This is a genomic window from Nonomuraea sp. SBT364 (assembly GCF_001083785.1).
Classification (GTDB): Bacteria; Actinomycetota; Actinomycetes; order Streptosporangiales; family Streptosporangiaceae; genus Nonomuraea.
The window spans coordinates 1-56,251 of record NZ_LAVL01000032.1 but is presented as its reverse complement, the minus strand read 5'-3'; the positions used below and the strand labels follow the sequence as shown (position 1 = coordinate 56,251).

Below are 56,251 nucleotides of genomic sequence, written 5' to 3'. Positions count from 1 at the left end.
TTCCTGGTCGGCCACCTCACCTCGCTCGGCGCCACCCAGGCGCCCCTGGTCGTGCTCGGCGAGCCGGGCGCGGGCAAGACCAAGCTGGCCGAGGTGCTCGCCGCCCGGCTGGCCGGGTCGGAGTTCCTGCCGATCAGGGTCGAGCTGCGCCACGTCGTCGCCGAGTCCACCGTCATCTCCCAGATCGACCAGGGCCTGCGCAACGTGCTCGGCGAGGAGGTGCGCTTCGAGGAACTGGTCGACGCGGCCGGCGGGGCGCTGCCGGTCGTCATGCTCGACGGGTTCGACGAGCTGATCTCCAGCCGCCACGACTACCTGGAGCAGATCCAGGAGTTCCAGGCCGGGCAGTACCGGGTGGGCCGGCCCGTCGCGGTGATCGTGACCGGCCGCACCGTGCTCGCCGGCCAGGTCAGGTTCCCCGAGGGCGTGCTGGCGCTGCAGCTCCAGCCGTTCGAGGAGGACCAGGTGCGGCGCTGGCTGGACATCTGGGACCAGACCAACCGGGCGCTGCTGGCCCGGCACGACCGGGTGCCGCTGGCCGCCGACGCGGCGCTCGCCCACGGCGAGCTCGCCACCCAGCCGCTGCTCCTGCTGCTGCTCGCGATGCACGACGCCACCGGCGACCCGGTGCGGCCGGACGGCACCGGCATCGGCCGCGCCCAGCTGTACGAGTCGCTCATCCGCGACTTCGCCCAGCGCGAGGTGGCCAAGGACGCGGCGGCCGGCGGGCTGCCCCCGGCCCGCCAGCGCGCCCTGGTCGACCGGGAGCTGGTGCAGCTCGGCGTGGTGGCGCTGTCGATGTTCGCGCGCGGGCGGCCGGTGGCGGCGGAGGCGGCGCTGGACGCCGACCTGGCGGCGGTGTGCGGGCAGGCGCGCCGCGACGCCGGAGGCACCGTCAACTGGGCCCGCCGGGCCACGCGGCGCTTCTTCTTCGTGCACCGCACCGAGCCCGGCGACCGGGTGCCGCGCTACGAGTTCCTGCACGCCACGTTCGGCGAGTTCCTCGTCGGCTGGCTGGCCGTGTACGCGGTGCGCGAGCTGGTGCGGCGGCACGACCTGATGGAGAGCGAGCTGGCCGCCGCCCCCGCCCAGGACATCGACGACGACCTGCTCTACGCCGTCGCCTCGTTCTCCTGCCTGGCCGAGCGCGGGCCGGCGATCGGCTTCGCGGTCGAGCTGATGACCGCGCTGCCCGCCGACGTCCGCGCCCGCGCGGCCGGCCTGCTCGCCGCGCTGCTGCGCGAGTCGCTGCACGATCGGCGCCGGCGCTCCTTCACCGCCTTCGAGCCCGTGCGCCATCCCGTCACGCGGCGGCTGGCCGCCTACTCGGCCAACCTCACGCTGTTGCACACGGCCGCCGCGGGGGAGCCGGTCCGCGTGTCGGACCTGCTGGGCGACGGCGACCACCTGGCCCGGTGGACGTCGTACGCGCATCTGTGGCGCAGCCAGCTCGGCGAGGACGGCTGGAGCGGCCTGCTGGCCGCGCTGCCCGCGCAGCGGGTGTCGGCGGGCGGCGAGCGCGACGTGCTGCTGGCCGCCCTGGCCGAGCCGCCCGCGGCTGAGGGACTGAGCTGGTGGTTCGACCACCGGATGCGGCAGCGGGCCGCCGTGCTGCGGCACCGCACCCGGGCCTTCGCCGAGCGCCCCTACCTGCTCAGCCTCGACACCGACCTGCTGGCCGACCTGCTGGCCGACGACGCCGACCTGCCGCTCGTGCTGCGGCCGTCGGGTCAGGTGGTCAGCGCCACCCACCTGGTGCAGGAGCTGCTGACCGGCGGCCCGGCGGACCCGGGGGAGCGCGTCGCCCTCTACCTGGACGCGATCGGCGCCGTCACCGCCGCGAACATCTCCGGCGGCGGCCGGTTACTCGGCCTGATCGCGCACGCGGTCACGCTGGACGGCGGCACGCTGCCGTTCGCCGAGCGCGGCCGCATCCTCAGCGAGCTGCTGCACGGCGGCGCCGAGCACGCCCTGCTCCGCCCGCTCGTCGAGTCGATGATCGCCGAGCGGTTCGAGAGCTGGGAGAGTCTCGTCCAGGCGGGCATCCCGGAGGACGTGCTCCGCAAGATCCACAGCCCCTAGGCGACCGGCAGCTCGACCGTGATGGTCAGCCCGCCCTCCTCGCGGGGCCGGGCGACGACCGTGCCGCCGTGCGCCTCGGCGATCACCCGGACGATCGACAGGCCCAGCCCGCTGCCCCGCTCGGAGCGCAGCCGGTCGCCGTGCAGCCGCCGGAACGGCTCGAAGATCGTCTCGATCTCGTACGGCGGCACCTGCAGCCCGGTGTTGGCCACGACCAGCTCCACCCGCTCGGCCCGCTGCCGTGTCGTCACCCACACCTCGCCCTTGGGGTGGTTGTGCCGGATCGCGTTCTCCACCAGGTTCTGCACCAGCCGCTCCACCAGCACCGCCTCGCCCGCGGTCGGCGCCGCGTCGAGCAGCCGGTGGATCGTCACCTCCCGCTCCAGCGCCTCGGCGGCCGCCTGGTCGAGCACGTGCTCGGCCACGTCCGTCAGGTCGAACGGCCGCCGGTCCAGCACCGCCTGCTCGCCCTCGGTCAGCGCCAGCAGGCCGTCGATGAGCCGCTCGTGCCGGGTGTTGACCAGCAGCAGCGACTCGCCGAGCCGTTTGACGTCGTCGGTCGCGTCCGGCCGACGCACCGCCACGTCCACCAGCGTCCGGTTGATCGTCAGCGGCGTGCGCAGCTCGTGCGAGGCGTTGGCGACGAAGCGGCGCTGCCCGTCGAAGGAGCGGGCCAGGCGGCCGAGCATGGTGTCGAAGATGTCGGTCAGCTCCCCGACCTCGTCGCGCGGCCCCTGCCAGCCGATGCGCTCGGTCAGGTCGTGGCTCTGCGCGACCCGCCGGGCGGTCTCGGTGGCGTGCCTGACCGGGCGCAGCGCCCAGCCGGCGGCCCGCCAGCCGAGCGCGGCCGCCACGCCCGTGCCGGCCAGCAGGACGAGCGCGCCGACGGTGCGCACGTTGGCCAGCGTGTCGCGCTCGTAGACGGCGCGGACGTGCATGACCCGGTCCCGGGTGAACTCGTAGACGGGGGTGTAGCGGCCGGCCGCCCCGGCGTCGGTCTCGACGTAGGCCGGGGTGATGAGGCCGGACCGGTAGCCGAGGCTCCGCTGCACCACGACGTACACGCCCGCCAGCACGAGCCCGCCCGCCACGAGGAACACCCCGGCGCAGGCCAGGGCGAAACGGATGCGGACGCTCATGGGATGCGATACCCCGCTCCCGGCACGGTCTCGATGACCTGCGGCTGGCCGAGCTTCTTGCGCAGCTTCATCATCGTGGTCCGCACGGTGTTGGTGAACGGGTCGATGTGCTCGTCCCACACCTTCTCCAGCAGCTCCTCCGCCGACACCACGGCCCCCCGCGCGCGCAGCAGCTCGGCCAGCACGCCGAACTCCTTGCGCGCCAGCGGCACGTACCGGCCCTCGCGGAACACCTGCCGGTGCGCCCAGTCCAGCCGCACCCCGGCCCGCTCCAGCATCGGCGGATCGGCCCGCCTGGCCCGGCGCCCCAGCGCGTGCACCCGCGCCAGCAGTTCCTCGAACGCGAACGGCTTCGGCAGGTAGTCGTCGGCCCCCAGCGACAGCCCCGCAACCCTGGAGCGCACGTCGGAGGCGGCCGTCAGCATGAGCACCCGGACCAGCCAGCCGCGCTCCACCACGGCCGAGCACACCTCGTCGCCGTGCCTGCCCGGCAGGTCCCGGTCCAGGATCAGCACGTCGTAGTCGTGGACGCCCAGGCGCTCCAGCGCCGCCTCCCCGTCGTAGGCGACGTCCACGGCGAGCGCCTCGTCCCGCAGGCCCTCCGCGATCGAGTCGGCGAGCATCCGCTCGTCCTCGGCGATCAAGACACGCACCATGCCCCCATAGATCCTTAAGTGACGAACAGTGTGACTTTAGGGGCATAACGCGGGCGTAACCATTCGAGGTGACGCCCGGGTTATGGGCCGGGCGCTGGACTGCGTCCCCTCCGGCCGGGATCCGCCCCGGCCCGTCCGGGGGAGCCGTCCATGGCCGCGCACCGCCTGTTCGCCGTCGTCCTCGTGCTCGCCGCGGCGCTGCGCGTGCTGGTCATGCTGGGGTACGACACCGCGATGGTGTACTGGTACGACTCCTTCACGTACCTGGACACGGCCGTGCACATGCGGCCCGGGGCCGCCTTCCACCCCGCCGGCTACTCCTGGTTCCTGTGGCTGATGCGGCCCTTCGGCAGCGTGCGGCTGATCGCCGGGGCGCAGCACGCGATCGGGCTCGGCGTCGCCGTCATGATCTACGCCCTGCTGCGCCGGCGCGGGCTGCCCGGCTGGGGGGCGACGCTCGCCGCGCTGCCCGTGCTGTTCGACCCGTCGTTCGTCAGGCTGGAGCACGCCATCCTGTCCGACCTGCAGGTCATCGCCCTCGTCGTGGCCGCGCTCTGCGTGCTCCTGTGGCGCGAGGAGGTCACCTGGTGGGCCGCCGCGGCCGCCGGGCTGCTGCTCGCGCTGGCCGGGCTGACCCGCACCGCCGCCGCGCCGCTGATCGGCCTGGCCGTCCTGTGGCTGCTGCTGCGGCGCGTCCCGTGGCGGGGCGTCGTCGCGCTCGCCCTGGCGGGCGCGCTGCCGCTGCTCGGCTACGCCGGCTGGTACGCCCAGCACCACGGGCGCCTCGCGCTCAGCGTGTCCGACGGCGTCGCGCTCTGGGCGCGGACCATGACGTTCGCCGACTGCTCCGTCATCGAGCCGCCGCCCGAACAGGCCCGGCTCTGCCCCAACGGCACCGTCCTGGACGCCGCCTCCGAGTACGTGTGGGCGCCCCAGGCCTCGCTCAACCGGCTGCCCGGCGGCAGGTTCGCGCACAACGACCTGGCCCGGTCCTTCGCGCTGCGCGCCATCGCCGACCAGCCGCTCGACTACCTGGCCGAGGTCGCCGCGGACACCGCCCTCGCCTTCACCTGGGAGCCCGTGCCGCACCCCGACCGCATGACGCCCACCTCACGCTTCCCGTACGGCACCTGGACCCTGCCCGCCGGCCCGCTGGTGGACAAGGTGCGCGCGGAGTACGACCGCGACATCCGCGGCATGCGCTCGGTGGAGCCGTTCGCGTCGATCCTGGCCGCCTACCCGTACCCGTGGTTCCTGCACGGCACCCTCTTCGGCGTGATGCTGCTGGCCGGGGCGGCGGGGTCGGCAGGCCGCCGGCGGGCGGCAGAGTCGGCAGGCCGCCGGCCGGCGGCGCTGCTGCCGCTGGCGTTCGCCGTGTTCCTGCTCGTCGCGCCGGTCGCCGCGCTGGACTTCGACCACCGGTACGTGCTGCCCGCCATCCCCCTGGCCGCCGTGGCTGCCGCGCTCGCCGTACACGGGATACCGCGCCGGGAGCATCGCCCCGCCGATCGGGAACGCGTTACCGTGCCCGTATGAAGACGGTCGCCCTGATCTGCGGCATGGCGGTGGTGGTGTTCTACTCGACCGTCCTGGCCGCGGGCAACCAGCCGGACGCCCGGCCGCTCGACCTGGCCGGCTGGGTGCTGCTGGCCGTCGCCACGCTCGGGCTGGCCTGGCTGCCGCGCGCCCCCGTGGCGGCGCTCGTCGCCTGCGCCGGGGCGGCGGCGCTCTGCTTCGTGCAGGGATACGCCTACGCGTTCTGGTGCGCGCCCGCGCTGATCGCCGTGTTCGCCGCGATCTGCGCCGGTCACCGCGTCGCCGGCTGGGCCGGGGCCGCGTTCCTGGCCGCGCTGCCGGCGGCGGGCGTGGCCGTCCATCCCTCACTCGACCGGGCCGTCGGGGCCGTCATCTGGGCGCTGCTCGTCCTCGTCGTCGCCCAGCCCGCCGAGGTGTCGCGGGCCCGGCGCGACCACACCGCCGAGGTGGAGCGGCGCGCCGCCGACGCCGAGCGCACCCGCGAGGAGGAGGCGCTGCGGCGCGCCCAGGAGGAGCGGCTGCGGGTGGCCAGGGAGCTGCACGACGTCACCTCGCACACGGTGTCGGTGATCGCGTTGCACGCCGCCGTCGCCGCCGAGGCGGTCGCGCGGACCGGCGGCCCGCCGGAGGCCGCGGCCGCCCTGCGGGTCATCCGCGCCTCCAGCCGCCAGGCCCTGACCGAGATGAAGACCGTCCTCGGCGTCCTGCGCCCCGCCGCCGCGGAACCCGGGCCGCCCGCCTCCGGGGGAGAACGGCAGCCGCTGCCCGGGACGGCGCAGCTCGCGGCGCTCACCGGGAGCGCCGGGCTGCCCGTCACCCTGGAGGTCGCCGGGGAGCGCCGGGACCTGCCGCCCGTCGTCGACCTGGCCGTCTACCGGATCGTCCAGGAGGCGCTGACCAACACGCTGCGGCACGCCGCCGCCACCTCCGCCGCCGTGACGCTCACCTACGGCCCGGACGCGGTCACCGTCCGGGTGGACGACGACGGCACCGGCAGCCGTGCCCCCCACGGGCGCGCACAGGGTCAGGCACAGGGTCAGGCACAGGGTCAGGCACGGGGGCAGGCACAGGGCCACACACCGGGGCGCGCGCCGGGGCACGGGCTCGTCGGCATGGCCGAGCGGGGGGGGGCGGCCGGGGGGCGGCTGAGCGCCGGTGATCGCCCGGCCGGCGGGTTCCGGGTCGACGCCTGGCTGCCCGCGTGATCACCGTACTGCTCGCCGACGACCAGCCGCTCGTCCGCGCCGGCCTGCGCGCGCTGATCGACCCCGAGGACGACCTGTCCGTAGTCGGCGAGGCCGCCGACGGACGCGACGCGGTGCGGCAGGCCGCCCGCCTGGACCCCGACGTGGTGCTCATGGACATCCGCATGCCGGGCCTCGACGGCCTGGCGGCCACCCGCGAGATCGTCGCCACCCGCACCCGCGTCGTCGTGGTCACCACCTTCGACCTCGACGAGTACGTCTACGAGGCGCTCCGCTCCGGGGCGAGCGGCTTCCTCGTCAAGGACGCCGAGCCCGCCGAGATCCGGCACGCCGTGCGCGTGGCCGCGCGCGGCGACGCGCTGCTGTCGCCGGGCGTCACGCGGCGGCTCATCGAGGAGTTCACCGCCCGCCCGCCGGACCTCAGCCCCGCCAGGCTCGCCCCGCTCACCTCCCGCGAGCGCGAGGTCCTGACGGGTGTGGCCCGGGGCCTGACGAACGCGCAGCTCGCCGGGGAGCTGTTCATGAGCCCGGCCACGGTCAAGACGCACGTGAACCGGATGATGGCCAAGCTCGGCGTGCACGACAGGGCGCAACTCGTCGTGCTCGGCTACGAGACGGGACTGGTCCGCCCCGGCCGTCAGTGAGCCCGCGCCAACCCGAGGCTGCGTTTCGGCGGAATGTTACGTAAAATTCGGGCATTGCGAGTGTTGGAGGCGCCAGGGTGCCGAGACAGGGCGTGGGTGTGGTGGTCGATCCCACCGTGCCACCGGAAGTCGCCGGGATGCTGCGGGCCAGCAGCGCGCTCCTGTCCAGGATCAGGTCGGGCTGGGTGCCGCCGCCCGCCGTGCCGCCGGAGCGGCGGCGCGGGCCGTCGAGCGTCGTGCTGCTGGCCGCCACCCCGCTGGTCGTCGCCGTCATGGCCGTGCTGCTGGACACCTCGCTGGCGGCACTGGGGTTCGTGGTGCTGGCGATGTTCGTGGTGATCGTCCTTGTCAAGATCGCCGGCATCAGCGAGGTGCCCGAGGACGACCGGCCGCACGAGCGAGCCGTGTACGAGCAGGCGCGCTGGTACGCGGGCCGCTACCTGCTGCCCGGCGACTTCGACGAGGACGCGGCGCGGGTGCTGGCCCGGGCGCAGCGGGCCATCGGCACCGTGCTGCGCTCCCACGTCAACGCCGAGGGGCTGCTCGACGACGCGCGCAACGCGGTGATCCTGCCCGAGCAGGAGTGGGAGCTGGCCCGCCTGCTGGCCAAGCTGTCGGCGCTGCGCGCCGAGCACCGCGCGTTACTGGAACGGGGTGTCGCCCCGGAGGTCGCCGCCGTGGTGCGCCCCCTGGAGAACGCCCTGGCCGGCAGCGAGGCGGCCATGCTGGCCCGCGTCGAGGCGCTGGAACGTTACGCCGGTTACGTCGCCGACGCCGAGCGCGCCTATCACGCCCGGGGGCAGATCGAGGAGCTGCGCGCCCGGCTGCCGCGCTACGAGGAGCTGCTGGCCGAGTCCGGCGCCGACGCGCTGGCCGTGCCCGAGATCGAGCGGCTGGCCGAGGACGCCGAGGACGTGGAGCGGGCGCTGCGGCGCAGCGTCACCTCCGCGCACGAGGCGTTCCGCTACCTGGAGAGCTGACGCCGGGACAGAGCGCCACATAGGATCCATAATGTGCCCGGTCGTCCTGCGAAGGTGATAGTCGAGCCCACTGTTCCGGCCGAGACCGCCGACCTGTTCCGCGACAACCGCAAGCTGCTCCTGCGTGTCCGCGCCGGCTGGGCCCCCGCGCACCGCCGCCGCCCGCCCGCGCTCGGCCTGGCGGCCAGGGTGATGGCGACCGTCTCGGCGCTGCTGGCCGTCGCCGCCGGGCTGTGGTTCTTCCACGCCGGCCGCTACACCCCGTTCGTGGCGGTCATGACGCTGGCCGCGCTGCTGGTCGTCGGCGTGCTGGCCAAGCCCCGCCCGGACGCCGAGGTGGAGCGGCGGCACGAGGTCGAGCGGCAGGTGTACGACAGCGCCCGCCGCTACGCCGGCCGGTACGTGCTGCGCGAGGACCTCGACGAGGCCGCCCGCGCCCTGATGACCCGCGCCCAGGCGGCCGTCGACGCCGTCATGGACTCGCGCGTCAACGCCGGAGGGCTGCTCGACGACGTGCGCAACGCGGTGATGCTGCCGGCCCAGGAGTGGGGGATCGCCCGCCTGCTGGCCAAGCTGTCGGAGCTGCGCTCGGAGCACCGGGAGGTGGTGGCCGAGGGGATCACCCCCGAGGTGGCCGCCGTCGCCGAGCCGCTCGGCCACGCCCTCGACAGCAGCGAGGCCGCCGTGCTCGCCCGCGTCGAGGCGCTGGAACGTTACGCCGGCCATGTCGCCGAGGCCGAGCGCGCCTTCCGCGCCCGCGACCAGATCGAACGGCTCGGCGCCCGGCTGTCCAGCTACGAGGAACTGCTGGCCGAGTCGGGGGCGGACGACTCGGCCGTGCCCGAGCTGAGCCGCCTCACCGAGGACGCCGGCCGCCTGGAACAGGCCCTGCGGGACAGCGTCACATCCGCGTATGAGGCATTCCGGCATTTACGCGAGTGAAATGCGTAATTACCGATAACGATCGCGAGAATGAAGCCGTCATTGAGGAATTCCCCTAGGATCCCGATTTGTGGAAGTGGTGGTGGATCCGGGGGTACCGCCGGAAGACGCGCAACTGATCAGAGACAGCGGGAAGGTTCTGATCAAGATGCGGCGTGGCTGGGTCCCACCGCCGCCGCCCACCGCCAAGCGCCCCGCCGTGGGCATGATCATCGCCGTGGTCGCCGCCGGGGCCGTCCTCATGGGCCTGGGCGTGATGCGCGGGGGCATCGGGCTGCTGCTCATCTTCATCGGCATCCCCGTCCTGGTGGCCGCCTTCATCCGCACCGACCTCGCCGACGAGGACGACGAGACGGTCGTCGACCGTGAGATCTACGAGCAACTGCGCTGGTACGAAGGCCGCTACGTGCTGGCCGACGACCTCGACGAGGCCTCACGCCGGCTGCTGGTCCGCGCCCAGAAGGCGATCAAGGCGGTGACCGGGTCGGCCGTCAACATGGAGGGCCTGCTCGACGACGTGCGCAACTCGGTGATGCTGCCCGCCCAGGAATGGGAGATCGCCCGGCTGCTGGCCAAGCTGTCGGCGCTGCGCACCAAGCACCGCAGGACCGTGACCGGCGCCGTCACCCCCGAGGTCGCAGCCGTGGCCGAGCCGCTGGCCCGGGCGCTCGACAGCAGCGAGGACGCCGTCGTGGCCCGGGTCGAGGCGCTGGAACGTTACGCCGCCAACGTCGCCGAGGCCGAGCGCGCCTTCCGCGCCCACCACCAGATCGAGGAACTGCGCGGGCGGCTGCACCAGTATGAGGAACTGGTGGCCGAGTCCGGCGCCGACGGTTTCGCCGTGCCGGAGATCGAGCGGCTGAGCCGCGACGCCGACCAGCTCGAACAGGCGCTGCGGCGCAGCCTCAGCTCCGCCCACGAAGCCTTCCGCCATCTGGAGCCCTGACCGGCGCGGGCGACCTAGCCGACGCCCTGGGCCGTGCGCAGCAGCAGGTCGGCCAGGACGTCGGCGGCGTCGACGCGGCCCAGCTTGCGGGCCGCCCCGGCCATCGCCGCCCGCAGCTCCGGGTCGGTCAGCAGCGGCATCAGCTCGCCGAACAGGTCGTCGGCCGTCGGCCTCGGCTCCAGCAGCGCCCGCCCGGCCCCCGAGGAGACCAGGTAGGCGGCGTTCTTGCGCTGCTCGTCGCCGCCGGTCGGGATGAGCGGGATCAGCAGCGACGGCTTGCCGATCGCGGTCAGCTCCGACACCGTGCCGGCGCCGCTGCGCGCGATCACCACGTCGGCCGCCGCGTACAGGTCGGGCAGCTCGGCGCCCACGTACGGGACCGGATGGTAACGGTCGGCCAGCCCCGGCGGCAGCTCCACCGCCCGCATCTGCTCGATCCAGGCCGGCCCGCACTGATGCACCACCTGGGCGTGCGGCAGCAGCCGGGGCAGCAGCTCGGCGATCAGCGTGTTGATCTGCTTGCTGCCCTGCGCCCCGCCCGTCACGTAGATCAGCGGGACCTCGAACGTCAGCCCGAACAGGTCGTAGGCCGCCGCCCGGTTGCCCTGCAGCAGCTCCGGCCGGACCGGGTTGCCCGTCACGACCGCCTTGGCCCGCGCCGAGGCCGGCAGGTGCTCCAGCGACGACTCGTGCGACAGCGCGATCCGGGTCGCCAGCCTGGACAGGATGCGGTTGGCCAGCCCCACCACCGTGGTCTGCTCGTGCATGACCAGCGGCCGGCGGATCAGCTTGGCCGCCACCCCGATCGGCACCGCCACGTAGCCCCCGGTCGACAGCACCACGTCGGGCAGGTAGCGGGCGGCGTGCCCGATCGCCTGGAACACGCCCACCGGGATGCGGAACACGTCGGCGATGTTGGTGCCGAGCTCACGCAGATTGGGCCTGCGGCGCAGCTTGCCCGTGGTGATCGCCTTGAACGGGATGCCGTGCTCGGTCGTGATGCGGGCCTCCAGCCCGCCGGCGGTGCCCACCCAGAGCACGTCGTGCGGGACCTGATGACGCCGCAACGCCGTCAGGGTCGTCAGAGCGGGATAGGTGTGACCGCCGGTGCCGCCGCCGGTGATCAGCAGTCGCAGGGTTCGGGACATGCGATCAGACTATGGCCGCACAGCGGAAACCCGTGTGCCCGGTGGCGGAGTCAGGGGTGTTGGCGGTGCGCGCCGCCACCCGGTAACGGTTGCAGTAGGAGTCGTGGCACATGTACGAGCCGCCCCTGATCACCTTCGACCCGCCTTCCGCCGGCCCCGTGGGGTTGTCGGCGTACGGCTCCCACTCCACGCCCCACCAGTCGGCGGTCCACTCCCACACGTTGCCCGACACGTTGTAGAGGCCGTAGCCGTTCGGCTGGAACGACTTGACCGGCATCGTGCCCTTGCTCGGCGCCGACGGGAAGGCGCCCTGCCAGATGTTGCACCGCTGCCGCCCCTTCGGCGCCAGCTCGTCGCCCCACGGGTAGCGAGCCCGCTCCAGGCCGCCGCGCGCGGCCCGCTCCCACTCGGCCTCGGTCGGCAGCCGCTTGCCCGCCCAGGCCGCGTACGCGCTCGCGTCGTGCCACGACACGTGCACGACCGGGTGGTTCTGCCGGTGGCCCACCGAGGAGCCCGGCCCCTCGGGCGAGCGCCAGCTCGCGCCCTCCACGCCGGCCCACCACGGCGCCCCCGGCACGCTCGCGTCCAGGACACCCCGGCCGGCGAACTGACGGAACACGAACGACCAGCCGATCCGCTCGGCCTCGGTCACGTAGCCGGTCTCCTTGACGAACGTGGCGAACTGCGCGTTCGTCACGCACGCCGGGTCGATGAGGAACGGCTCCACCCGCACCCGGCGCACCGGGCCCTCGCCGTCCTCGGGGCGGCCGTCGGCGTCGTCGCCGCCCATCCAGAACTCGCCGCCGGGGATCCGCACCATCCCGCGCGGCGGCTCCCGCCGCACCGGCACGGTCAGCACCTCGTGCGGCGCCACCGGCATCACCGGCATCACAGTTTCCCCGGCCCCTTCACGGCTCGGACCGCAGCACGCGCTCATCACGGCCCCCCTTCACGTGTGTCGTGGCCTCTTGGAAGGGTAGTCGCCCCACCATGCACACGATCACGCGGCTGCCCCGCGCGAGCGCCGCCGAGACCCTGCGGCTGGGCCTGACGCTCGCGGCGCCGACGGTCGCGCAGGGCGTCATCGTGCGCCGCCCGCTCATGGTGCGGCTCGCCGCGCTCACCGGCGCCGACGACCGCGCCGTCCGGCTGCTCGCGCGGCTGCGCGCCCGGCACGGCGACGGCCCGCTGCTCGTACGGGTGCCGCTGCGGGGCTGGGTGGTGCTGGTGCTGTCCGCCGCCGACGTCCGCCGGGTGCTCCACGACCGCTCGCTCACCCCGGCCAGCCGGGAGAAACGCGGCGCGCTCGGCCACTTCCAGCCGGACGGCGTGCTCATCACGCCCGAACCGGAGCTGCGCGAGCGGCGCCACGACTTCAACGAGCGCGTGCTCCGCTCCGACCCGCGCCCCTTCACCCGGGCCGCCGAGGAGGAGGCGGCCACGCTGCCGTACGACGGCGTGCTCACCTGGAAGGCGTTCCACGCCGCGTTCTGGCGGCTGGCCCGGCGGGTCGTGCTCGGCGACGGCGCCCGCGACGACGTGACCCTCACCCGGATGCTCGACCGGCTGCGCGGCGACGCCAACTGGTCCTCCCTGCGCGGCCGCCGCACCGACGTGTACGCCGCCTTCCGGCGCAGGCTGGCACGGCACCTGGCGCGGGCCGAGCCCGGCAGCCTCGCCGCCGCCCTGGCCGCCACCCCGGCCGGTGCCGACGTGTGCCCCGAAGGGCAGGTCCCGCACTGGCTGTTCGCCTTCGACGCCGCCGCCATCGCCGCCTACCGGGCCCTCGCGCTGCTCGCCACCCACCCCGCCCCGCCGAGGCCGGGCCCGCCGGACGCCGGGCGGCTGCGGGCGGCGGTCCTGGAGTCGGTGCGGCTCTGGCCCACCACCCTCGCCATCCTGCGCGACACCACCGGCCCCACCGGCTGGGGCGTCCCCGGGGGCAGCGCCGTGGTGATCTACAGCCCGTACGTGAACCGCGCCGAGGCCGGCGACCACTACCGGCCCGAACTGTGGACCGGCGACGACGCCTGGGCCGACGGCGAGCCCCTGGACGGCGCGGGCGCCTGGGCGGGCGGCGACGCGCGCACCGGGGTGCCGTTCAGCGCCGGGTTCGCCCGGTGCCCCGGCCGGGACCTGGTGCTGTTCACCGCCGCGGGCCTGCTGGGAGCGTTCCTGCGGGAGCGGGAGGTGGCCGCCTCGGTGCGGCTGGAAGGCCCGCTGCCGGCCTCGCTCGACCACGTCGGGCTCCGCTTCGCCGTGCGCCGGGCGGACCTGTAGCGTCCGTGCAGCGTTCCCGTAGCGTTCCTGTAGCGTTCCTGCCATGCGACTCGGCGTGCTGGACATCGGCTCGAACACCGTCCACCTTCTCGTCGTCGACGCCCACCGCGGCGCCCGGCCGATCCCCGCCTTCTCCCACAAGGAGGAGCTGCGCCTGACCGAGCACCTCGACGAGCGCAACCACCTGTCCCAAGAGGGTGTCGAGCGGCTCGGCGCGTTCGTCGGGGAGGCCGTCCGCCTGGCCGAGGACAAGGGCGTCGAGGACCTGGTCGCCTTCGCCACCTCCGCCGTGCGCGAGGCGGCCAACGGCGAGCAGGTGCTGGCCGCGATCGACGAGCGCTGCGGGGTGCACATCGAGGTGCTGTCCGGCAGCGACGAGGCCAGGCTGACGTTCCTGGCCGTGCGGCGCTGGTTCGGCTGGTCGTCGGGGAGGCTGCTGGCCTTCGACATCGGCGGCGGCTCGCTGGAGATCGCCTGCGGCGTCGACGAGGAGCCCGACGTCGCGGTGTCGCTGCCGCTCGGCGCCGGGCGGCTGACCCGCGACCGGCTGCGCGCCGACCCGCCGGACGCCGAGGAGCTGCGGGGCCTGCGCCGGCACGTGCGCGCCGAGGTGGCCCGCACCGTCGGCGACGTCGTCCGCTTCGGCGAGCCCAACCGCGCGGTCGCCACCTCCAAGACGTTCAAGCAGCTCGCCAGGATCGCGGGCGCCGCCCCCAGCAGCGATGGCGTGTACGTGCCGCGCTCGCTGACGCGCCAGGACATGGCCGACTGGGCGGTCAAGCTGACCACGATGGGCTCGGCCGAGCGGGCGGCGCTGTCCGGGGTGTCGGAAGGGCGGGCCGAGCAGCTCGCGGCCGGTGCGGTCGTGGCCGACGCGGTCATGGACCTGTTCGAGGTGAAGCGGCTGGAGGTGTGCCCGTGGGCGCTGCGCGAGGGCGTCATACTGCGCCGGCTCGACCTGCTGCCCGGCCGTCTCGACGCCACCAGGTAAGGGCGAAATATCGTCCTATAACGCCCAACTGACCGGGCTGAAACTGCATCAAAGGATGTTATTCGGGCAATTGTTTCCAGATGTGGGCACTGCTCAGCGCGATCGCCTCGCTGGTGATCGCCTTCTCCCTGTCGTTCCTGGCCGTGGTCCTCATCTCGGTGGTCGTGCTCATCTGGCTCGCGCTGCTGGCGAGCCTGACGGCCAGGGAGTCATGACGCCATGAAGTGCGGCCCCGCGGCACCCGGGCTGTAGCGCAGCCTCTTCTCCAGGCACACCACGGCGCCTTCCTCCGGCTTGTTGATGAAGCGCACGTCGTCGGCCAGCGCCCGCATGATCTGCAGGCCGCGCCCGTGCTCCGCGCCCGGCGATGAGGGCTTGACGGCCTCCGGGTCGAAGCCGTCACCGGTGTCGACCACCCGGATCACGCACAGGTCGTCGTGGACGCCCGCGCTGACCATGTACTCGTCGCTGGGCTCGGCGTGCCTGATCACGTTGGAGCACGCCTCGGAGAGCATGAGCTCGATGTCGTCGCGAATCTGCGGTTCGACGCCCAGAGACCGTAGCGTGCCGTCGAACAACCGCCTGATCAGTGGGACACTCGCCGCGTCCCTCGGCAGCCGGAGCGCTATCGTCGCCTCCACGGCGTCTCCTCCCGTCTCGACCCTGCAAGCCCCCTGCCCAAGATCCGGCGGCCAAATCCGGGACGGGCCGGGCACAGCCGGTCCCGCCCTGCTCGGGCGGCGGAAAACCGGCTCTCAGTCGGCCGGCTCCAGGAGCCGGAGGGCCACCTCCAGCGAGGCCGCGGCCGCCTCCTCCTCGGTGATGGTCTCGTCGTGCCGGATCCACTTCGGCGCGTGCAGCGTGAACAGCGCCATCGAACGGCTGACCCGGGTGACCGCCGGGGTGCCCGGCTCGCTCATCGCCGAGACCATCTCCAGCAGCACCTCGCGCAGCCGCAGGATCTTCGGGTGGTCGCGCAGCGCGGTCTGGTTGCGCTCCAGGAAGCGGGCCACCTCCAGGTAGCGCGGGTGCCGCAGCCGCTCGGCGTAACGCAGCACCAGCTCGCGCCGCATCCCGGGAGTCTTCGGCTGCGCCCTGGCCCACTCCAGCAGCTCTTCCAGCTCGGCCACCCGCAGGCCGGCCAGGCTGGCGACGATGTCGTCCTTGGTCTTGAAGTGGTAGTAGAGCGCGGCCTTGGTGACGCCGAGCCGCTCGGCGATCTCCCGCAGCGAGGTCGCCTCGTAGCCCTGCTCGATGAAGAGGCCGAGCGCGATCTCCTGGATCCGGGACCGGGTGTCTTCCCGCAAAACGCACCTGTCTTGACTGTCCGGGGGTGTTGGAGTCCCAGTCTACGAGTGCTACTAGCCGGTCGGCAAGTAAGGAAGATCCGCTCAGCCGGGCGGCAGCCCGAACAGCCGGTCGAGCGCCGTCATCCGGAGCAGCCCGCGCAGATAAGGCGTCACCGCGACCAGACGCAGCTCGGCCCCGGCGTCGCCGGCCCGCTGCCAGAGGCGCACCAGCGCGGCCAGCCCCGACGAGTCGACGAACGTCACCCCCGACAGGTCCAGGTCGAGCCGCCGCCAGTCGCCGTCCGACAGCTCGGCCAGCTCCGGGGCGCTGTCGTAGTCGAGGTCGCCGCTGAGCGCGACTCGGGTCGTCGTCGCGTCACGCGAGACGACGTCCACGGTCAGAGGTGTCTTACCGGGCACGCTCTCAGAGTAGCCCCGGCCGGAAAATGAGAGGCGGGCGGCAGGCTACTTGTGAAGAATCGCGGCATGCACACCCTCAGCCGGCCGCGTCGCGAGGACGCCGCCGCGATCCACGAGCTCATCGTCGCGCGCGACGTCGCGGTGCTCGGCGTGCCCGACGTGACGCTCGACGACGTCCTGGGCGAGCTGGCCGAGCCTGCCTTCGACCTCGGCGCGGACGGCTGGCTGGCGCGCGGCGCCGACGGCCGGCCGGACGGCTGGGCGTGGGCGTGCGCCTCCGGCGACGGCGACGTGGTCGACGTCGAGGTGATCGTCCGCCCCGGCGTGACGGGGCTGGCGGAGCGGCTGTGGCCGCTGGTGCTCGGCCGCGCCGCGGAGCTGGGCCGCGCGCGCGGCCACGCCTCGGCCTCCGCCGACGTCGGCGTCTACCGCACCGACGAGGCCCAGCGGGCACTCGTCCGGAGCTACGGCTTCGAGCCCGGCACCAGCTTCTACCGGATGCGCGCCGACTTCGACGGCCCCGTCGAGCCGCCGCCCGTGCCGGCCGGCCTCACGCTGGAGACGGGGGAGAGCGACGACGTCCGCCGCCGGGCGCACCGCGTCCACCAGGAGGGCTTCGCCGACCACTTCGGCTTCACCCCCTCCGGCTACGACCACTGGTACGAGCGCCGCCAGGCGCACAACGCCACCGACTGGAGCCAGCTCACGCTCGTCAGCGTCGACGGCGAGCCGGCCGCGGTGTGCATCGGCAACGACCAGTTCGCCGCCGACGAGGGCTGCGGCTACGTCGCCACGCTCGCGGTGCTGCCCGCCTTCCGGGGACGCGGCCTGGGCAGGTTCCTGCTGCGCCACGCCTTCGCCGCCGACGCCGCCCGAGGCCGCAAGGGCACGATCCTGCACGTCGACTCCAACAACACCACGCCCGCCCTGGGCCTGTACGAGTCGGCCGGCATGCGCCCCGTCATGGTCATCGACGTGTGGCGGCGCCAAGTCTGAGCAGGTCAGGCAGGTCAGGCAGGTCAGGCAGGTCAGGATCCGGTCTGGACCCGGTGCCCGGCCAGGTGGTCGAGCACCGCCTGGTTGGCCTCCCAGCCGTCGGGGAACTTCACCGGCGCGCCCAGCCGCACCGGCTCGGCCGACGGATGGGCGTCGAGCAGCTCGGCGATGCCCGCCCTGGCCACGACCACGCAGGCGTGCCGGTGCCGTGACGCCAGCACGCACAGCCGCCCCGACTCCAGATGGAACGCGGTGGCGTCGCGCCGCCCCGACAGCGGGTGCAGCACGATCGTCACGTCGTACTCGCGGCCCTGCAGCCGGTTGGCGGTGTCGACGGTGATCTCCGGCGGCAGCCCGGCCGCGCGGATCGCCGCCACCTGGTCGCGGTGCGCCGCGCCGACGGCGATCCGGTCCGCCGTCACCGGCCGCTCGCCCTGCTCCGAGCCCGCGACCGCGCCGCGCTGCAGCAGCCGCGCGGCCAGCAGCGCCACCGCCTCGACAGCCTCGCCGTCGGTGCGCACGGTGTGCCGGTTCGGCAGCTCCAGCAGCGCCCACCCGGAGTGGGCGGCCTCCTCCAGCGCCCGGTCGTGCACGGTGCCCATGCCGCCGGTGGCCAGCTCCAGCCGCCGCTCGCCCGGCCCGGTGCCCGAGCGGAACCCGGTGAACGGGTAGAACGCCCGCGACACCACCGGCGCCGCCGACGCGGGCAGCCGCCACGACACCGGCAGCCGGTGCACCGGCAGGTCCGGGTTGTGCCGCAGCAGCACCGACACCGCGCTCTGCAGCGGGTCCCACGACAGCCCGGACCACCGGTCGCCGTCGACGATCGAGAACGGGTCGAGCTGCCCCGGATCGCCCACGAACAGCGCCCGCTCGAACAGCCCGGCGATGCGCAGCAGCTTGTCCGAGCGCATCTGGTAGGCCTCGTCGACGATCGCCCACGGCCACGTCCGGCCCGCGATCCACGCCCACTTGTCGGCGGTCGCGATGACGATGTCCGGGTCGCCGAGGTCCTGGACGCGGGTGCCGACGGTGACGCCGGGCAGGTCCAGCAGCCGCGCCGGGGCCACGTAGCCGCCGGCCGACAGCCTGCCGACGGTCAGGTCCGGATGCTTGTCGCACAGGCGCGTCACCAGGTCGTCGACCTGCTCGTTGGTCTGCGCGACGATCATCAGCGGCTCGCCGGTCGCGGCGAGGTGCGCGGCGGCCCGGACGACCAGCGTGGACTTGCCCGCGCCCGGCGGCGAGTCGACCACCACGCCCCGGTGGCGCGGCAGGTCGTCGAGCACGGCCCTGATGACCTGCTCGGGCGTGGGTTCGGTCACGACCATTCCTCCCGGGCGTCCTCGTCGGCGGGCACGTAGGCCGGCGGCGGCCCGCCGTGCGTCCACGGCGTGGCCTCGGCCTCCGGCAGCGCCGGCGCGCCCTGGAAGTCGTCGGTGAGCGAGGTGTAGCAGACCCGCTCGCCGGTCTCCGGGACCGCGCCCGGCGTGGGCGTCCTGCCCCGGCCCATGCCCTTGGTGATCTTGAGGGTGACCTGGCCGCCGTCCGCCGACACGAGCTCCGCGCCCTGCCCGCGCCGCTGCGGCGTGCCCAGCGCCGTGCCGGGCGGGATCCGTACCGGATCGTCGGTCTTGACCACCACGAGCGGGCGCAGCTTGCGCGAGCGGCCCTCGCCCTCGGTGTTGTCCGGGACGGTCTCGACGACCTCGCCCGCGAACGCCTCGCCGGTCAGCCGGTATTCGGCCATGACGAGCGGGTCGTCGTAGGCGCGCTGCACGTCGTAGGCGGCCTGGGCGCGTTCCATGCGGGCCAGGCGGGCGGCGGCGGCCACCGCGCCGTCACGCCGGGCCTGCGGCGGCGCGCCCTCACCGATCTGCGCGGCCATGCCGCTGAACGAGGCCCGGTCCTGCTCCCACCGCTGGGCGACGGACGCGCCCGGCTCCAGCGCGCGCAGCAGGTCGACCGCCTGCCACATGAGCCGCCAGGTGGGGGCGAGCTGGGTGCGCAGCGCCTCGGTGATGCGCTCGGCGGACTCGCTCTCCATCGCCGGCGCCAGCACCTCGGCGTCGAACCCGGGATCGGTCGCCGGGCCGGCGGGCGGCCAGATCAGCGGGTCCTCGGCGTCGTCGGCCGGCCCGGTGGTGATCCAGGCGACCAGCGCCGCCAGGTTCGCGTCCTCCAGCGCGCTCTGCCCGCTCGCCCAGTGCCGGCCCAGCTCGTCCGTCGCGGCCATGGTCAGCGACGAGCCCGGGTGGGCGGCCCGCTCGGCGAAGTACGTCAGCCAGCGGCCCAGCAGCGGCACCCCCTGCGGCACCGGGTACGGGCCGTCGGTGCGGCGGAAGCGGGTGGAGCGGCCCAGCAGCCGGGTGAACGCCACGCCCGCCCGGTTCGGCAGCAGCAGCTGCGGCGCGTCCAGCGCCCGCTCGTACGGGTCGGCGTTCCTGCGCTCCACCGTCTCGGTGCTGCCCGCGAAGCTGCCGATGTACGGCACCAGCTCCCCGGCCAGCTCGGCCGCCCAGGCGAAGCGCAGGTCGCGGTTGCGCGGCTGGGTCACCACCAGCAGCCGGGGCGCGTCGCGGTCGGTGCCGAGCATGGCGGCCAGCGGCGCGGCCGCCTCCCCGGACAGCTTCAGCGGGATGAACACCATCGGCCGCTCGGACAGGTGACAGTGGCGCACGGTCGCGATCGGCTGCGCCCGGCCCGCTTCCACGGCCCGCAGCCGGGCCAGCGAGGTGAGCAGGCTCACGTCAGGCACTCCCTGCGCAGCCGTTCGGCGCCGCGCAGCAGGCGGGCGATCTCCTCCTGGCCGTCGGCCGGGGCGCGCACGCCGTCGGCCAGGGCCAGCGCCTCGCCGACGGAGGCGACGCCGCCCAGCTCGTCGCGGACGTGCCGGCCCAGCAGGTCGGAGGCGCCCTCCTGGCGGGCCTCGTCACGGCAGAAGAAGCACAGGTCGCAGGTGGACAGGCAGTCGGGCGCGTAACGGGCCGCCGCCCCGCGCACCGCGTCGGCCAGCTCGGCCACCGGCCGGGACGGCAGCCCGTCGGCGTCCGGCATCAGGTCGAACGTGAGCCCCTCGGGCAGCGCGTCGAGCAGCCGGTCGAGGCCCGTCATGCGGGCGAGCTGGCGGCGCAGCACGGCGAGCTGCCTGCGCACGTCGACCAGCGTCGCGACGGGCCGGTTGGCGAAGTTCTCGGGGCAGACCAGCACCACCTCGTGCGAGACGCGCAGCGGGTCGTGCCCCAGCTCCTCCAGCTGCCCGCGCAGCGCCAGCACGTAGACGGCCGCCTGCCGGGCCGCCGCCGCTGCCGCCGCCGGGTCGGCCTGCCCGTCGATCACCGCGAACGACTTGATCTCCACGATGTGGAAGCGGCCGCCGAGCTGGAACGCCACCACGTCCGGCTCCAGATAGGCGGTGTGCCCGGCGATCTCCAGCGTGAACAGCGGATGGTCGTAGACGGTGCCCGCGTCCTCGTCCCGGACCGCGCGGTCGATGAGCGCGCGGGTGTGGGTGTGACGCAGGTGCGCGCCGACGTTCTCCACGTCGTGGTAGGCGACCTCGGCGATCGGCAGGCCGAGCAGCTCGCGCAGCATCCGCAGCAGCTCGGCGCACCCGTCGGCCTTCACCAGCGCCTCGAACGCGTTGCCGCGCGTGATCGCGAACGGCGACTGCCCGAACGGCGCGGGGAAGCCCAGGTGGCGCGCGGCGGCGCCCTTGTCGATCCCGGCGCCGTCCATCAGCGCCCGGCGGGCGCAGCCGGGGTTGGCCGCCAGCGCGGCGATCGCCCGGGCGTCATGCGGCTTCGGCGGCGTCGTGCCGCGCAACGCGTCAAGCCGGTTCATCGGTCTCCTGATCTTGCGACGGTGTTCAGCGTAGCGGCGCCGAACAGTCTTGCCACGTCACCGAGCTGGGATGTCGCGCGACCGGCCAGCTCCTGCCGGTCCCGCGCGTCGCGCGCCGCGTGCACCGCCAGCTCCCGCCGGGCCGCCCCGGCCACCCGCGCCGGGTCGGGCGGGCCCAGCCCGTCGCCGCCGGCGCCCGGGATGTTGCGCGCCATCCTGGCCAGCAGCCGTTCGGCCTCCGGCGGCGGCTCGCCGAGCTCCTCCAGGCGCCCGGCGACCCGGACGGCGCCGGTCAGGAAGTCGACGCGCGGGCTGAGCGGCCCGACGACCCGGCGCTCCACCGGCCAGGTGCTGAGCGTGAGCAGGGCGCGCGCGGGGGAGAGGCGGTCGGTCAGGGCCGCGCACAGGTAGTACGGCCTGCCGTACGGCGAGGACCGGAACGAGCGCTCCTCGTCGCGGCGCAGGCTGGTGAGCTGGGCACTGCGCAGGGTGCCGGCGAAGAACGCCTGGCTCACGGCGACGATCAGCCGCGCCTGCGCGGGCGCGTCCAGCAGCGCCAGCGCCTGGTGCACCTGCTCGCGCACGGTGACCAGCCGCAGCCCGTCGCCGCGCCCCGGCGAGGCCGCCTTCGCGGGCTCACCGGGGGTGCTGACCAGCGCGTCCCAGGCGCGCTCCGCGGTGCGGAGCTCGGCGCGCAGGGTGCGGGCCGAGGCCGTGTCCCGGCCGCGCATCGCCGTACGGACACCGGCCCGGAGCTCGTCGATCCGCCTTTCGAGATCGTCCAGCCGGTCACTCATGGCGCGACTGTACCAACAGTTCCAGTAATTACCAGCAATTACCGGCAATCGCAGGACTTCAGAGGCCGTACGCCTCCAGGAGCCGCAGCCAGACCTCGCTCACCGTGGGGAAAGCCGGCACCGCGTGCCAGAGCCGCTCCAGCGGCACCTCGGCGGTGACCGCGATCGTCGCCGCGTGCAGCAGTTCGGCCGTGCCCGGCCCGGCGAACGTGAGGCCGAGCAGCACCCGCCGGTCCTCGTCCACGACCGCCTTGGCCCGCCCCCGGTATCCCTCTCCCAGCAGGTAGGCGCCCGAGACCGACGCCAGGTCGTACTCCACCACCCGCACCCGGAAGCCGTCGCGCCGGGCGGCGGCCTCGGTCCGGCCGACGGCGCAGATCTGCGGGTCGGTGAACACCACCTGCGGCGCCCCGAAGCCGTCGGCGCTCGCCCGCAGCGCGGGCAGGTCGTCGGGCGACCCCCCGGCGCGGGCGGCGATCACGTCACCACACACCCTGGCCTGGTATTTCCCCATGTGGGTGAGCAGGTTGCGCCCGTTGACGTCGCCGACCGCGTACAGCCAGTCCGTGCCCGGCACCCGCAGGCTGTCGTCCACCTCGACCGGCCCGCCGGGCAGCCCCACGCTGTCCAGTCCCAGCCCCTCGGTGGCGGCCCGGCGGCCGGTCGCGACGAGCAGCTCGTCGGCCTCCAGCGGCGGCCCCTCCGGCAGGTGCACCGTCACCGGCCCATCCGGCTCCGGCCGCTCGACCCGCACCGTCTCGGTGCCGGTGCGCACGTCGATGCCGGCCGCGGCGAACGACTCGGCCAGCAGCTCGCCCGCGAACGGCTCCATCCGCTCCAGCAGCCCGCCGCCGCGCACGAGCACGGTCGTCCGCCGGGCGCCGAGGCCGTGCATGGCCTGGGCCATCTCGCACGCCACCACGCCGCCGCCGATGACGACCAGCCGCTCCGGCACGGACGTGGCCGCGGTCACCTCGTGGCTGGTCCACGGCCGCGCCTCACGCAGGCCGGGCACCGGCGGCACCGACGCCGTCGTGCCGGTGGCCAGCACGACGGCGTGCCGCGCGGTCAGCACCCGCTCCGCCCCGCCGGGCATGGCGACCCGCACCCGCTTCGGGCCGTCGAGCCGGCCGCGCCCGCGCACGTACGCGGCCGGCAGCCCCTCGATCCAGCCGACCTGGCCGGAGTCGTCGTAGCGCGACACCGCCTCGTCGCGCCGGGCCAGCACCGCGGCCGCGTCGATCGGCCCCAGCGACAGGCCGGGCACCCGCCCGACGTCGGCCGCCAGCTCCACCGGCCGCAGCAGCGCCTTGCTGGGGATGCAGGCCCAGTAGGAACACTCACCGCCCGCCAGCCGGTCCTCCACGATCGCCGCCGACAGCCCCCCGCGCACGGCCCGGTCCGCCACGTTCTCGCCGGCCGGACCGGCGCCGATCACGATGACGTCGTACTCCTCGGACATGACCACCTCCTGACGACCCAGTGTGTCAGCCGCCCGGAGCGGCCCTCAGCCAGGTCCGGTCCTCGGTGAGGAACCTGTCGAGCCGCAGCCCGGCGTCCGCCAGCGCCTCGGCCAGGTCCTCGTCGCTCAGCCGCCGCGAGGTGAACGACTGCGTCCACACGTTCCCCTCGTGCGAGTAGCGCATGGTCGCGTCGAACACCCCGGGCGCGACCCGTTCCAGGGCGGCCAGCTCCAGCCGGAGGCCGCCGTCGGTCCGGCCCCGGCCCACCTCCCAGGCGTCGTGCCGCTCCGGCGGCGTCCACTGGATCACCACCGACCCGTCCGGCGCGACGTGCCGCGCGCACGTCTCCAGCAGGCCCTGCCGCCCCTCCTCGTCCGCGGTGTGCACGAGCTGGGAGGCCAGCAGCACGCCGTCGAAGCGCCGCCCCAGGTCCAGCCCCTGGATGCGGGAGCGCACGGTGGGCGCGCCGCGCACGTGCGCCAGCATCTCGGCCGACTCGTCCACCGCGACCACCTCGTAGCCGAGCTCGATCAGCGGGTGCGCGATCCGGCCGATGCCCGCGCCCAGGTCCAGGATCGAGCCGCCGGGCGGCACCACCCCGGCGACGATCTCGGGCTCGCCGCGGGCCGGCACCAGCCGGTAGAAGTTCACGGAGGAGCCGTCGGGGGTGATGGGTCCGGTGCCGGTGCCGCTGTTGGGCCTGATCGTCATGATCCGACGCTAAACGAGCATCGCGCCGATGTCAGTCCAGCATGTCCAGCAGATCCCACTCGTTCTCGCACACCCGCCGGCCGATCGCCGCCAGTTCCACCGACCGCTCCCCGCCGCGCAGGTGCCGCATCGCCTGCATCACGCAGATGACGCCCCACTTCAGCACCCCGAACGTCTCCCACCAGCGCAGCGCGTCCCGGTCGACGGGGTGGCCGCCCGCCTTCTCGTACGCGCCGACCAGGTCGTCGTAGTGGCCGAACCCGCCCACGGGCGGCGCCGCGCCGAACCGCCACGCCTTGACGCACAGCCAGCCGAGGTCCTCCAGGGGGTCGCCGGCGTGGGCGAGCTCCCAGTCGAGCACCGCCCGCACGCCCTCCGGGCCGACGATCAGGTTGCCGTTGCGGAAGTCGCCGTGCACCAGGACGCGCCCGGTGGCGGCCGGGCGGGTGCCTGCCAGCCGCCGGAAGGCGAGCTCGAACACGGGATGCGGCTGCCCGGTGAGGTCAAGCACGTCCCGCCACCGGCGCAGCGGATCGGCCACGGCCCCGGCGGGGACGGGCATCCGGTGGATGGCGGCCAGCGCCTGCCCGCACTGCGCCGCCAGCCTGGGCCGGGCCTCCCGGTAGAGGTCGTCGCGCAGGATCCGCCTCGGGATCGTCTCACCCTCGACGCGCGTCATGATCAGGTACGTGTCCGTGGCGGCCACCACCCCGGGCACCGGCACCCCGGCCCGGCGGGCGTCCCGCAGCAGCGCCGCCTCACCGGCCGGTCCGCCGCCTGCCCGGCCACCGATCTGATCGGCCAGGGCGTCACCCGTGCCCCCCAGGCGCAGGACCAGCTCGTGCCGCCGGTCGGCGGCGTCGATCACGTCCAGGGACCACGTCTCGCGGGACGCCCCGCCGGACAGCCTGGCCCGGGACGCCACGCGCGCTGCAGCGCCGAACACCTCCCGCACGATCGCGTCCGGATCGGTCATCGCAGTCCGAACTCCCAGTTGCCGCCCGCCGCGTACACCCCGAGCACCCGTCGCCCCACCGAGTCGATGTGCACCTCGTCGGGCCCGTCGTAGATCCGCCCGGCGCGCGCGTGCCGGTACATCCGGTCGAGCGGCGTGTCCGGGGTGAGCCCCGCCGCGCCGTACACCTGGATCGCCCGGTCGATCACGTTGTGCAGCATCCGGGCGCCCACCACCTTGATCGCGCCGATCTCCACCCGCGCGTCGCCGCCCGAGTCCACCGCCTCCGCCGCGTGCAGGGTGAGCAGCCGGGCGGCCTGGATCTCGGCGTAGGAGTCGAACACGTGCTCCCGCATGAGCTGCTTCTTGGCCAGTGGCTCGCTGAACGCGGTCCGCTCGTGCAGCCGCCGGCACATCAGGTCGAACGCCCGCTGCGCCTGTCCCAGCCACCGCATGCAGTGGAAGATCCGCCCCGGCCCCAGCCGCCGCTGCGCGATCACGAACCCCTGCCCCCTGGCGCCGAGCAGGTTCCCGGCCGGCACCCGCACGTCCTCGTAGCGCACCTCGCAGTGCGCCCCGCCGAGCCCGAGCACCGGCGTCTCGCGGACGATGTTGTAGCCGGGCGTCCCGGTCGGCACCAGGATCATCGAGAAGGCCAGGTGCGGCGGCGCCTGGCCGCCCTCGGTGCGGCACATCACCGTCGTGTACGCGGCCTGCGAGGCGCCCGTGGTGAACCACTTGTGCCCGTTGATCACCCACTCGTCCCCGTCGAGCGCCGCGGTGGTCATGATCTGGGTGGGATCGCTGCTGGACACGTCCGGCTCGGTCATCGCGAAGCTGGGCGAGATGTCGCCGCGCACCAGCGGCATCAGATAGCGCTCCCGCTGCTCGGCGGAGGCGTGCTCGTGCAGCATCAGCGAGTCCTGGAGGGTGAACGTGCCCAGGACGAGCTGCCCGAACTCGCTGCGCCCCTGCACCTCGTTCACGTACACGTAGTCGAGGAACGGCAGCCCGCCGCCGCCCAGCTCGCGCGGATGCCCGAGCGCCCACAGGCCCTCCTTCTTGGCCTCCTCGCGCAGCTCGCGCAGGGTCGCCGCGGCGGCCTCCCCGCCTTCGTGCAGCACCCGCTCCGACGGCTCGACCCGCTCGGTCATGAACGCGTGGACGGCGTCGCGGACCGGCCGGACGCTGTCGGGGACGGCGAAGCTCATGGCCCGATCCCAGCCGAAAAAGATTGCGCGGTCAACGGTTCGGTTCGGGAAGAATACGACTCATGACAGGTGATGAGCGCGCGCCGCACGACGCTCCCTCGGCCGCCGAGCTGGTCGCGGCGGTGCGCGACTTCCTCGCCGCCGACGTGCTGCCCGCCGTCGACGGCCGCACGCGCTTCCACGCCCGCGTCGCGGTCAACGTGCTGGCCATGGTCGAGCGGGAGCTGCGGCTCGGCCCCGCCCAGGCCGGGGAGCACGCCGCCCGGCTGGCCGGGCTCGGCGTGGCGGACGACGCCGAGCTGGCCCGGGCGATCCGCGAGGGCCGCTTCGACGGCGACGACCGGCTCACGGACCTGCTGACCAGGGCCGTGCGGGCCAAGCTGGAGGTCGCCAACCCCGCATACCTGGCAGGGGACGAGAGGCCCGCCTCCGGGTGAGGAGGCGGGCCGGGGGTCAGTGCGTCCCCGTCAGGTCCATCGGCTTGACCTTCGGGTCGCCCTCGTCGGCGAAGTAGTCGTCCCGGGAGGTCGCGTCCTTGCCGTCGGCCACCTTCAGCGCCCGGAACAGGTACGTCCCCAGGACCGCCACGATCAGGTTCACCGCCAGCGCCAGGAAGCCCGCGTAGATCGTCATCTTCGTGTCGAACCCGAAGTTGCCCAGCGAGAACGCCGACCCGCCGAAGTGCGCCTTGCCGCTGGCCGGGTTCGGGATCAGGTACAGCATCCACATGCCGGCGCCGAGCCCGAACGCCCACCCGGCGATCAGCCCGCCCTTGTGGAACCACCGCGTGTACAGCCCCAGCGCCACCGACGGCAGCGTCTGCAGGATGATGACGCCGCCGATGAGCTGCAGGTCGATGGAGAACTGCGGGTCGAGCATCAGGATGCAGAGCACCGCGCCCACCTTGACCACCAGCGACACCAGCTTGGAGACCTTGGCCTCCTGGGCGTCGGTGGCGTTCTTGTTCAGGTACTCGCGGTAGATGTTGCGGGTGAACAGGTTCGCCGCGGCGATCGACATGATCGCGGCGGGCACCAGCGCGCCGATGCCGATCGCGGCGTAGGCGACGCCCGCGAACCAGTCGGGGAACATCTGGTCGAACAGCGCCGGCACGATCGTGTTCGTGTCGGCCTTCCCGTTGGCCCCCACGACCGGCTTGGTCCCGGCCGCGATGGCCATGAACCCGAGCAGCGCGATCAGCCCGAGCAGGAAGCTGTAGGCGGGCAGCGCCGACATGTTGCGCTTGATCACGCCCCGGTTCTTGGACGCCAGCACCCCGGTGAGGCTGTGCGGGTACAGGAACAGCGCCAGCGCCGACCCGAAGGCCAGCGTGATGTACTGAAGCTGGTTGGAGGCGTTCAGCGTGATCCCGTCGGCGGGGTTGGGCGAGGCCGCGAACTTGGCCTGGGCGGCGTCGAAGATCGAGCCCCAGCCGCCCAGCTTGGCCGGGATGTAGATCACGGCCGCCAGGATCACCACGTAGATCAGCGTGTCCTTGACGAACGCGATCAGCGCCGGCGCCCGCAGCCCCGACTGGTAGGTGTAGGCCGCCAGGATGGCGAAGGCGATGATGATCGGCAGGTGCCCGGTGATGCCCATCGTCTTGAGCACCGCCTCGATGCCGACGAGCTGCAGCGCGATGTACGGCATCGTCGCCACCAGGCCGGTGATCGCGATGAGCAGCGCCAGCGTCGGCGAGCCGAACCGGGCCCGGACGAAGTCGGCCGGCGTGACGAACCCGTGCACGTGCGACACCGACCACATCCGCGCCAGCACCAGGAACACCAGCGGATAGATGATCACGGTGTACGGCAGCGCGTAGAAGCCGAGCGCGCCGGCGCTGAACATCAGCGCCGGCACGGCCACGAACGTGTAGGCGGTGTAGAGGTCGCCGCCCACCAGGAACCAGGTGATCCAGGTGCCGAAGTTGCGCCCGCCCAGCCCCCACTCGTTGAGCGACTCGATGTTGTCGGGCCGCCGCCACCGGGCGGCGACGAAGCCCATGCCGCTCACCAGCAGGAACAGCAGCGTGAAGACGACCAGCTCGGTCGTGTGCGCGCTCACTTCGTCATCCGGTACACGAGCGTGGTGCAGCCGACGCCGACGGCGATGAAGGCGATCTGCAGCCAGTAGAACACCGGGAAGCCCAGCAGGCGGGGCTCGTCCGAGTTGAACAGGAACGTCAGCAGGGGCAGCACGATCGGCACGAACAGCAGCCAGTTCCATGGGCTGCGATCGGTGCGCCGCCCGGTGTCTCGGGGGGTGGTCATCGGTGTCTCCGCGTCCACATAAGGAGCCAGGGGCGCCGAACCGGCCCCCTGACTCGCGGTCAGTGGCAGGAGACTAACCGTGCGGGGATATTAACCCCAACGTCACCTTTATTACGATTTAGCCTAAAATGTCATGTGGAGCCGGAAAGGTCAAGATCCTTGACCCGTGGGTCGCCCTCGTCGGCCGTGTAATGGCCCGGTTTGGTGCCGTCCACGCCGTCCGGCGCCCGCATCGCCCGCGCCACCAGCGTCCCGAGCACCGACACCACCAGGTTCACGATCAGCGCCAGGAACCCCGCGTAGACGGTCATCTTCGTGTCCAGCCCCAGCTTGGCCAGCTGGAACGCCGAGCCGCCGAAGTGCTCGTGGTCGGTCACCGGGTTGGAGATGTTGTAGAGCAGCACCATCCCGGTGCCCATGCCGGCGATCCACCCCGCGATCAGCCCGCCCCGGTGGAACCAGCGGGTGAACAGCCCGATCGCCACCGACGGCAGCGTCTGCAGGATGATGACGCCGCCGATGAGCTGCAGGTCGATGGAGAACTGCGGATCGATGCCCAGGATGAACAGCACCGCGCCGACCTTCACCACGAGCGAGGTCACCTTGCTGACGTTCGCCTCCTGGGCGTCGGTGGCGTTCTTGTTCAGGTACTCGCGGTAGATGTTGCGGGTGAACAGGTTCGCCGCGGCGATCGACATGATCGCGGCGGGCACCAGCGCCCCGATGCCGACCGCCGCGAACGCGACGCCCGCGAACCAGTCGGGGAACATCTGGTCGAACAGCACCGGCACGACCGTGTTGCCGTCGGTGCCGATCGGTCTGACCCCGGCCGCGATCGCCATGTAGCCGAGCAGCGCGATGAGCGCGAGCAGCAGGCTGTAGGCGGGCAGCGCGGACATGTTCCGCTTGATCACGTCGCGGTTGCGCGAGGCGAGCACGCCGGTGACGCTGTGCGGGTAGAGGAACAGCGCCAGCGCCGAGCCCAGGGCCAGCGTGACGTACTGGAGCTGGTTGTTGGCGTTGAGCAGGACCCCGTCGTTCGGGGCCGGCGTGGCGGCGAACTTCTCCGCGGCCCGCCCGAAGATGACGTCCCAGCCGCCGAGCCGGGCCGGGATGTAGATGATCGCCACCATGATCACCACGTAGATGAGCACGTCCTTGACGAACGCGATCAGCGCCGGCGCCCGCAGCCCCGACTGGTAGGTGTAGGCCGCCAGGATGACGAAGGCGATGATCAGCGGCAGGTCGCTGAGGAAGCCGCCGCCCGCGATGCCCATCGTCTTCAGCACCGCCTCGATGCCGACGAGCTGCAGCGCGATGTACGGCATCGTGGCCACGATGCCGGTGATCGCCACCAGCAGCGCCAGCGTCGGCGAGCCGAACCGCACCCGCACGAAGTCGGCCGGCGTGACCAGCCCGTGCACGTGCGACACCGACCACAGCCGGATCATCACCAGGAACACCAGCGGGTAGACGATCACGGTGTACGGCACCGCGAAGAACCCGGCGGCGCCCGCGCCGAACAGCAGCGCCGGCACGGCCACGAACGTGTACGCGGTGTAGAGGTCGCCGCCCACCAGGAACCAGGTGATCCACGCGCCGAAGTTGCGCCCGCCGAGCTCCCACTCGTCCAGGCTGGCCAGGTCGGCCGGCCGCCGCCATCGCGCCGCGACGAAGCCCATGCCGCTCACCAGCAGGAACAGCACGGTGAAGACGACGATCTCGGTCACATGCCCGCTCACGGCCGCCTCCTGCCGCGCTTGGTCATCTGGTAGACGAGCGTGGTGGTGCCCACGCCGAGCAGGATGAAGGCCATCTGCAGCCAGTAGAACAGCGGGAACCCGAACAGCCGGGGCTCGTCGGCGTTGAACAGGAAGGGGAGCAGGGGGATGACGATGGGGACGAGCAGCAGCCAGTTCCAGGGGCTGCGGTCACTCTTCTCATCGGGCACGGCGATCTCCTATGACAGTGAGGAGAAGCAGCTCTGCCCGGCACATTAACGACGCCCGTAAATCCGGTCAGGTCACCGATCGGCGAATGGTCGTCTCCCCGCGCCGAACGGGGAAAACATGACACAGGATGTCCTCTTTCCCGGGCAGGCTGACCCCATGATTGCTCTGGTGGCGGGCGCGACCCGCGGCACGGGACGGGGAATCGCGGTGGAGCTGGGCGCCGCCGGCGCGACCGTCTACTGCACCGGCAGGTCGACCCGCGAGCGGCGCTCGGAGATGAACCGTCCCGAGACCATCGAGGAGACCGCCGGGCGGGTGACCGCCGCCGGCGGCACCGGCATCCCCGTCCGGGTTGACCATCTGGACCCGGCCCAGGTCGAGGCGCTGGCCGGGCGGATCGGCGACGAGCACGGCCGGCTGGACGTGCTGGTCAACGACATCTGGGGCGCCGACGCGCTGTGGCAGTGGCGCACCCCGGTCTGGGAGCACGACCTGGACAAGGGCCTGCGCCTGCTCCGGCTGGCGATCGACACCCACCTCATCACCAGCCACCACCTGCTGCCGCTGCTGATCCGCCACCCGGGCGGCCTGGTCGTGGAGGTCACCGACGGCACCTGGGACTTCAACGCCACCCGCTACCGCGATTCGATCTTCTACGACCTGGCCAAGACGGCCGTCAACCGGCTGGCGTACGCGCAGGCCCGGGAGCTGCGCGAGCACGGCGGCACGGCGGTGGCGCTCACCCCGGGCTTCCTGCGCTCGGAGGCCATGCTGGACAACTTCGGCGTCACCGAGGAGACCTGGCGCGACGCCGTCGCCGGCGATCCCGCGTTCGGGGTGTCGGAGACGCCGGCGTACGCGGGCCGGGCGGTCGCCGCGCTCGCCACCGACCCCGGCCGGAGCCGCTGGTCCGGCAGGAGCGTCTCCAGTGAGGAGCTCGCGCTGGCGTACGGGTTCACCGACGCCGACGGCAGCAGGCCGCAGGTGTGGCGCTACATCACCGAGGTGCTGGAGGGCGGCAAGCAGGCGTCACCCGGGGACTACCGGTAGAGGGCCGCGGTCCGGGCCGCCGCCTCCGCGACCAGCGCGCGCAGCTCCGGCGGGCCCAGCACCTCGGCCTCCGGGCCGAAGCGCAGCACCTGTGAGTAGGCCACCTCCACCGACTCGACGGCCAGCCGCACCGTGCCGTCGGGCCGCAGCGAGGCGAGCGCGCCGGGGAGCGCGGCCGGGTCGGCGACGTGCCGCAGCAGCCGCACGCCGCGCGGGCTCAGCCGCAGCGTGACCTCCTCGCGCAGCAGCGAGCGGGTGAACTCGGCGGACTGCCCGGCCCAGAACGCGGCCAGGTCGAAGCCCGGGTCCCGGTCGAACCCGCCGCCGCCCTGCTCGACCGCGCCGAACCGGTCCACCCGGTAGACGAGGAAGCGCCCGCGCGAGCGCGCGGCCAGATACCAGGAGCCGCCCTTCAGCACCAGCCCGTACGGCTCCAGCTCGCGCACCCGGTCCCGGTACGACGCGGTCACCGTGCAGTCGTTCCACACGGCCCTGGCCAGCGGCGCGAGCGCGGCCGGCGGCGGGTCGCCGGGGGCGAACCAGCCCGGCGCGTCCAGATGGAAGCGCTGCGCGGCCGTGGCGGGGGCGTCGCGCAGGCCGGGCGCGAGCGCGGCGGCGGCCTTCAGCCGGGCCGTCGCGGCCACCTCCTGCAGCCCCATCTCGCGCAGCGCGGCGGGCACCCCCGACAGGAACAGCGCCTCGGCCTCCGCCCGGTCCAGCCCGGTCAGCCGGGTGCGGTAGCCCTCCAGCAGCCGATAGCCGCCGCCGCGCCCCCGGTCGGCGTAGACGGGGATGCCCGCCTCCGACAGCGCCAGCACGTCGCGGTGCACGGTCCGCTCCGACACCTCCAGCTCGCGGGCCAGCTCGGCCGCCGTCATCCCGCCCCGGCCCTGCAGCAGCAGGACCAGCGACATCAGCCGCGCGGCGCGCACAGCGGCAGGATCACGGCCGACGGATGCTCCGGGGAGCGGGACACCTCCACGTCGGCGGCCACCATCGGCCCGCCCTCGCCGAGCGGCCGGCCGGTGCCGGGATTGCGGGCGATCGTCGGATAGGCGCCCGCGGCCACGTGCACCCGGATCCGGTGCCCGCGCCGGAACCGGTGGCCGACCGGCCACAGATCCACCAGCACCCTCCGCACGTCACCCACCATATCGGGCAGGTCCGGGCCCAGCCGGCGCACGCCCTCGCACACGTTCATCGACCGGCCGCCCGGGTGCACGTCGCACACCCGCACGACCACGTCCACGTACGGCGTGCTGGAGCGGACGAACAGCTCGGCGCCGACCGGCCCGATCGCCTCGACGTCCGACTCCAGCGCGGCCGAGGAGTAGACGAGCACGTCGCGCCGGGCCTCCAGGCGACGCTGGTCACGCGGCCGGGAGTCGGCCAGCAGCACCGGCCCGCCGATCACCGGCGTCGGATGGTCGGGGTGGTAGCGGAAGCGGTCCGTCCCGTCCTCGCGCGGCGGCTCCCGGTCGAGCCGGGCACCCTCGCGCAGATGCCACCGGACCTGCCGCGTCCCCGGCACCGGCCAGTCGGGGTAGTCGCGCCACTCCCCGGCCCCCGTCACGTACAGCCGCACCGGCTGCTCGCGCAGCCCCGACGGGTCGCCGAGCAGGTGCGCCCGGAACCAGGCCAGCGACTCGGCCATCGCGACCCGCCCGTGCCGCGCGTCCACGTGCCACCACGGCCCGATCGTCAGCTGCGGCCGCCGCCCCGCCGCCCGCAGCGCCAGGTAGTCCTTGAGCTGCCACGGCAGGAAGACGTCGTACCACCCGCCGAGCATGGTGACCGCCGCCTCCACCTCACCCACCCTGGGGGAGAAGTCGCGCTTGTTCCAGTACGGCACGGCGGGGTCGGCGTGGTGGGCCAGCAGATCCCGGTAGAAGCGCAGCGGGCGGCCCGCCGAGGCCAGGTCGAGCTCGGACACCGGCCGCCCCGACAGCGCCGACAGCACCGCCCGCCGGGTCGTGCGGGGAGCGGTCAGCGGGGCGGCCGCGCCGCCGAACCGGCGCGACATCGCGTCGGTCAGCGTCGTCCAGCTCAGCGCCGACTCCAGCGCGAACGCCCCGCCGACGTAGGCGGCGTCGCGGAACTGGGAGGCGGTGATCTGCGTGGCCATCGCCTTCAGCTCGGGCCCGGCCTCGGCCGCCACCGCCCACTGCGTGTAGCCCAGGTAGGAGGGGCCGAACATGGCCAGCGACCCGCCGTACCACGGCTGCTCGCGCAGCCAGGCGAGCGTCGCCAGGCCGTCGTCGCGCTCGTCGCCGAGCGGGTCGAGCAGCCCGCCGGAGCCGAAACCGCCCCGGCAGCTCTGGATCACCACGTGGAAGCCGTTGCGGGCGAAGCCGCGCCCGTACACGAACCCGAACACGCCGCGCCTGCCGTAGGGGGAGCGGACGAGGATCACCGGCGCGGGACCGCCCCCGGCGGCCTCGTACCGGTCGGCGAGCAGTACCACGCCGTCGGGCATCTCCACAGGAAGGTCACGATAGATCCGGACACGTCGCATATGTCACCAGTAACAGATGCCGCCCCGGCTGTGACAGCCAGGGCGGCATCCGCGTTCACGATCGCGTCAACCCGTGATCACGGGGTGATCACGGCGACGTCTTGTCGGGGCGTTCGGAGACGCGGATGGCGTTCACGATCGTCGGCCCCTGCCGGGCGGCGAAGCGCACGTTCAGCTGGCCGTCGGTGACGCGCACCGTGTACTGCCTGCTGACCGCCGTGTACGTGCCCGCCTCCAGGGCCAGGTCGAGCGCCGGGATGGCGAGCTGGCCCTCGACGAGCACGTCGAACACCCGCCGGCCCATGTCCATGTTGCGGATCTCGGCGAAGTCCAGCTCGACCGTGTAGACCCCGGCCGGCACGTTGTCGAAGCGGTACTCCAGCATGCCCTCACGGGCCGTCCGGAACAGCGCCTGGTCCTCGGTGCCGTCGATGCTCCTGCGGGTGTCGCGCTCGCGGGTGCCGCTGCCCACGTACCCGTGCCCGCCCTGGCGGTAGCGGGCGTCGGGCGTCCAGGCGTCGCCGGCGGCGTCGGTGGACGAGCGGCTCGCGCCCACGTCGACGGCCACCTGATGCTTGGGCACCACGACCGTCACCGCGACCTCGATGACCGGCTGCCGGCCGCTGGCGGACTTGATGACCAGCTTCCCGGCGCGGGTCGTGCCGGCCGTCACGCCCGCGCTCGACACCGTCACCTCCAGCGTCGCCTTCTGCCCCTTGGCCAGGTCGCCGGACACGGGCGTGACGCCGAGCCAGCCGTCCGCCGGATCGGTGGTGACCGTGTACGGCGTCGGCGAGCCCAGGTTCGTCAGCTCCAGCGTCTTCGTCCTGGAGGCGTCCGCCGGCATGACCACGGTGACCTCGGCCGTCGAGGCGGCCACCCGGCCGGTCACCAGCGCCGTGTCCACCTTCGTCACCGTGGCCGGGGCGACGGTGACCGCCTGGGTGAAGGTGCCGTAGTGCTCCTTGGAGACGACGACCTCGTAGTCGCCCGCCAGGAGCTGGCCGTAGAAGGAGCCGTCCGCGCCGGTGGTGAACGTCGCCACGTCCCCCACCTTGACGGTCGCGCCCGGCAGCGGGTCGCCGTCGTTGGCGTCGGTGACCACGCCCGTCACCAGGCCGTGGCGGCTCGCGCTGAACGTCAGGCCCTGCCCGGTGGCCAGCGCCGGCTCCTCGTACAGGTACTGCAGCGCGTCGTTCCCGGCCGCGTTCTCGATGCCGACGGTGCCGGCCGAGCCCTGGTCCCTGGCGCTCTCGATGTCCTTGTAGCGGTAGCTCATCGTGCCGTCCTCGCCGAGCAGGGCCGAGAACGACACCCGCTGCGTGGCGTCGGCGTAGAACCGCACGTTGCGCCACTCGATCACGAACGCGCGGTGCGGCGCCGTCCCGGTGACGCCGGTGTAGACGCCGCTCTGGGCGTCGACCACGAAGTCATCCCAGAACGGGTAGACGGCGTTGTTCGGGGTGGCCGTCGCGGGCAGCCGGCTGTTGCCCGCCGCCACGACCCGGTCGGCCGCGAAGGTGGCGAAGCCGTTGGTCGCGATCCACGCCCGGCTCTGGCCGGTGCCGTAGAACGGGACCGGGAACGGCAGCGTCACCTGGGCGGCCTCGTCGTCGCCGGTGAGCGCGAGCTTGTCGGTGCCCGCCACGTACGGCGCCGGGGCGCTGCGGCAGGTGTAGCCGAACCCGTCGCTGCGCAGCGGCAGCTCGATGTCCTTGGTCAGGTCCCCGGCCACCGTGACGGGCACGGACGCGGGGCTGGCGCACCGCGAGGCCGGGGTGACGTCGAGCTCGTGGTCGCCGTGCGGCAGCGCCAGCTCGTAGCGGCCCGAGGCGTCGGCGACCGCGCTGAGCGGCGTGCCCCTGGCCGTCACGCGGGCGCCGGGCTCGGCCGTCCCGGCCGTGCTCACGGTGCCCGACACCACGCCGGTGGGCTGCCTGACCAGGGTCACGTCCGCCGTGGCGGTCGCGTCGCCGGCCACCGTCACCGCCGCCGTGGCGGTGTCGTAGCCGAACCTCTCCGCCTGCACCCGGTACTCGCCCGGCAGCAGCCGGACGGCGGCGTACGTGCCGTCCGGGCCGGTCACGGCGCTGCGCGCGGTCGGTCCCTCGATGGTCACCGTGACCCCGGCCACCGGCGCGCCGCCGGAGGTGACCGTGCCCGTCAGCCCGCCGAGGCTCTCCTGCGGCGCGGCCTGGACGGCGGCGTAGGCGTCGAGCCGGCCCTCGCCCCAGATGTTGTTGTCGGTCGCCGTGCCGCCGCAGCTGGTGTCGTCCACGTCGATCGCGGTGCTGTCCAGCAGCGGCCGGGTGGCGTCGACGTCGCCCTGCAGGCGCGGCGCCGCCGACCAGATGAGCGCCACCGTGGCCGCCACGTGCGGCGAGGCCATCGACGTGCCCGTGTAGGAGTCGTAGGAGCCGCCGGGCACCGACGAGCGCACGTTCACCGCGGGGGCGGCGATGTTCGGCTTGATCTCGCCGTCCTCGCCCTCACCCTTGCTGGAGCGCGCGTACAGCGCGTTGTTGACGTCGAAGCCGCCCGCGCTGTAGCTGACCCGGTACTGGCCGGGGGAGCCGCTGGTGTCGCAGGCCGGGCCCTCGTTGCCGTTGGCGAACATGGGGAAGATGCCGGCCGCGACCCAGGCCTCTACCGTCGGCTTGTACCAGGGGTCGAAGCCGTCGCCGCCCCAGGAGTTGTTGACGATGTCCGGGGCCAGGTCCGGGCGCGGGTTCTCGCCGTTCAGGTCCGTCGGCGCGAGCACCCACTGGCCGGCGGCCAGCAGGGAGGCGTCGGTGCAGGAGTTGGTCTCGCAGCCCTTGGCCGCGATCCAGCGGGCGGCCGGGGCGACGCCGATGCCGTCGGCGCCCACCATCGTGCCCATCACGTGAGTGCCGTGCCCGTTGTTGTCGCACGGGGCCGCGCTCGGGCAGACCTGTCCCGGGTCGAACCAGTTGTAGTCGTGCCGCACCGAGCCGTCCGGGCTGCTGCCCCGGTAGGCCGCGGCCAGTTCCGGGTGGTCGAACTGGACGCCGCTGTCGATGTTGGCCACCACGATGCCCTCACCGCGGTTGCCCAGCTCGCTCCACACGCGCGGGGCGCCGACCCGGTCGACGTTCCACTCGACGGCGTTGACCTTGACCTCGGCCTTGCCGGGCACCGGCTTGGGCAGCGCCACGGTGCGGATCGGGTCGATCCGGTCCACCTCGGGGAGCTTGGCGATCTCGGCCGCCAGCTTCGGACCGGCCGTCACCTTGACCGCGTTGACGATCCAGAACGGGGTGTAGTCGGCGTCGTTGGATTCCAGCAGCTTGCGCAGGGCCGCCTGCGAGGTCTTGGCCCGCGCGGTCTTGGCCTCGTAGACGCGTTCGGCCTTGACCTCCTTGGCGGTGGCCCGGCGCGCGCCGCTGAGGTCGGCCTCGCCCTTCATCCGTACCCAGAAGGTGGCCTTGCCGTCGCCGTCCAGCTGGGCCTGGACGGACTGGTTGATCTTGCCCGGATCGGGCGCGGCCTGGGCCACGCCCTGCGGGACGACGAGACTCAAGGATGCGATTGCTCCCACCAGGAGCGCACGCCAACGGGGGGTGCTCGGCACAAGCTCTCCTTCACCGCGATGGTGCAGAGGTGATCTTTACGCCTCTGTGGAGAAGAGTGAAGAGATCGTGTTGGGAATGCAAGGGGCATCCTCCAACAAAAATTGACAAGTTATGAAATGTAATCTGGTCAGCTGAAATGTCGCCATCTAGGCCAGGTGGCGCTCCATGGCTGCTCCAGGCCGCGGCACAGCCAGACCCGCATGCCCAGCTCCTCGTTCTCGATCCCGGCCGCGTTGCCGACGCGCCCCTTCTCCTCGCACTGCGAGAATTGCCCGTCACGCAGGCGCCTGCCGATGTTCATGAGGATCGCCACGTCCCCGCTCTCGGGCGGCGGCCCGTACTCCCAGAGCTGGTTGTGGCCCGCGTAGACGCGCGGGACGCCCGCCCGCGCGAGCGAGCCGTGCTCGCCGTAGTTGCCGGCGATCACCACCGCGCGGGCGCGCTCGTCCGGCGTGAGGGTGGCGAGGACGCCGGTGACGGTGGCGTTCAGCTCGGGCCAGCCGACGGACTCACGGGTCACCTCGTTGACCGCCGGCACCGGCGTGGCGGCCAGGACCGTCAGCGGGATCAGCGGCAGCCCGAACAGCGCGCAGCCGGCGGTGTTGACGCCCAGCGACACCCACGCGTCCCGCCGCCGCCCGGCCTCCTCGGCGGACACGCAGCCCGCCGCGAACAGCAGCAGGATCAGCCCGGCCGCGTAGTCGAACCGGCCGCCGCTGATCAGCGTCAGCGCGGCCGCGACCGGGTAGGCGACGGCCAGCGCCCGCACCCGCCGGTCGCGCCACAGCCGCACGAAGCCGTAGCCGGCCATCACCGCGACCACCGGCCCGAACAGCACGACCTGCATGGGCACGAACAGTGCCCGCATCTCGGCGCCCTTGTTCTCGCTGAGCGCCGCCGCCATCTCCAGCTGCGGCCACCCGTTGGTGATCTGGTAGGCCAGGTTCGGCGCCGCCACCGCGGCCGCGACCAGCGCGCCCGCCCACAGCCACGGGCTCGCCAGCACCCGGCGCGGCCCGGCCGTGAGCAGCCCGGCGGCCAGGCCCAGCACGAGCAGCACGATCAGGTGCTTGTTGTAGCTGGCCACCCCGATCACCGCGCCCGCCGCGAGCCACCAGCGGGGCTCCTCGCGCCGCAGCGCCCGCAGGATGAACAGCAGGGCTCCGGCCCACAGCGGCAGGTCGAAGCTGAGCGTCAGCATCACGTGCCCGGCGATCAGCGTGAACGCGCCGCCCGCGGTGCCCAGCGCGGCGAGCGCCTGCGCCGTGCCCCGGCCGCCGAGCTCGCGGGCGATCAGCGCCACCAGCACCACCAGCAGCGCCATCGACAGCGCGGGCGGCACCCGGATCGCGGTCAGCGTGTCGCCGAACACCGCGATCGCCAGCCGCGCCAGCATCGGCGTCAGCGGCGGCTGGTCCACGTACCCCCAGTCGGGGTGTTGTGACAGTACGCGGAAGTACAGCTCGTCACGGTGGTATCCGTAGCCGCCGCTGACCGCCAGCAGAACGCCGGACAGCAGGACCGCGATCGTCGTGACCGACCGCCACGCCAAGGGCCGCTCCATGACTGCCCAACCTAGATCCTTCCGGCGCTCCTGTCAGGTGGCCCGGTATCCCACCTGTTCAAGCATGGTGACCAGGTACGCCTTCATCGCGGTGGGATCGCCGCCGTCGGGGTGGAATCCCAGATGGTGCAGGATCGCCCCGTTGAGCAGCTGCTGGACGGCCGTCAGGTCGCGTTCCGCCGGAAGCCGGCCGGCCTCGGCCGCCCGCCGCAGCGTGTCGCGCACCGCCGAGGCCCGCAGGCCCCCGTTGGCCGCCAGGTAGGCCGACAGCAGCTCCGGATAGTCGTCCACGGACCCGTACAGGCGGCGCAGCAGGCGCCGGTGGCGCGGCACGGACAGGTAGGCCGCCCAGTCGGTCAGCATGTGGCCGACGTCCCGCCAGGCGGGCGGCGGCTCCTCGTCGTGGTGCGCCACCGCGACCGCCCGGACCAGCAGGTCGGTCTTGCCGGGGAAGCGGCGGTAGACGGTGGCGCGGGTGACGCCGGCCCGCTGCGCCACCCGCTCGATGCTGGTCTCGCCCGCGCCGCGCTCGATGAGCAGGTCGAGCGCGGCGGCGAGGATGGCGGCGTCGGCCTCCTGGCTGCGTGGCCGCCCGGCCGGCCGCTGGACGCCGCTCACGCCCAGGTCACCGGGAGGCCGTGCACGCCGTAGATGAGCATGTCGGTGCGCAGCGGCACCTCGCGCGGCGGCACCGCCAGGCGCAGCCCGGGGAAGCGGCCGAACAGCGCCGGCAGCCCCGCCAGCAGCTCGACCCGGGCCAGCTGCTGGCCCAGGCACTGGTGGATGCCGTGGCCGAACGCCAGGTGCCCGCCCGAGGGACGGCTCAGGTCCAGCAGGTCGGGATCGGCGAAGCGGTCCGGGTCGCGGTTGGCGGCCTGGATCGACACTGTCACCGTCTCCCCGGCCTTGATCGGGTGGCCGTCCAGGTCGACGTCCTCCAGCGCGACCCGCAGCAGGAACGGGATGACGCTCAGGTAGCGCAGCAGCTCCTCGACGACCTCGCCCGCGCTCTCGCTTTCGCTCAGTGCCCGCGCCCTGCCGGGACTGGACAGCAGCGCGAACGCGCCGAGCGCCAGCTGGTTGGTGGTGGTGTCGAGCCCGGCGCCGAGCAGCGTGAAGCCGATGCCGGCCAGCTCGTCGTCGGTCAGGTCGCTCGCCATCAGGCCGCTCAGCAGGTCGTCGGCCGGCGCCGCGCGCTTGGCCGCCACCAGCTCGCGCATCACCTCGCGCAGCGCCAGGTAGGCGGCGATCTGCTCCTCCCGCGACACCTCCAGGCCGGACAGCGCCCGCGCCCGCTCCTGGAAGCGGTCGCGGCCGTCGTCGGGCACGCCGAGCAGTTCGCAGATCACCAGCGCGGGCAGCGGCCGGGCGAACGCCTCCACCAGCTCCGCGTCCGTGCCGCCGGCCTCCATCGCGTCCAGGAGGCCGGTCGCGATCTCCTCGATCCGGCCGGTGAGCTGCCGCATGCGGCGTACGGTGAACTGGCCGGTGAGCAGGTGGCGGTAGCGGGTGTGGCCGGGCGGGTCCATGGAGGTGAACATGCCGGGCGGGGCCGCCTGCGGCGTGCCGCCGGCGGCGGGACCGGCGACGGGGGAGTGGCGCAGCTCGGACCGTGAGCTGAAGCGCGGGTCGGCCAGCACGGCGCGCGCCTGCGCGTGGCCGGTGACGAGCCAGCCCTCGTGGCCGTCGGGATAGCCCAGCCGGGTGACGGGCTCCCCGGCGCGGATCTCGGCCAGCGCCTCGGGCGGGTCGAACGGGTTGGGCCGGGTGGTGGGCAGCGAGCCGATCATTCCAATACAGTACAACACTGTATTGTAAATGCAAGGCGTGTCGCATTGCGCGATCTTGATAGGACGGAGTAGCCTGTGCCCATGCGAAATCGCGCCCGGCTTCAGTGGTGGCGCCGCTCCTAGGCGGCGCGGGATTCGCATACTCAAACGGACGGCCGCCCCGGTTGGCGGCCTTTGTCGTGTCCGCCCCCGGGGCTTGTGACTTTCAAAGGGGCAGCAGTGGAGACGAGCGGATATACCACCGCCGGGGGCGTCGGCGTCGAGCGCGAGGTGCGCGAGGTGTCGGAAGACGCGCTCGAGGAGATCGTGACGGCCCTGGGCGAGCGGCGCGGCGGCGCCTTCTCCTCGGGCATGGACTACCCGGGCCGCTACAGCCGATGGGCCTTCGGCTACGTCGACCCGTGCCTGGAGCTCGTCGCCAGGGGCCGCGTCATCTCGGCCAGGGCGCTCAACGCGCGCGGCCGGGTCGTGCTGCCCGCCGTCGCCTCCTGCCTGCTCGCCGCCGGCAAGCCGGTCGAGGAGCCCACGCCCGACCTCGTCCAGGTGTACGTCCCCGAATCGGAGGACCTGCTCCCCGAGGAGATGCGCAGCCGCCGTCCGACCGTCTTCACCGCCATCCGCGAGGTCATCGCCGCCTTCAAGGGCGACGACCCGCACCTCGGCCTCTACGGCTCCTTCGGCTACGACCTGGCCTTCCAGTTCGAGCCCATCAGGCAGCAGCTCGTCCGCCCCGACGACCAGCGCGACCTCGTCCTGCACCTGCCCGACCGGCTCGTCGTCATCGACCGGCAGCGCGAGACCTGCCGGGAGCTGCGCTACGAGTTCACCGTCGACGGCGCCACCACCCGCGGCCTGGAGCGCACCGGCGACTCCACCCCGCCCGTCACCCCGGCCGAGGTGCCCGCCGACCCGGTCAGGGGCGAGTACGCCAAGGTCGTCGCCGCCGCCAAGGAACGTTTCAAGCGCGGCGACCTCTTCGAGGTCGTGCCCGGCCAGATCTTCCACGCCACCTGCGCCGACCCCGCCGCCTTCTACCGGGGCCTGCGCAAGAGCAACCCGGCGCCGTACGAGTTCATCATCAGCCTCGGCGAGGGCGAGCACCTCGTCGGCGCCTCACCCGAGATGTACGTGCGCGTCACCGGCGACCGCGTCGAGACCTGCCCCATCTCCGGCACCATCGCCCGCGGCCGCAACCCGGTCGAGGACGCCGAGGCGATCCGCACCCTCCTGTCCAGCGTCAAGGAGGAGTCCGAGCTGACCATGTGCACCGACGTGGACCGCAACGACAAGTCGCGCATCTGCGTCCCCGGCAGCGTCAACGTCATCGGCCGCCGCCAGATCGAGCTCTACTCCCGCCTGATCCACACCGTCGACCACATCGAGGGCAGGCTGCGCCCCGAGTTCGACGCGCTCGACGCCTTCCTCACCCACATGTGGGCCGTCACCGTCACCGGCGCGCCCAAGACCTGGGCCATGCAGTTCATCGAGGACCACGAGGCCACCACCCGCCGCTGGTACGGCGGCGCGATCGGCTTCATCGGCTTCGACGGCTCCATGAACACCGGCCTCACCCTGCGCACCGCACAGATCAAGGACGGCGTCGCCATCGTCAGGGCGGGCGCCACACTGCTGTTCGACTCCGACCCCGAGGCCGAGGAGCGCGAGACCGAGCTCAAGGCCAGCGCCCTGCTCGGCGCGCTCGCCGCCGTCAACCAGCCCGGCGCGGAGCCGGTCGCCGAGCCCAGGCCGCAGCCCGGCCTGGGCATGAAGGTGCTGCTCGTCGACCACGAGGACTCCTTCGTCAACACCCTGGCCGACTACTTCCGGCAGGACGGCGCCGACGTCGTGACCCTGCGCCACGGCTTCCCCACGTCCATGATCGACGAGATCGGGCCCGACCTCGTCGTGCTCTCACCCGGCCCCGGCTGGCCCTCCGACTTCGGCATGTCGGCGCTGATCGAGGAGATCTACGCGCGCGGCCTGCCGGTCTTCGGCGTCTGCCTCGGCCTGCAGGCCATGGTCGAGCAGGCCGGCGGCTCGCTGGAACTGCTCGACCACCCCGAGCACGGCAAGCGCGGCCGCGTCTCCCGGCTCGGCGGCAGCGCGCTGCTCGACGGGCTGCCGGAGGAGTTCACCGCGGCCCGCTACCACTCGCTGCACGCCAAGGTGCCCGGCGTCGTCGGCTTCGAGGCCACCGCCGTCACGCCCGACGGCAACGTCATGGCGATGGAGGACACCGCCAACCGCCGCTTCGCCGTCCAGTTCCACCCCGAGTCCATCCTGACCGCCGAAGGAGGCGCCGGCGCGAAGGTCATCGCCAACGTGCTGCGGCTTTCCCGCAGGTGAGGCCCCTTCGTCGGTAAAACGTCCGCGGGGGTGTGCGGAGAGCCCCTAGAGTTCCCCGCATGCTCCCCGTAGACCTGCCCGACACGGTGCGTGAGGCCCTGCTCGCCCCGCTCGTCGACCACGCCTGCCACGGGGTGCGCCGCGACGAGCTGTCCAGGGCGCAGTTCGAGCTGCTGATCAACGACGACACCAGCCCCGCGCCGCCCGGCACCACCCACTTCGACACCCCGGCCGGCGCGGCCATCCGCCGCTGGTGCGCCCCGGTGCTCGGGCTGGAGCCGCACGCCGCCCCCGCGCTCTACCTGGCCCGCCGGGCCGAGCTCGGGCCCGACGAGGTCAACCGGCTGCTGCTGCGCGCCGCCGGGATCGTGGCCTTCCTCGTCGACAGCGGCGTGGAAAGCCTCGACCTGCTGTCGGCCGGCGAGATGGGCCGCGCCGGCGCGGCCGCCGCCGACGAGATCGTCCGCCTGGAGCAGATCGAGCAGGACGTCGCCGAGACCGCGAACATCGCCCTCGACTACCTCGACAGCCTCGGCGACGAACTCGCCGCCCGGGCCACCCGGGCCGTCGGGCTCAAGACCGCCGCCGCCGCACGGCTCGGCCTCGGCTTCGAGGCGTCCAGGCCGAGCCGCGGCTCGGTCATCGCCGCCGCCAACCGCCGGCTGTCCGACCCCAAACAGCGGCTGTCGGAGCCGGTGCTGCTGCGCCACCTGCTCTGGACCGCCGCCGACGTGGCCCGCGAACGCGGCCTGCCGATGCAGTTCCACACCGGCGCCGGCGACGCCGCCGTCGCCCTGCGCGGCGCCGACCCGGCCGCGCTCACCGGCTTCATCCGCGCGCTGCAGCCGATCGGGGTGCCGGTCATCCTGCTCAACTGCTACCCGTACCAGCGGCAGGCCGCCCACCTCGCGCACGTCTTCCCGCACGTGTACGTCGACTGCGGCCCCGCGCTCGCCCGTACCGGCTCCGGCTCCGGCGCCGTCATCGCCGAACTGCTGGAGCTCGCCCCCTTCCACAAGATCCTGTACGGGTCGGGCTGCCGGGGGGTGGCCGAGACGTGCCTGCTCGGGGCGCTCTACTTCCGCCTCGGTCTCGGCCGTGCCCTCAAGGCCCGCCTCGACGACGGCGAATGGAGCGCCGCCGACGCGGCCAGGATCGCCTGCATGATCGGCTCCGGCAACGCCCGCCGCGTCTACCGCCTCTGACCCGTCCCGCCACGGCCCCGCGGCGATGCCCGTCCCGACGTCCCGGTACCTGGTCTGGCTGCGGAGCGCGGACGGCGACGCCACCGCGGGCATCGTGCGGGCGGCCCACGAAGGCACGGGCCGCCGACACCGACCTGGTCACCCGCCACCGGCCGGCGGGCCGCTGCTGACCGGTGTGCCGTACCCGCCCGCCGCGCCGCTGACCGGGGCGCGGCGGGCGTACGATGGCGGGCGGCCTGTGTCGAGACGGAGGGGGATCCTCGAGTGCGGTTTCTGGACGACGTGACGGTGGAGCTGGTCAAACACAGTGCGTCCGACACCGACGTGCTGTGGGCGGCACGCGTGTCCACGGCCGGCGAGCAGTCGCTGGCGGAGCTGGAGAAGGACCCCGGGCGGTCCAAGGGGCTGATCAACTACCTGATGCGCGACCGGCACGGCAGCCCGTTCGAGCACAACTCCATGACGTTCTTCGTCAGCGCGCCGATCTTCGTCTTCCGGGAGTTCCAGCGGCACCGGGTGGGCTGGTCCTACAACGAGGAGAGCGGCCGCTACCGCGAGCTGCAGCCGTCCTTCTACGTGCCGGGCGAGGGGCGCAAGCTGGTGCAGGAGGGCAAGCCGGGCCGTTACGTGTTCGTCGACGGCACGCCGGAGCAGCACAAGCTCGTCACGCAGCAGATGGAGAGCGCCTACCGCCAGTCCTACGCCGCCTACGAGGAGATGCTGGAGGCGGGCGTGGCCCGCGAGGTCGCCCGCGCGGTGCTGCCGGTCGGCCTGTTCTCCACCATGTACGCGACCTGCAACGCCCGCTCGCTCATGCACTTCCTGTCGCTGCGCACCCAGCACGAGCAGGCCAGGGTGCCGTCGTTCCCGCAGCGTGAGATCGAGATGGTGGCCGAGCGGATGGAGGCGGTGTGGGCGGAGCTCATGCCCCTGACCCACGCCGCCTTCGTCGCCAACGGCCGCGTCGCCCCGTGACGGCTCAGGCCAGGGCCGGCAGCACGTAGACCTCGGCGCCCGGCGGCAGCGCGCAGTCGAGGCCGCCGAGGCCGCGGGAGTTCTCGCCGCACACGATCATGCTGATGTGGCGGCGGATGCGCCCGTAGTCGTCGCGGATCCGCTCCTCCAGCAGCGGATGCGTGCGGCGCAGCATGTCGAGGGCCGAGCCCAGGGTGGGCGGCGACTCATGATCGGCGCCCACCGCGAACACCTTCACCTCGGTTCGCCCGCTCACCCACCGCCGCAGCGAGGCGGGCAGCACGAACACGACCATGGTCACGGACTTGGCCATGGATCACAGCACCGCCGCGCGCACGGTGAGCACGTCGGGCAGGTGCCGGGCGATCGGCTCCCAGCTCTCGCCGGCGTCGCGCGAGCCGTGCACCTCCCCGTCGCGGGTGCCGAAGAACAGCCCCGCCTCGGAGAACGTCATCGCGTCGCGCAGCACGGTCGCGTAGACCGGGCCCTCGGGCAGCCCCCGCTCCAGCGGCCGCCAGGCGCCTCCCGCGTCGTCGCTGCGGTAGAGGCGGTAGCGGTGGCCGACCGGTGTCCGGTCCAGGTCGGCGTGCAGCGGCAGCACGTACACGCTGTCGGGCTCGGCGGGATGGGTCACGATCGGGAAGCCGAAGTCCGACGGGAGCGCCGAGCCGATGTCGGTCCAGGTGCCGCCGAAGTCGTCGCTGCGGTAGACGCCGAAGTGGTGCTGCAGGTAGAGGCGGCCGGGCCGGGACGGGTGCATGGCGACCTTGTGCACGCACTGGCCGAACTCCGGGTATTGCTGCCCCTCGGGCAGGAAGGGCGCGCGGATGCCCTGGTTGGCCGCCTCCCACGACAGGCCGCCGTCGGCGGTGCGGTAGAAGCCGGCGGCCGAGACCGCCACCGCCATCACGCGCGGGTCGGCCGGGTGGCAGATGATCGTGTGCAGGCACAGCCCGCCGCCGCCCGGCTGCCAGTGCCGGCGGTGCGGGTGCTCCCACAGGCCCTCGACGAGGCTGTAGGTGACGCCGCCGTCCTCGGACCGGAACAGCGCGCCCGGCTCCGCGCCCGCCCAGACCACGCCGGGCTCCGACGGGGACGGGGTCAGCTGCCAGACCCTCGTGAGCGTCGCCTCCGTCTTCTCGGGGAAGGCGATGGGCGGCCGGTCGGCCTCCTGCCAGGTCTTGCCGAGGTCGTCGGAGTAGAGCACCGACGGGCCGAAGTGGCCGTACTCGATGCCCGCGAGCAGGCGAGGGGTCGTGCCGCGGGTGTCGATCGCCACCGCGTGCACCGCGACCGTGGAGAACTGGATCGGCTCGACCTCGAAGGCGCTCCCGCCGGAGGAGCGGGCGAGGAACAGGCCCTTACGGGTGCCGATCGCGAGCATTGCGTCAGTCATGGCATCGCTCCCATGTTCGCTTCCGGCCATCGTGCCACGCGCTTCCCGGCGATGGGCGGGCACTGGCGAGGACTGGGCGATTTGCCGCACGGTTACCCAGGAGGTAATCGAGACACTTCCCGCCAGCCACTACGGTTCCTGATATGGGAGCTATTGCCGTACAAGAAGAGACGTTTGGTGATTTGTTGCGCTCGTGGCGTCAGCGGCGCCGCGTGAGCCAGCTCGACCTGGCGATCGAGGCGGACGTGTCCTCCAGGCACGTCAGCTTCCTGGAGACCGGGCGCGCCCGGCCGAGCCGCGAGATGGTCATGCGCCTGGCCGAGGAGCTGGAGGTGCCGCTGCGGCACCGCAACCGGCTGCTGGTCTCCGCCGGTTTCGCGCCGGTGTTCCCGGAGCGCGAGGTGCGCGCGCCGGAGCTGGAGCTGGTACGGCAGGCGCTGGACAAGATCCTGGCCGGGCACGAGCCGTACCCGGCGCTGGTCGTGGACGCCGGCTGGGACCTGGTGGCGGCCAACGCGGCGGCCGGGATGTTCATGGCGGGGGTGCCGGAGGAACTGCTGGCCGAGCCGGTCAACGTGATGCGGCTGTCGCTGCACCCCGACGCGATGGGCGGCAGGCTCGTCAACCTGCCCGAGGTCCGCGCCCACCTGCTGCACCGGCTGCGCAGGCAGGCGGAGGTGTCGGGCAGCGGGCGGCTCGCCGAACTGCACGACGAGCTCGCCGCCTACACCTACCCGGGCGTGGACCTCAACGTGATGCACGCGCCGGGGCCCGCCGACATCCTGATGCCGCTGCGGATCCGGGACGGCGACCGGGTGCTGTCGATGTTCACCACGATCGCCACGTTCGGCACGCCCGTGGACGTGACGGTCTCCGAGCTGGCCATCGAGACGTTCTGGCCGAACGACGAGGAGACCGCCGCCGCGTTCCGGTGACTCACCCCTCGCCGTGCACCACGTCGCGGTGGATGCGCGACAGCGGCACGCCGTCGCCCTGCAGCCGCCGGACCGTCTCGCTCACCATGGCGGCCGGGCCGCACACGAACACCTCGTGCTCGGCCCAGGAGTGGAAGCGCTGCGTCACCTCGGGCAGCCGCCCGCGCATCCCCTCGTAGCCCGGCTCGTCCGACACCACCGGCAGCACCCGCAGCCAGGGGAAGGCCGCCTCCATCCTGATCAGGTCGGGCAGGTCGTACAGCTCGCGGGAGGTCCGCGCGCCGTACAGCAGGTGGATGTTCGGGCGCCGGCCGGAGGCGATCACCTGCTCGATGATCGCCTTCAGCGGCGCCAGGCCGGTGCCGCCCGCGACGAACAGCAGGTCACGCGCGTCGTTCCCGGGCGCGGCCAGCGTGCCCATCGGCGGCCCCAGCATGACGCTGTCGCCGATGCGGGTGTCCCTGGTCAGCGTGGTCGAGACCCAGCCGCCCGGGACCGAGCGCACGTGCAGGCGGATGGTGTTGTCGGCGCGCGGCGCGTTGGCGATGCTGAACGTCCGCCACACCCGGGGCCAGCGCGCGGTCTGCACGTTGACGTACTGCCCGGCGGTGAACGGGAGGCGCTGCGTGGGCCGCAGCGTGACGACCGCGATGTCCGGGCGGCGGCGCTCGTGGTCGACGACCTCCGCCAGCCACCACGCGGGTGACACGCCCGCGTCGGCCTCGGCCGACTCGATCATGAGCGTGGCGGCCGCCTCGTACGCCGCCACCCAGGCGGCCTCGATCTCGCTGGTCCAGATGTCGGCGGCGAAGCGCCGCACGGTGGCCAGCAGGGCCGAGCCGATGGCGGTGTAGTGGTCGGCGATGACGCCGTACTTACGATGATCCCTCCCCAGTTGTCCGAGATATGACGCCATGCTGTCCGGGCTGTCCAGGCTCCACACGATGCGGGTCAGCGCATGGAAGAGCCGGTCCCGCTGTACGTCCATCGAGGGCGGGAACATGCCCCTCAAGTGCGGGTTCTCGGCGAACAGGCGGCCGTAGAAGTAGGCGGCCGCCTTGCCGGCCACCGGTTCGATGATGGAGAAGCTCTCTTTGACCAGGCGCGGATTCAACGACATATACCCAACCCGTCCTATTGACCGGAAACGCATTCCGGTCGTGTCGTCCCACCTCCCTGACGGCTCCGGGTGACGAGCGTCCGGAGTACCCCGGCACGTCCGATCGCTCGAAATCCAGTGTTACACCACCTCCTGGACCTCACAACCGATTCGCCCCAATGAGGTGCGGATCTGAACTATCCGTGACGGGCAGGTTATTAGCTGTATTCGGCGCTAAAAGGATTTCGGTCGTTAAATGTGAATAATAATTCTATTCGTATCGCCCTTCCGAAGTGCGGCGGCAGATCCCCCCGGAGCGGGAGAACGTCAGACGGGCAGGAGCGAGGAGATCTGTGGGAGAAGCGACATAGGCGAAATGGTGTGCGTCATGATGGGCATGTGGCTGCCGCGACCGGCGACGCCACCTGGAGATAGCGCCCCCTGGAGATCGCATGTCCCGACCGCTGATAGGCATCACCGCCTACTTCGAAGCCGCCCGCTGGGATGTCTGGGTCCGGGAGGCCGTGCTGTCACCACCGGCCTACGCCAAGGCGGTCGAACGGGCCGGCGGCGCGCCCGTGGTGCTGCCGCCGCTCGCCCCGCACGCGATCGACGACTACGTACGCGGGCTGCGCGGCGTGGTGCTGACCGGCGGCGTCGAGGTCGCCGCCTCGGCCTACGGCGACGAGCAGGACGAGCGGGTGCCCGCCCCGCAGCCACAGCGCGACCGGTTCGAGCTGGCCCTGGCCAGGGCGGCGGTCCGGGCCGACGTGCCGGTCCTGGCCATCGCCCGCGGCATGCACGTGCTGAACGTCGCCCAGGGCGGCACCCTCATCCCGTGGCTGCCGGAGATGCTGGAGAGCGAGCGCCACGGCGAGCCCGGCGCCCGGCACCGCATCCAGGTCAGCGTGTCCAGCAAGCTCGGCAAGGCGGTCGGCGACCACGTGGAGGTCGTGGCCCCGCACACCCAGTCGGTGCGCCGCCTCGGCACCGGGCTGCTGGCCGTGGCCTGGGCCGAGGACCAGATCGTCGAGGGCGTCGAGCTGCAGGGGCACCGCTTTGCCGTGGGTGTGCAGTGGCATCCGGAACGCGGCGACGACAACGGCCTGTTCGATGCGTTCGTGGAGGCGGCCCGCTAGGCTTCGGATCATGCCGCTGCACCCCCAGGCGCGGGCGTTCGTCGCCGCCTATCCGTCGGATCTCGACACCGACCTGGCCACGCTCGACCTGGCGAAGATCCAGGAGCTGCGCGCCGTCGACGGGTTCGCCGAGCATCGCGGGCCGCTGCCGCAGCTGCCCTTCGTCCGCGACGAGACGGCCGGGGAGGTGCCGATCCGCATCTACCGCGCCGACCGGGGCGACGAGCCGCTGCCCGTGCTCGTCTACTTCCACGGCGGCGGCTGGGTGTTCGGCAGCGTCAAGCGCAACGACGCGCTCGGCCGCGACCTGGCCATCCGCACCGGCGCGGTGGTCGTCTCGGTCGACTACCGGCTCGCCCCCGAGCATCCGTTCCCGGCGGCGGCCGACGACGCCTGGACCGTGCTGCGCGACATCTTCGCCAGGCCCGCCTTCTACCAGAGCACCGGCAGCGTGGCGCTGATCGGCGACAGCGCGGGCGGCAACCTGGCCGCCGTGGCCGCCTGGCAGGCGCGTGACGCCGGGCTGCGGCTGGCCCACCAGGTGCTCGTCTACCCGGTCCTCGACGCCTCACCGGAGACCCCCAGCTACACCGAGTTCGCCAAGGGCTACGGCCTCGACGCCGCCGAGATGGACTGGTACGTCCGGCAGTACGCGGGCGACGCCGACCGCGCCGACCCGCGCCTGTCCCCGCTGCGGCTGGCCTCGGCCGAAGGGCTGCCGCCCGCCACCGTGGTCACGGCCGGCTGCGACGTGCTGCGGGACGAGGGGGAGCGCTACGGCCGGCGGCTGGCCGAGGCGGGCGTGCCGGTCGAGGTCAAGAGGTTCGACGGCGCGGTGCACGGCTTCTTCGGCCTGCCGCGCCTGTTCGACCAGGCCGCCGAGGCGCGCGACTACGTGGCCGGGCGGCTGAGGGAGTTCCTGTGACCTACGAGCGGCTCAAGACCGACACCCCCGCCGACGGGGTGCTGCGGATCACCATCAGCGAGCCCCGCAAGCTCAACGCCGTCGACCTCACCGGCCACCGCGAGCTGGCCGAGATCTGGCGCGACGTCGACCGCGACGACTCCGTGCGGGCCGTGGTGGTGCGCGGCGAGGGCGAGGCGTTCTCGGCCGGCGGCGACCTGTCCATGATCGAGGAGATGACCCGCGACCACGCCACCAGGCTGCGCGTGTTCACCGAGGCCCGCGACATCGTCTACAACGTGCTCAACTGCTCCAAGCCGATCGTCTCCGCCGTCCAGGGCCCCGCCGTCGGCGCCGGGCTGGCCGTCGCCCTGCTGGCCGACGTGTCCGTCGCCGGCCGCACCGCGCGCATCATCGACGGCCACACCAGGCTCGGCGTCGCCGCCGGCGACCACGCCGCCATCATCTGGCCGCTGCTGTGCGGGCTGGCCAAGGCCAAGTACCACCTGCTGCTGTGCGAGCCCGTCACCGGCGAGCAGGCCGAGCGGATGGGCCTGGTCAGCCTCTGCGTCGACGACGACGCGGTGCACGAGACGGCCCTCGGCCTCGCCGTCCGGCTCGCCGCCGGCTCGCAGGAGGCCATCCGGCTCACCAAGTACGCGCTCAACAACTGGCTGCGCCTGGCCGGGCCGTCCTTCGACGCCTCGCTGGCCATGGAGTTCCTCGGCTTCACCGGCCCCGACGTGGCGGAGGGCGTCCGCGCGCTGCGCGAGAAGCGGCCCCCGTCCTTCGGTGGAGCAGTGGTTTCACCCCCGCCCTCCGGGTAGCGGACTGCCAGCGGGCGACAGACCCAGGGCCTGTCCGCCGGGGCCGAGAACGCCGCCTGGGGGGACGAAGCAGCGGCCCGCGGGTCAGAACCCGCGGGGCAGGCCGAGCACCTGAGTCGCGAGGTAGTTGAGCAGGAGCTCCTCGGTCACAGGTGCCACCTTCCCGATCCGGGCGTCGGTGAGGAGCCTGGCCACCGGATACTCCAGCGAGTAGGCCATCCCGCCGTGCGTCTGGAACGCGGCGTCGGCCGCCTCCCACGCCGCCTGCGAGGCGGTCAGCTTGGCGATGTTGGCCTCGGTGCCGCACGGCAGCCGCCGGTCGAACGACCACGCGGCCTTGTAGATCATCAGGCGGGCCAGCTCGATCTTCGCCTTGACCTGGGCGAGCGGGAAGGCGATGGCCTGGTTGGCGCCGATCGGCCGGCCGAACACCTCCCGCTCCTTCGCGTAGTCCACCGCGACGCGCAAGGCCACCTCGGCCCCGCCCAGGGCGGAGGCGGCCAGCAGGACGCGTTCGGGGTTGAGGATGTCCCACAGCACGGCCGCGCCCTCGTCCACCCGCCCCACCACCCGCGAGGCGGGCACCCGCAGGTCGTCGAGGAAGACCATGTTGGACGGCGTGGTGTTGGCCCCCAGCTTGGGGATCGGCCGGTAGGTCAGCCGCCCCGCCGCGACCGCCTCCGGCACGTTCACCAGGAACACCGTCAGCCCGGCGCTGCGCGGCCGCGCCTCGGCCGCCGGGATCGTCCGGGTGACCAGCAGCATCCAGGTGGCCCGCTGCACGCCGGTGATCCAGATCTTCTGCCCGTTGATCACGTAGTCGCCGCCGTCGCGGCGGGCCGACGTCGTGATCGCCAGCGCGTTGGAGCCGGCGTCCGGCTCGGTCAGCGCGAAACATGTCTCCACCTCGCCCGACGCCAGGCCCGGCAGCAGCTCCGCCTGCTGCTCGGCGCTGCCGTGCCGGCTCAGCGTCAGCGCCCCGAACCCGGGCGTGAGCACGTACGTGAAGGCCGAGCCGCCCGCCGCGCCCGAGGCCGCGATGGTCTCGGTCGCCACGGCCAGCTCCAGGAGCCCCTGCCCGCCGCCGCCGAACCGCTCCGGCACCGCCAGCCCCAGCCAGCCGCCCTTGGCCAGCTCGTCCCACACCTCCTGCGGCCACCGCTTGTCGCTCTCGCAGCGCTGCCAGTAGTCCAGGTCGTAGCGGGAGCAGATGGCGGCCACGCCGCGCTGCACGTCCAGGGCGGTGTCGGGGAGGGTGAAGTCCATCACATCATCGTAGAAGGAAGTTCTGCCGGCGGGCGAGGGCGGCGCGCGTGGAAGACGAACGCCGGGGGAGCGTTGCGCCACACCGTGCGTCCCGCCACCACCTCCTCGAACCGCTCCGACAGCAGCGACCGGAACCGGCGGGCCGAGCTCAGCGGGATCGCGTGGATGTAGGAGAACGTGGTGAACGCCCCCGCCGGGCTCATCGCCGCGGTGACCGCGCCCAGCAGCGCGAGCTGCAGCTCCGTCGGGAACGCCGCCCACGGCAGCCCGCTCACCACCACGTCGGCCTGCCGCAGCCCCCGCTGCGTCAGCAGGCCGGCCAGCTCGGCGGCGTCGCCGTTCACCACGTCCACCGCGGGGAAACGCTCGGCCAGCAGCGTGGCCATCGGCTCGTTCAGCTCCACGGCCAGGTGGTGACCCCGGCCGGCGAGCCTGCGCTGGATCTCCGCCGTGAAGGGGCCGGTGCCCGGCCCCAGCTCGACGACGGTCGGCTCGCCGCGCTCCGGCACCGGCGCGCAGACCGCCGCCGCCAGCCGCTGGGAGCTGGGCGCGAACGCGCCGATGGTCGCCGGTGCACGCAGGAACTGACCGAGGAACAGTGCGCTGTCGTTGGGCATGCACCGACGGTACGGGGAAGATCGCACAGGGGAGTCCGTCATCGGGCCGCGGATCCGGCCACTTGGAGGAGGCGCCATCCTCCGCCGGGAGGACTGTCCACGAGTGCGGCGTGGATACCTTTGACCTCATGAGTTGGCGTTGGCGCGGCGCGCCCCTCGACCTGCTCCTCGCCGCGGCCGGAGTCAGCCTCGACCTGCTGATGTCCGGCCAGGCGCGGATGGGCGACCTGCCGCCCGCATACACGGTCGGGCCCCTGGCGCTGCTGGTCGGCGCGCCCATGGGGTTCGTGCGGCGCTGGCCGCTGCCCACCGCGCTGTGGCTGTCGGCCGCGCTGGCCTGCACCGACCAGGCCGGGGCGTTCAGCTCCAACACCGCCCAGGTGCTGCTGCTCGTCGCCGTCGGCGTCACCGCCTACAGCGCCGGCTGGCGATCGGTGATCATCGCGATGGCGGCCAGCGGCGTCGCCACCGCCGTCAACCTCGCCGACCCCGGCGTCGCCTTCACCGCCAACTCGTGGATGTACGCCGCCGGCATCACGATCTTCCCGGTGATCGTCGGCGGCTACCTGCGCAGCTCGATCGGCGAGCTCGAACAGCGCGACATCACCCCCGACGTGCTGCTGGCCGCCGGCGGCGTCGCCCAGACCGTGCTCAGCACCTGGACGAGCTGGCACAGCGGCGGCCACCCCGCCTGGGTCATCGGCCTGTTCGCCGTGGGGGCCGGGCTCGCGCTCGGCGTCGCCCGCCGGCTACCCGGGCTGGTCTTCCTCCTCCAGGGCATCGTCCTCGTCGCCGCCGACACCTACCTGCCCGAGGTGGTCAACAGCTGCCTGGTGCTGACGCTCATCGCGCTGAGCGTGTTCGCGATGCGGGTGGCCTCCTGGACCTGGACCGTCGTCGCCTACCTGGCCACCTGCCTGCTGGCCGCCATCGCCGTCGTCGGCCCCGGCACCGAGGTCACCGGCTTCCGCGCCGCCGTGCTCTGCGCCCTGGTGATCACCCCCGTCGCGATCGGCCGCTACCTGGGCATCAAGCAGGCCGCCGCCGCGGCCGAACGGCTCCGCGTACGGGAGTCGACCCGGCTCACCGTGGCGCAGGTCCGCGCCGACCAGCTCGCCGAGCGCGAGCGCATCGCCCGCGACGTGCACGACATCGTCGCCCACCACGTCGGCGCCATGGTGCTGCGGGCCAGCGCCGCCCGCTACACCGCCCCCGACGGCCCGGTGGCCGACGCGCTCACCGACATCCGCGAGACCGGCCACCAGGTGCTGGAGGACCTGCGCGGCCTCATCGACCTGCTGCGCGACCCCGACCGCCAGCCCGACCTGCTCGCCGACCCGGCCGACGTGGTCCGCGAGGCGGCCGAGCGGATGTCCGCCGCCGGGCTCGTCGTCGACCTCGACCTCGACCCCGGCACCGACCACACCTCGCTCGTCGCCCGCACCTCGGCGGCCCGCATCGTCCAGGAAGGCCTCACGAACGTGCTCAAACACGCCGGACCCGGCACCGAGGTCCGCGTCTCCGTCCGATCCGCCGGCGACAGCCTCGCCGTCGAGATCCGCAACGGCCGGCCGCCCACCGGCATCGAGCGCCTGCCCTCCTCCGGGCGGGGCCTCGCGGGCATGCGCGAACGCGTCAGAACCGTCGGCGGCACCCTCACCGCCGGGCCCGACGAGGACGGCGGCTGGGTGCTGGCCGCCAACCTGCCCGCCGCCAGGGGGATCGCGTGATCCGCGTCCTCATCGCCGACGACCAGGTGCTCGTCCGCGCCGGCGTGCGGATGCTGCTGCAGGCCAACAGCGACATGGAGGTGGTCGGCGAGGCCGACGACGGCGCCGAGGCCGTGCGCCTGGCCGAGCGCCTCCTGCCCGACGTCATCCTCATGGATCTGCGTATGCCCCGCGTCGACGGCCTGGAGGCCATCCGCCGCGTGCTCGCCGCCCGGCCGGCCACCCGTGTCGTCGTCCTCACCACGTTCGCCGAGGACTCCAACGTGTACGCGGCCCTGCGCGCCGGCGCCGTCGGCTTCCTCGTCAAGGACGACGAGCCCGAGCGCATGGTCGACGCCGTCCGCCGCGCCCACGCCGGCGAGCAGCTGCTGGCCCCCTCCGTGCTGCGCCGCGTCGTCGACCGCTTCCTCGACGCCGAGGAACAAGCCGCCGCCCCCGCCCCGCGCGGCCTCACCGAGCGCGAGATCGAGGTGCTCGCCCTGGTCGGCACCGGCCTGTCCAACGCCGAGATCGCCGAGGAACTGCACGTCGGCGTCACCACCGTCAAGACCCACATCGCGGCCGCCATGGAGAAGCTCGGCCTGCGCAACCGCATCCAGGCCGCCGTCGTCGCCCACCGCGCCGGCCTCGTCGACGCCTCCTTCCGCACCGTCCGTCCGCCGCGTGGCGGACCGGCGGGTAACCCGCCAGGCTGACGACCGGCGGCGCCGGCGGGGGGGGTCCTTCCGGGCTTGTCACCGACCGGAACGACCGCCCTGTCCGACCACACCCACCGCCACTCCCTTAATATCCACTCCCAGCCCACCGGACCGGCGTAGAACTTGTCTGACGGCCTCTCCTTGTA

The 56,251-nt window shown here is 73.3% G+C and carries 52 protein-coding genes (1 of these 52 cut by a window edge); 22 read left to right on the top strand and 30 right to left on the bottom strand.

Going from position 1 to position 56,251, the window contains the following annotated elements; translation table 11 throughout:
* Positions 1 to 2,082, top strand: the 3' portion of a protein-coding gene (locus ADY59_RS17435) for an NACHT domain-containing protein (protein ID WP_049563366.1). It extends 945 nt beyond the left edge of the window; only the last 2,082 of its 3,027 coding nucleotides appear in the window; the start codon falls outside the window, past its left edge; it ends in the stop codon at positions 2,080 to 2,082.
* Here the strand turns inward: ADY59_RS17435 and ADY59_RS17430 are convergent.
* Positions 2,079 to 3,221, bottom strand: coding sequence for a sensor histidine kinase (locus tag ADY59_RS17430; protein WP_049563364.1), 1,143 nt, complete (start codon positions 3,219 to 3,221; stop codon positions 2,079 to 2,081). The two genes, ADY59_RS17435 and ADY59_RS17430, sit on opposite strands and share 4 nt — an antisense overlap.
* Complete coding sequence (locus ADY59_RS17425) at positions 3,218 to 3,874, bottom strand: response regulator transcription factor (RefSeq protein ID WP_156325557.1); 657 nt, start codon at positions 3,872 to 3,874, stop codon at positions 3,218 to 3,220. Before ADY59_RS17425 ends, ADY59_RS17430 begins: the two co-directional genes overlap by 4 nt.
* A 153-nt stretch (positions 3,875 to 4,027) precedes the next feature.
* Between ADY59_RS17425 and ADY59_RS17420 the strand changes: the two genes are divergently transcribed.
* The 6 genes from ADY59_RS17420 to ADY59_RS17395 all read left to right on the top strand — a co-directional run bounded on the left by ADY59_RS17420 (position 4,028) and on the right by ADY59_RS17395 (position 10,130).
* Positions 4,028 to 5,413 (top strand): phospholipid carrier-dependent glycosyltransferase, encoded by a 1,386-nt coding sequence (locus tag ADY59_RS17420; RefSeq protein ID WP_082310167.1) that lies wholly within the window; start codon positions 4,028 to 4,030, stop codon positions 5,411 to 5,413.
* The gene (locus ADY59_RS17415; protein WP_049563361.1) at positions 5,410 to 6,618 is read left to right on the top strand and encodes a sensor histidine kinase; all 1,209 of its coding nucleotides are present in this window, start codon (positions 5,410 to 5,412) and stop codon (positions 6,616 to 6,618) included. Before ADY59_RS17420 ends, ADY59_RS17415 begins: the two co-directional genes overlap by 4 nt.
* Positions 6,615 to 7,262, top strand: a complete 648-nt coding sequence (locus tag ADY59_RS17410) for a response regulator transcription factor (protein ID WP_049563359.1) — start codon at positions 6,615 to 6,617, stop codon at positions 7,260 to 7,262. The genes ADY59_RS17415 and ADY59_RS17410 overlap by 4 nt, the downstream gene beginning before the upstream one ends.
* Positions 7,263 to 7,339: 77 nt before the next feature.
* Positions 7,340 to 8,242: a hypothetical protein gene (locus ADY59_RS17405; RefSeq protein ID WP_231618757.1), complete on the top strand. Its 903-nt coding sequence runs from the start codon at positions 7,340 to 7,342 to the stop codon at positions 8,240 to 8,242.
* A 33-nt stretch (positions 8,243 to 8,275) separates the two neighbouring features.
* Positions 8,276 to 9,184 carry a hypothetical protein gene (locus tag ADY59_RS17400; RefSeq protein WP_231618756.1) on the top strand — a complete coding sequence of 303 codons (909 nt, stop codon included), beginning with the start codon at positions 8,276 to 8,278 and terminating at the stop codon, positions 9,182 to 9,184.
* A gap of 148 nt (positions 9,185 to 9,332) precedes the next feature.
* Entirely contained in the window at positions 9,333 to 10,130 is a 798-nt protein-coding gene (locus tag ADY59_RS17395; RefSeq protein WP_231618755.1) for a hypothetical protein, read from the top strand.
* A 14-nt stretch (positions 10,131 to 10,144) separates the two neighbouring features.
* Here the strand turns inward: ADY59_RS17395 and ADY59_RS17390 are convergent, their stop codons facing one another.
* Together ADY59_RS17390 and ADY59_RS17385 are read right to left on the bottom strand one after the other, a co-directional pair.
* The gene (locus ADY59_RS17390) at positions 10,145 to 11,278 is read right to left on the bottom strand and encodes a UDP-N-acetylglucosamine--N-acetylmuramyl-(pentapeptide) pyrophosphoryl-undecaprenol N-acetylglucosamine transferase (RefSeq protein WP_049563353.1); all 1,134 of its coding nucleotides are present in this window, start codon (positions 11,276 to 11,278) and stop codon (positions 10,145 to 10,147) included.
* A gap of 4 nt (positions 11,279 to 11,282) precedes the next feature.
* Complete coding sequence (locus ADY59_RS17385) at positions 11,283 to 12,158, bottom strand: formylglycine-generating enzyme family protein (protein ID WP_442937703.1); 876 nt, start codon at positions 12,156 to 12,158, stop codon at positions 11,283 to 11,285.
* Positions 12,159 to 12,268: 110 nt separating this feature from the next.
* Here ADY59_RS17385 and ADY59_RS17380 point away from each other — a divergent pair, with 110 nt between their 5' ends.
* From ADY59_RS17380 to ADY59_RS53390, 3 genes are all read left to right on the top strand, one after another.
* Positions 12,269 to 13,558, top strand: a complete 1,290-nt coding sequence (locus ADY59_RS17380) for a hypothetical protein (protein ID WP_049563350.1) — start codon at positions 12,269 to 12,271, stop codon at positions 13,556 to 13,558.
* A gap of 43 nt (positions 13,559 to 13,601) precedes the next feature.
* Positions 13,602 to 14,549, top strand: a complete 948-nt coding sequence (locus ADY59_RS17375; protein WP_049563348.1) for a Ppx/GppA phosphatase family protein — start codon at positions 13,602 to 13,604, stop codon at positions 14,547 to 14,549.
* 80 nt (positions 14,550 to 14,629) lie between these two features.
* Positions 14,630 to 14,764, top strand: coding sequence for a hypothetical protein (locus tag ADY59_RS53390; protein ID WP_269433614.1), 135 nt, complete (start codon positions 14,630 to 14,632; stop codon positions 14,762 to 14,764).
* Here ADY59_RS53390 and ADY59_RS17370 read toward each other — a convergent pair.
* The 3 genes from ADY59_RS17370 to ADY59_RS17360 form a co-directional block, all read right to left on the bottom strand.
* A complete protein-coding gene (locus tag ADY59_RS17370) occupies positions 14,759 to 15,190 on the bottom strand; it encodes an ATP-binding protein (RefSeq protein ID WP_049563347.1) in 432 nt (143 codons plus the stop codon). The two genes, ADY59_RS53390 and ADY59_RS17370, sit on opposite strands and share 6 nt — an antisense overlap.
* 114 nt (positions 15,191 to 15,304) lie before the next feature.
* Complete coding sequence (locus tag ADY59_RS17365; RefSeq protein ID WP_049563344.1) at positions 15,305 to 15,856, bottom strand: TetR/AcrR family transcriptional regulator; 552 nt, start codon at positions 15,854 to 15,856, stop codon at positions 15,305 to 15,307.
* Between the two features lie 84 nt (positions 15,857 to 15,940).
* Entirely contained in the window at positions 15,941 to 16,258 is a 318-nt protein-coding gene (locus ADY59_RS17360; RefSeq protein ID WP_049563343.1) for an STAS domain-containing protein, read from the bottom strand.
* Positions 16,259 to 16,324: 66 nt separating this feature from the next.
* Here ADY59_RS17360 and ADY59_RS17355 point away from each other — a divergent pair, with 66 nt between their 5' ends.
* On the top strand, positions 16,325 to 17,254 hold the full coding sequence (locus ADY59_RS17355; RefSeq protein ID WP_049563401.1) for a GNAT family N-acetyltransferase: 930 nt from the start codon (positions 16,325 to 16,327) through the stop codon (positions 17,252 to 17,254).
* Positions 17,255 to 17,286: 32 nt separating this feature from the next.
* On the opposite strand, the gene ADY59_RS17350 is transcribed toward ADY59_RS17355, so the two are convergent.
* From ADY59_RS17350 to ADY59_RS17315, 8 genes are read right to left on the bottom strand one after another with little or no spacing between them, the layout of a single operon-like run.
* Entirely contained in the window at positions 17,287 to 18,585 is a 1,299-nt protein-coding gene (locus tag ADY59_RS17350; protein WP_049563341.1) for an AAA family ATPase, read from the bottom strand.
* Complete coding sequence (locus ADY59_RS17345; protein WP_049563339.1) at positions 18,576 to 20,003, bottom strand: hypothetical protein; 1,428 nt, start codon at positions 20,001 to 20,003, stop codon at positions 18,576 to 18,578. The genes ADY59_RS17350 and ADY59_RS17345 overlap by 10 nt, the downstream gene beginning before the upstream one ends.
* The gene (locus ADY59_RS17340; protein WP_049563338.1) at positions 20,000 to 21,097 is read right to left on the bottom strand and encodes a hypothetical protein; all 1,098 of its coding nucleotides are present in this window, start codon (positions 21,095 to 21,097) and stop codon (positions 20,000 to 20,002) included. Before ADY59_RS17340 ends, ADY59_RS17345 begins: the two co-directional genes overlap by 4 nt.
* Complete coding sequence (locus ADY59_RS17335) at positions 21,094 to 21,894, bottom strand: hypothetical protein (protein ID WP_049563336.1); 801 nt, start codon at positions 21,892 to 21,894, stop codon at positions 21,094 to 21,096. Before ADY59_RS17335 ends, ADY59_RS17340 begins: the two co-directional genes overlap by 4 nt.
* A gap of 58 nt (positions 21,895 to 21,952) precedes the next feature.
* The gene (locus tag ADY59_RS17330) at positions 21,953 to 23,356 is read right to left on the bottom strand and encodes a dihydrolipoyl dehydrogenase family protein (protein WP_049563334.1); all 1,404 of its coding nucleotides are present in this window, start codon (positions 23,354 to 23,356) and stop codon (positions 21,953 to 21,955) included.
* Positions 23,357 to 23,381: 25 nt separating this feature from the next.
* Entirely contained in the window at positions 23,382 to 24,068 is a 687-nt protein-coding gene (locus ADY59_RS17325) for a class I SAM-dependent methyltransferase (RefSeq protein WP_049563333.1), read from the bottom strand.
* Positions 24,069 to 24,099: 31 nt separating this feature from the next.
* Positions 24,100 to 25,044 carry a phosphotransferase family protein gene (locus ADY59_RS17320; RefSeq protein WP_049563331.1) on the bottom strand — a complete coding sequence of 315 codons (945 nt, stop codon included), beginning with the start codon at positions 25,042 to 25,044 and terminating at the stop codon, positions 24,100 to 24,102.
* Positions 25,041 to 26,234: an acyl-CoA dehydrogenase family protein gene (locus tag ADY59_RS17315; protein WP_049563329.1), complete on the bottom strand. Its 1,194-nt coding sequence runs from the start codon at positions 26,232 to 26,234 to the stop codon at positions 25,041 to 25,043. The genes ADY59_RS17320 and ADY59_RS17315 overlap by 4 nt, the downstream gene beginning before the upstream one ends.
* Before the next feature lie 62 nt (positions 26,235 to 26,296).
* Between ADY59_RS17315 and ADY59_RS17310 the strand changes: the two genes are divergently transcribed.
* A complete protein-coding gene (locus ADY59_RS17310) occupies positions 26,297 to 26,671 on the top strand; it encodes a DUF6285 domain-containing protein (RefSeq protein ID WP_049563327.1) in 375 nt (124 codons plus the stop codon).
* A gap of 16 nt (positions 26,672 to 26,687) precedes the next feature.
* On the opposite strand, the gene mctP (ADY59_RS17305) is transcribed toward ADY59_RS17310, so the two are convergent.
* The 4 genes from mctP (ADY59_RS17305) to ADY59_RS17290 all read right to left on the bottom strand — a co-directional run bounded on the left by mctP (ADY59_RS17305) (position 26,688) and on the right by ADY59_RS17290 (position 30,455).
* Positions 26,688 to 28,298, bottom strand: a complete 1,611-nt coding sequence (mctP, locus tag ADY59_RS17305) for a monocarboxylate uptake permease MctP (RefSeq protein WP_049563326.1) — start codon at positions 28,296 to 28,298, stop codon at positions 26,688 to 26,690.
* Positions 28,295 to 28,504: a DUF3311 domain-containing protein gene (locus tag ADY59_RS17300; RefSeq protein ID WP_049563324.1), complete on the bottom strand. Its 210-nt coding sequence runs from the start codon at positions 28,502 to 28,504 to the stop codon at positions 28,295 to 28,297. The genes mctP (ADY59_RS17305) and ADY59_RS17300 overlap by 4 nt, the downstream gene beginning before the upstream one ends.
* A 131-nt stretch (positions 28,505 to 28,635) precedes the next feature.
* Positions 28,636 to 30,246, bottom strand: a complete 1,611-nt coding sequence (mctP, locus tag ADY59_RS17295) for a monocarboxylate uptake permease MctP (RefSeq protein WP_049563322.1) — start codon at positions 30,244 to 30,246, stop codon at positions 28,636 to 28,638.
* A complete protein-coding gene (locus tag ADY59_RS17290; RefSeq protein ID WP_156325556.1) occupies positions 30,243 to 30,455 on the bottom strand; it encodes a DUF3311 domain-containing protein in 213 nt (70 codons plus the stop codon). Before ADY59_RS17290 ends, mctP (ADY59_RS17295) begins: the two co-directional genes overlap by 4 nt.
* A 157-nt stretch (positions 30,456 to 30,612) precedes the next feature.
* Here ADY59_RS17290 and ADY59_RS17285 point away from each other — a divergent pair, with 157 nt between their 5' ends.
* Positions 30,613 to 31,506 carry an SDR family oxidoreductase gene (locus ADY59_RS17285; RefSeq protein WP_082310166.1) on the top strand — a complete coding sequence of 298 codons (894 nt, stop codon included), beginning with the start codon at positions 30,613 to 30,615 and terminating at the stop codon, positions 31,504 to 31,506.
* Here ADY59_RS17285 and ADY59_RS17280 read toward each other — a convergent pair.
* The 6 genes from ADY59_RS17280 to ADY59_RS17255 form a co-directional block, all read right to left on the bottom strand.
* Positions 31,497 to 32,438, bottom strand: coding sequence for a helix-turn-helix transcriptional regulator (locus ADY59_RS17280; protein ID WP_049563317.1), 942 nt, complete (start codon positions 32,436 to 32,438; stop codon positions 31,497 to 31,499). The two genes, ADY59_RS17285 and ADY59_RS17280, sit on opposite strands and share 10 nt — an antisense overlap.
* Positions 32,420 to 33,982, bottom strand: a complete 1,563-nt coding sequence (locus tag ADY59_RS17275) for a CocE/NonD family hydrolase (RefSeq protein ID WP_082310170.1) — start codon at positions 33,980 to 33,982, stop codon at positions 32,420 to 32,422. Before ADY59_RS17275 ends, ADY59_RS17280 begins: the two co-directional genes overlap by 19 nt.
* Before the next feature lie 127 nt (positions 33,983 to 34,109).
* A complete protein-coding gene (locus ADY59_RS17270) occupies positions 34,110 to 37,562 on the bottom strand; it encodes a S8 family serine peptidase (RefSeq protein ID WP_231618753.1) in 3,453 nt (1,150 codons plus the stop codon).
* Between the two features lie 179 nt (positions 37,563 to 37,741).
* Positions 37,742 to 39,178, bottom strand: a complete 1,437-nt coding sequence (locus ADY59_RS17265; RefSeq protein WP_049563312.1) for a glycosyltransferase family 39 protein — start codon at positions 39,176 to 39,178, stop codon at positions 37,742 to 37,744.
* Positions 39,179 to 39,211: 33 nt separating this feature from the next.
* Positions 39,212 to 39,796, bottom strand: coding sequence for a TetR/AcrR family transcriptional regulator (locus tag ADY59_RS17260; RefSeq protein ID WP_197093703.1), 585 nt, complete (start codon positions 39,794 to 39,796; stop codon positions 39,212 to 39,214).
* Positions 39,793 to 40,968, bottom strand: coding sequence for a cytochrome P450 (locus ADY59_RS17255; RefSeq protein WP_049563311.1), 1,176 nt, complete (start codon positions 40,966 to 40,968; stop codon positions 39,793 to 39,795). The genes ADY59_RS17260 and ADY59_RS17255 overlap by 4 nt, the downstream gene beginning before the upstream one ends.
* Positions 40,969 to 41,187: 219 nt before the next feature.
* On the opposite strand from ADY59_RS17255, the gene ADY59_RS17250 reads away from it, so the two are divergent.
* From ADY59_RS17250 to thyX, 3 genes are all read left to right on the top strand, one after another.
* Positions 41,188 to 43,314 (top strand): anthranilate synthase component I, encoded by a 2,127-nt coding sequence (locus ADY59_RS17250; protein ID WP_049563309.1) that lies wholly within the window; start codon positions 41,188 to 41,190, stop codon positions 43,312 to 43,314.
* Between the two features lie 59 nt (positions 43,315 to 43,373).
* The gene (locus ADY59_RS17245; RefSeq protein ID WP_049563307.1) at positions 43,374 to 44,519 is read left to right on the top strand and encodes an amidohydrolase family protein; all 1,146 of its coding nucleotides are present in this window, start codon (positions 43,374 to 43,376) and stop codon (positions 44,517 to 44,519) included.
* A 264-nt stretch (positions 44,520 to 44,783) separates the two neighbouring features.
* Positions 44,784 to 45,494, top strand: a complete 711-nt coding sequence (gene thyX, locus ADY59_RS17240; RefSeq protein ID WP_049563306.1) for an FAD-dependent thymidylate synthase — start codon at positions 44,784 to 44,786, stop codon at positions 45,492 to 45,494.
* A 4-nt stretch (positions 45,495 to 45,498) separates the two neighbouring features.
* On the opposite strand, the gene ADY59_RS17235 is transcribed toward thyX, so the two are convergent.
* A complete protein-coding gene (locus ADY59_RS17235; protein ID WP_053174846.1) occupies positions 45,499 to 45,807 on the bottom strand; it encodes a hypothetical protein in 309 nt (102 codons plus the stop codon).
* A gap of 3 nt (positions 45,808 to 45,810) precedes the next feature.
* The gene (locus ADY59_RS17230) at positions 45,811 to 46,890 is read right to left on the bottom strand and encodes a WD40/YVTN/BNR-like repeat-containing protein (RefSeq protein ID WP_049563304.1); all 1,080 of its coding nucleotides are present in this window, start codon (positions 46,888 to 46,890) and stop codon (positions 45,811 to 45,813) included.
* 143 nt (positions 46,891 to 47,033) lie between these two features.
* Between ADY59_RS17230 and ADY59_RS17225 the strand changes: the two genes are divergently transcribed.
* Entirely contained in the window at positions 47,034 to 47,825 is a 792-nt protein-coding gene (locus ADY59_RS17225; RefSeq protein WP_049563303.1) for a helix-turn-helix domain-containing protein, read from the top strand.
* Position 47,826: 1 nt separating this feature from the next.
* Here the strand turns inward: ADY59_RS17225 and ADY59_RS17220 are convergent, their stop codons facing one another.
* Positions 47,827 to 48,945 (bottom strand): globin domain-containing protein, encoded by a 1,119-nt coding sequence (locus ADY59_RS17220; protein ID WP_049563302.1) that lies wholly within the window; start codon positions 48,943 to 48,945, stop codon positions 47,827 to 47,829.
* 431 nt (positions 48,946 to 49,376) lie between these two features.
* Here ADY59_RS17220 and ADY59_RS17215 point away from each other — a divergent pair, with 431 nt between their 5' ends.
* From ADY59_RS17215 to ADY59_RS17205, 3 genes are read left to right on the top strand one after another with little or no spacing between them, the layout of a single operon-like run.
* Entirely contained in the window at positions 49,377 to 50,063 is a 687-nt protein-coding gene (locus tag ADY59_RS17215; RefSeq protein ID WP_049563301.1) for a gamma-glutamyl-gamma-aminobutyrate hydrolase family protein, read from the top strand.
* A gap of 10 nt (positions 50,064 to 50,073) precedes the next feature.
* Positions 50,074 to 50,988 carry an alpha/beta hydrolase gene (locus ADY59_RS17210; RefSeq protein ID WP_049563299.1) on the top strand — a complete coding sequence of 305 codons (915 nt, stop codon included), beginning with the start codon at positions 50,074 to 50,076 and terminating at the stop codon, positions 50,986 to 50,988.
* Positions 50,985 to 51,794: an enoyl-CoA hydratase/isomerase family protein gene (locus ADY59_RS17205; RefSeq protein ID WP_049563298.1), complete on the top strand. Its 810-nt coding sequence runs from the start codon at positions 50,985 to 50,987 to the stop codon at positions 51,792 to 51,794. Before ADY59_RS17210 ends, ADY59_RS17205 begins: the two co-directional genes overlap by 4 nt.
* An 84-nt stretch (positions 51,795 to 51,878) precedes the next feature.
* On the opposite strand, the gene ADY59_RS17200 is transcribed toward ADY59_RS17205, so the two are convergent.
* Together ADY59_RS17200 and ADY59_RS17195 are read right to left on the bottom strand one after the other, a co-directional pair.
* Complete coding sequence (locus tag ADY59_RS17200; protein ID WP_049563296.1) at positions 51,879 to 53,060, bottom strand: acyl-CoA dehydrogenase family protein; 1,182 nt, start codon at positions 53,058 to 53,060, stop codon at positions 51,879 to 51,881.
* Positions 53,060 to 53,677: a class I SAM-dependent methyltransferase gene (locus ADY59_RS17195; protein WP_049563294.1), complete on the bottom strand. Its 618-nt coding sequence runs from the start codon at positions 53,675 to 53,677 to the stop codon at positions 53,060 to 53,062. The genes ADY59_RS17200 and ADY59_RS17195 overlap by 1 nt, the downstream gene beginning before the upstream one ends.
* A 128-nt stretch (positions 53,678 to 53,805) precedes the next feature.
* Between ADY59_RS17195 and ADY59_RS53385 the strand changes: the two genes are divergently transcribed.
* Both ADY59_RS53385 and ADY59_RS17185 read left to right on the top strand, forming a co-directional pair.
* A complete protein-coding gene (locus ADY59_RS53385) occupies positions 53,806 to 55,407 on the top strand; it encodes a sensor histidine kinase (protein WP_269433611.1) in 1,602 nt (533 codons plus the stop codon).
* Positions 55,404 to 56,102, top strand: a complete 699-nt coding sequence (locus ADY59_RS17185) for a response regulator (RefSeq protein WP_049563292.1) — start codon at positions 55,404 to 55,406, stop codon at positions 56,100 to 56,102. The genes ADY59_RS53385 and ADY59_RS17185 overlap by 4 nt, the downstream gene beginning before the upstream one ends.
* Positions 56,103 to 56,251: the final 149 nt, after the last annotated feature.

Coding starts and splice junctions, on each gene's coding strand:
- ADY59_RS17275 (WP_082310170.1), bottom strand. CDS start 33,982: ATGCCCGACGGCGTGGTACTGCTCGCCGACCGGTACGAGGCCGCCGGG.
- ADY59_RS17375 (WP_049563348.1), top strand. CDS start 13,602: ATGCGACTCGGCGTGCTGGACATCGGCTCGAACACCGTCCACCTTCTC.
- ADY59_RS17195 (WP_049563294.1), bottom strand. CDS start 53,677: ATGCCCAACGACAGCGCACTGTTCCTCGGTCAGTTCCTGCGTGCACCG.
- ADY59_RS17335 (WP_049563336.1), bottom strand. CDS start 21,894: ATGAGTGACCGGCTGGACGATCTCGAAAGGCGGATCGACGAGCTCCGG.
- ADY59_RS17320 (WP_049563331.1), bottom strand. CDS start 25,044: ATGACCGATCCGGACGCGATCGTGCGGGAGGTGTTCGGCGCTGCAGCG.
- ADY59_RS17210 (WP_049563299.1), top strand. CDS start 50,074: ATGCCGCTGCACCCCCAGGCGCGGGCGTTCGTCGCCGCCTATCCGTCG.
- ADY59_RS17420 (WP_082310167.1), top strand. CDS start 4,028: ATGGCCGCGCACCGCCTGTTCGCCGTCGTCCTCGTGCTCGCCGCGGCG.
- ADY59_RS17220 (WP_049563302.1), bottom strand. CDS start 48,945: ATGTCGTTGAATCCGCGCCTGGTCAAAGAGAGCTTCTCCATCATCGAA.
- ADY59_RS17330 (WP_049563334.1), bottom strand. CDS start 23,356: ATGTCCGAGGAGTACGACGTCATCGTGATCGGCGCCGGTCCGGCCGGC.
- ADY59_RS17285 (WP_082310166.1), top strand. CDS start 30,613: ATGATTGCTCTGGTGGCGGGCGCGACCCGCGGCACGGGACGGGGAATC.
- ADY59_RS53390 (WP_269433614.1), top strand. CDS start 14,630: ATGTGGGCACTGCTCAGCGCGATCGCCTCGCTGGTGATCGCCTTCTCC.
- ADY59_RS17200 (WP_049563296.1), bottom strand. CDS start 53,060: ATGGACTTCACCCTCCCCGACACCGCCCTGGACGTGCAGCGCGGCGTG.
- ADY59_RS17340 (WP_049563338.1), bottom strand. CDS start 21,097: ATGAACCGGCTTGACGCGTTGCGCGGCACGACGCCGCCGAAGCCGCAT.
- ADY59_RS17225 (WP_049563303.1), top strand. CDS start 47,034: ATGGGAGCTATTGCCGTACAAGAAGAGACGTTTGGTGATTTGTTGCGC.
- ADY59_RS17430 (WP_049563364.1), bottom strand. CDS start 3,221: ATGAGCGTCCGCATCCGTTTCGCCCTGGCCTGCGCCGGGGTGTTCCTC.
- ADY59_RS17255 (WP_049563311.1), bottom strand. CDS start 40,968: ATGATCGGCTCGCTGCCCACCACCCGGCCCAACCCGTTCGACCCGCCC.
- ADY59_RS17230 (WP_049563304.1), bottom strand. CDS start 46,890: ATGACTGACGCAATGCTCGCGATCGGCACCCGTAAGGGCCTGTTCCTC.
- ADY59_RS53385 (WP_269433611.1), top strand. CDS start 53,806: ATGAGTTGGCGTTGGCGCGGCGCGCCCCTCGACCTGCTCCTCGCCGCG.
- ADY59_RS17315 (WP_049563329.1), bottom strand. CDS start 26,234: ATGAGCTTCGCCGTCCCCGACAGCGTCCGGCCGGTCCGCGACGCCGTC.
- ADY59_RS17380 (WP_049563350.1), top strand. CDS start 12,269: ATGCACACGATCACGCGGCTGCCCCGCGCGAGCGCCGCCGAGACCCTG.
- ADY59_RS17245 (WP_049563307.1), top strand. CDS start 43,374: ATGCTCCCCGTAGACCTGCCCGACACGGTGCGTGAGGCCCTGCTCGCC.
- ADY59_RS17390 (WP_049563353.1), bottom strand. CDS start 11,278: ATGTCCCGAACCCTGCGACTGCTGATCACCGGCGGCGGCACCGGCGGT.
- ADY59_RS17235 (WP_053174846.1), bottom strand. CDS start 45,807: ATGGCCAAGTCCGTGACCATGGTCGTGTTCGTGCTGCCCGCCTCGCTG.
- ADY59_RS17385 (WP_442937703.1), bottom strand. CDS start 12,158: ATGCCGGTGGCGCCGCACGAGGTGCTGACCGTGCCGGTGCGGCGGGAG.
- ADY59_RS17355 (WP_049563401.1), top strand. CDS start 16,325: ATGCACACCCTCAGCCGGCCGCGTCGCGAGGACGCCGCCGCGATCCAC.
- ADY59_RS17325 (WP_049563333.1), bottom strand. CDS start 24,068: ATGACGATCAGGCCCAACAGCGGCACCGGCACCGGACCCATCACCCCC.
- ADY59_RS17300 (WP_049563324.1), bottom strand. CDS start 28,504: ATGACCACCCCCCGAGACACCGGGCGGCGCACCGATCGCAGCCCATGG.
- ADY59_RS17215 (WP_049563301.1), top strand. CDS start 49,377: ATGTCCCGACCGCTGATAGGCATCACCGCCTACTTCGAAGCCGCCCGC.
- ADY59_RS17265 (WP_049563312.1), bottom strand. CDS start 39,178: ATGGAGCGGCCCTTGGCGTGGCGGTCGGTCACGACGATCGCGGTCCTG.
- ADY59_RS17310 (WP_049563327.1), top strand. CDS start 26,297: ATGACAGGTGATGAGCGCGCGCCGCACGACGCTCCCTCGGCCGCCGAG.
- ADY59_RS17395 (WP_231618755.1), top strand. CDS start 9,333: ATGCGGCGTGGCTGGGTCCCACCGCCGCCGCCCACCGCCAAGCGCCCC.
- ADY59_RS17350 (WP_049563341.1), bottom strand. CDS start 18,585: ATGGTCGTGACCGAACCCACGCCCGAGCAGGTCATCAGGGCCGTGCTC.
- ADY59_RS17415 (WP_049563361.1), top strand. CDS start 5,410: ATGAAGACGGTCGCCCTGATCTGCGGCATGGCGGTGGTGGTGTTCTAC.